This is a genomic window from Paenibacillus sp. V4I3 (assembly GCF_030817215.1).
Classification (GTDB): Bacteria; Bacillota; Bacilli; order Paenibacillales; family NBRC-103111; genus Paenibacillus_E.
In genome coordinates, this window is the sequence record NZ_JAUSZA010000001.1 from 4,799,470 (window position 1) to 4,857,140 (window position 57,671).

Consider the following 57,671-nt stretch of genomic DNA (forward strand, 5'->3'; position numbering starts at 1 on the left):
AGGCATAGATTGTCGCTGTGCCTGACTGCAGCGCCCGGACTGTGCCGTTTGCGTCGACGGTTACGACCTGCTCGTTGCTACTGCGGAAAGATAGCCCGCTTGTAACGGGGACCGGCTCCGCTGCGTTCTGGTAAGTCGCGAATACTTGCGCCTTCTTCGATTCCCCAACCTGAAGCAGAGGCAGATCCACTAAATCGAGCCCGTAAACAGTCGAATCCGTGTAAAACGCCGTCAACTGGTCAAAATAGAGCGCACCTTTGTTTTTGTTGTTGTCTTTTGTCTCCGCGACATAGATTTGATTAAGCTTGATCGGAGCTCTCAGCGAGCTCGGAACGGATACAGTGATGTACTTCCATCCGGTCCAGTTCAGCCCGTTGCTGGAGGTGAAGTCAAGCGCTGAGACAGTTCCCGCCGAATCTTTGACTTGAGCGCGCAGCCAATGGTTGTTGCCATCGCCGTACACCCAGAGGCCGAGTCTCTTCGGAAGTCCCTGCAGCGTTCTGCCCGTTGTACCGTCCGGATCCTTGAAGTTGACGTAAGCCGCCGACGTTCCGGTCGTACCGGTAAAATCGTAGGACAATTTAATAACATGATAGCCGTAATAAATCGTTTCAGGTCGTCCGATAAGTCCGATGCTTGCAGTCGCCCTCGCCGAGGACGAGAAGAGATTAGCCGTTTGCTCAAAGCCTTCCACACCGGCGGCAGCCTGAATGCCGGCTAACGCCTGCACATCTGTGCTCAAAGCAGCCTCCGTGTCCGCGCTAGCAACGGGTACACCGAATATGATTGTGCTCAAGAACAATAATAAGACCATGGTAAAAGGGATTAATGCTGTGCGACTTTGAACAGATTTCTTCAATGGGATTCACTTCCTTCTCGTTATGTATTCGCTTACATGAAAGCCGAATAAACGGTTGTCCTCCTTTCTTCTTTTCTCTTGGCAAATGTTATAAAAAATTTCGGCTGCTTTTAGCATACAAAATAATATTTCAACATTCAATAATATACATGAAATTTAATTTTATTTAACAAAGGTTTTTCTCGATGAGTTTAATCCGACTTTGTTGAAGTGTTGCATGGGGTGGCGGAAATAACGATCTTTGATCTTTTAAATGCAATTTTGACATTGAAAATAGTGTAGTTCAGTATTAGGTATGAAAATCTACAAATCCTTCGATTTCGTGAGTGAAGCAACGTCAAGATCAACGGGGTGCTGGAGGATCATCAGGTTCTGGCCCTTATCAATCCGTTCGGGGATATCTATTCAACTAACACAGAACGATAGCAATTAATAGTGTTTTTTGACAAGTCAAAATGTAATTGTAAATGAACAAAAGAATGGATAGGGATTCAGATGTATTCTGAAAACTCTATCCATTCTTATTTTGCCAATAAAATGTCTAACATTGTATTCAATCGCTTATTTTTAATGGCTATATTGGACTTCCTTTGAACTTGTATGTATCTTTTTTTGAAAGGTAAATTACTTATCCTTGGCCACTTTCATATCTTCCTCGAATGTTGTTGGATAATCCAAAATAAAATACCCTTTTCCAATTCGCTCAATATCTTCGTTTGTAGCTGGCCTAACTACGAAAGCTCTATCCTTGATCCAGATGACCTCTTCACTCTCAGTACCAAGTAGATAGTCCTCAACCGTTGTATTTACAGCGTTTATCATAAACTCACTCCTTCTCATTAGTGGTCTGGGTCCCCATTATAACCCTCGCTGATTAATGCCAGATGAATAATAAATAACGTTTTATTACGGTTTTTAAACAATTACCCTTGCATACCTTTGGAGCTGTCTTTTTTTTTGCGAGCGCACAATAGTTTTTGCTGTGAGAGCTGTTCGGTCTACTGGTGGTGAAGCCTTGTGAAGGCCCGACACGAGGACACCGGAAGTGTATGAAGTGACTTACGCAGGGAACCTTAGTGAGTGAGGAAACAGATTTGCATAAGTAGTATAATGACATTTCAACTTTTGCCTAGAAAGGAATGATCAGGATGATGCATAGCAGAATGAACTCGTGGAAGCTCGGTTTGGCGTTCTCCTTGATCTTCTCGCTTCCGCTACCTGTTTCGTCCTCCGGGAAGACGGACGAATCGATTCAAACGTTCTATCAGAGCTCCAAATCAGGTAAGCTCATCAACTTCGTCGGCGATAGTACGACAGAAGCGGCTCAGGGACTATATGAACAGCTGGCCGAGATCTATGGGGCTCCCGGAGGCGTTCTGGAAGGGGCACGAATCCGCAACCGCGGCTCCAGCGGCAATACGCTGCATCATTTTGTTAACCAAATCGCTACCCACGACAATACACTCGACAATGTGATTCAAGACCAGGCAGACTTGTATGTCGTGTCATATGGGATCAACGACATTCGGGAAAGCAGCCCTACGCAGATTAAAGCCGATCTGAAGCTCGTCGTGGACAGGCTCTTGAAGGAAACTCACGGTGGGGTGCTGCTACGCATACCGAATCCATTCCTGTCAGTGAATCGCTGGAGCTATATTCATCTAGATATTGAGAACGCGCAGCTTTACTCCGATCAGCTTTGGGACGTGTACCATAGCTTCCGGGACTATGATCCGCGTGTCGATATTCTCGATGTCCCCAGCCTCGTGTTTGGACGTCAGGTTCGGCCGGAGCATCCGTTCATGCAGGATACAATCCATCCAAATGAAGCAGGCTACCGAGCGATCGCCGATGCGGTCGCTCAGAAAATATCCGGCCAGCTGGTCAAGCCGAATTCAGAGGCTTTAAAATATTGAAGAGAAAAACATCGATATTTATTCTGATGTGTTATTACTTAGGAGAAAAGGTCTTTTTTCCGTCTCAGAGGAGAGGGATGGGGTAGCTAGAACAGAGAGAATATTTTTCATCATCCCTGCGGAAAAAATGGAACCTAACCGAATGCGAATTTGTCTATTTCTATTGAGGTGATCATATTGGACAGCGAGTATATGCAGTACATAACGGAAATGGCCCTTTTTACATTGGACAATTTAATGAAGGAGTAAGGGCAGTATGTAACTCAACCTTTTGGTTTTAATAAATTGGATTATTTTGTATGATAGAAGTAAAAAAGAGGCTATGATATGAATCCGATTATGATTGATTTTCCAGACGAGTTTTATACAGAACGACTAATGATTAGAATGCCAAAACCAGGGGATGGTAAGGTTGTAAGTGAGGCTGTCAATGCTTCAATTGAAGAGTTAAAGCCTTGGATGAAGTGGGCGCAGGCTCAGCATTCCGAATATGATTCAGAAGTTGGGATAAGAGAGGCATACATTAGGTTTTTACGCCGAGAGAACCTAAGACTACTTGTATTTCTGAAGGATTCTGGGCAGTTTATAGCTTCTTCCAGCTTACATAACATTGACTGGGATGTACGCAAATTTGAAATAGGCTATTGGATTGATACACGTTATAGCGGAAAAGGGTATATGAATGAAGCAGTTCAGGGTATCTGTGATTTTGCATTTTATCATTTGAATGCTCGGAGATTGGAAATACGCTGTGATACTAAAAATACGAAAAGCAAGGCGATACCTGAACGGTTGAAGTTTAACCTCGAAGGTATTATTAAGAACGAAGACCTCTCAGTTGATGGAATTGAATTAAGGGATACATACATATTTGCAAAGATAAAATGACATTTATAAACGATTACACAAAATTATTATGCGATATATGGATTCAACTACCGGAAAACTATTGTTGAACAAACTAAAGGCTGCCGCGTGCAGCCTTTAGTTCTAACAGGCAGATTAACTCCATAAAAATCAAAAAGGAATACAATAGTTCAATTTTTAATTATTCAGATAGAACTCTTTCAAAAATGTTACAGATTCGTCAATTATAATTCCAAAAAAACTTCATTCGTCTTAATCTTGTCACTTGTTTCTGGGCTACTTCAATCCATTCAATAAAAGAGTTTTCTTATTAGACTCAGTCAGCTTTTCAAAAAACGTTCTTGCTACTTCATTTCTCTCCAATTCTTGGATCCCTAATGTTATAACTTTGGAGGTGGTAATGCTGATTAATGTGAAGGAAGTATTACTTGATCAATTAGCCGCTTGTCATGATGATGAAAGTTGGTTTAAACCATCTAAAACGATTTTAAATGATGTATCTGTAAATGATGCAGTCTGGAAAGCAGATGACTATCCTCACTCCATCTGTGAGATTGCGAACCATCTCATTTTCTGGAATGAAAAGTGGCTAAATCGGTTTATTAACGATGATTTATTTGAAAAAAGTAATATAACGAACGATGAAACTTTTGAATTGGAACACTTGAAGCAGAATGAAGCAAGTTGGAATGAGACCATTCGGAGGTTAAGTAATGGGTTTGTACAATGGCGAGAAGTTATTACGAACTGTGACGATTCTAAACTGGAAAAAAGAATACCGTCCTACTTCAATGCTCAGTGGTGGGGTGTGATATCAAATTTGTGTATCCATAACGCATACCATATTGGGCAGATGATGCTATTGAAAAAGCAAGTACAGAAATATCGATTGTAACGAGAAGTAAATCATATAAAGGCGTGGATTAAAGAGTTTGTTCAGCTAACGGTGAACAGGCTCAGGAATATGCGCCTCGATTGCTCATCCCAGAGGGGGAAAGCTCGGTGGGGAGCAGAAGTCTGACGGAACAAGCTACGCTTTTATTTTGGAGCAAAAAGGGAAGGGACCTGTTGTCATCGAGGATGTTTTTATTCCACGATAGAGCCTGAGCAATAGCCCATCCATTGGATGGATGCGAAAACCCTCATTTATTCGTCTTACTATGGCGTTTACGCCTAGGAAATCACTGCGATCCCCGGCTACCGCTATCTTACGACCTTACAAAAAAGAGGTCGACCAGAAAGATCTGGTGACCTCATAATACGAACGGGCAGAATTGTGTAGTGGAAATAGTAAAGAAGATGCAGCTCATTCATTTTTAAAAAGGGTGGAGCGCCGAAATAAAGGGGTATTGGTTTCTTTAAAGAATTAGGAGATACGTTCGACGTCGTCATGGAAAGTGGGGAATTTGGTGCATATGTGTTAGATTGATTTGAAATATCTTATTTTGCTCGGGTGATCATTTTTCGGAAATCCCTGGTTTTTGCAACTATCTGGCTTCTTGATAGAAGATGGTCGTCACTGGCTTTCCATGTGTGGCCTTTTTTGTTTTTTCTGCGGATCATTACATAATTGTAAGGACTTGAGGAGTATACTTTAAAGTGATTAATCCTGCATCTCTTTGCAAAGATCACATCTTCATTTAGTGAAACTTTTGGAAATCGGACTTTATTAAAAACACGCCTTTTAAAAAAAATGGTTCCACCGGTCACCCATTTCACGTATTTATGTTGTTTTTTGGGTGAGTGGAGGATGAGCAGATTTTTCCTTTTGATAAAAGCCAGATAAGCTCTTTTTCCCACAACATGTGCTTTCGAACGACGCATCGCCTTTATCTGCTCTGTCAAATAATATTTGGAGTAGTAGTCATCATCATCGAATTTTGCAATATAGGGGTGCTTCGTCTGTTTTATTGCGTAATTCAGACACTCACCCAAAGAGACTTTTTCCCGCCTCTTGTAAACGGAAACATTTTTATGGTCTTTTGTTTTTTTGCGGTACTTGGATAATTTCATGCCGTTTTTATTTAATACGATAATTAATTCTTTTATCGGGTAACGCTGTCTTTTATAATTTGCCAAGACATTACCAATAAAACTTGGCCTATTCGTACACGTAATGATCGATATTCCCCGCTTTCTTTGGCTCACGATATCTCCTCCCAGAATTTAAAAATACGAGTGCATTTCACTTTTTGCGGCGGTTTTCAAAATTCCCATAATCAATAAAAACGATTCGTCCATTACTTTTTAAACGTAGGTTATTAGAATTAAGATCATGAGGAATGATTCCATTCCTCATGAATGTCCTTCTCAAAGAGAATAGTTTTCGTTTATATTTTTTTGATCTGGGAAACATCCGACTGTACTTTTTCATTACTAAAATGCGATATCCATAGCCATAAGTTGTGATTTTTCCCAGGTGTTTTTTGATCCTAGATGGAGCTGATTTATATACAATTATTTCTTTCTTGTTGCTTAATCTCCCATTTTTAGATTTAGCCACTTTTATTACACGGCGATTACCCAAATCATATACTATTCGCCACTTACCTACCCCGATAACTTTCATTTTTTTAATCTTCTTTTTCATGTAACAATGATCCCCTCTCGTCAAAAGGTGTCGTGTTATTCTATTCAACATTGATAATAAGTTACAAAATATACCATAATTAGGCTTCGGTGAGTGGTGGCCAAGGAAAAATTTTGTAAGCACTGCGGATGGGTGTGGTGACATCGACTGGTATTACTGAATATTTCAACAATCACTCCCGCTAGTTGAACAAAACGCACAATTAATATTGATATTTAAAATTTCCATAGTCAATCACAACGATCTCCCCGTCAGAATTAAGACGCAAGTTTTGATAATTGGGTCCATCACGACCTGAAATCTCATAAGGAATTATTCGATTTCTCCTAAATTTCCCTTTCATATTAAAAAATTTTTTCATGTTTTCCTTATTTCTCCGGAAATTTGTTTTATAATTTTTCATTATTATCCAATTATATCTATCATCGTGCTTTAGGATGTGGCCAAGATGTTTTTTTATATCGGTTGGGGATGTCATGCATATTGTTACTTCTTTCTTGTTACTTTTTATCCCATATTTAGACTTGGCTACCTTTAGAACGTAACCATTACCCAGATCATATACAACTCGTCTTGAACCCAAACCGATAATGTTTTTACCTTGTATCATTTTTTTGATATTTTTGTCTAATGATACAAGATCTGCTCTCAGTGATTGGTTGCATGTTATTCTATTCGTTTTACTTATTCGTTTTCGTTTATTGTTTTTTCGAGAACCCGGCGGCCCGAAAGGTCCAGGCTCACATTGTAATCCTTGCGTTTCAGGAGGCTCGGGGTAGCCTTCCAGTCCTAGGGTTATTTGAGGATCTGGTAAACTGACAGGTCCGGATTCCCCTAGAAGTCCCGTTGGTCCTTGCATTACGGGGCAGGTAATTCGTATGGCAAAGGCGCCGGGCGCGGTGGGGAAATTGGCGGAATTAGTGTCTTCAGTCACGTATGCGTTACCGACCAAAGAATAACCTGTATGATAACCTTCGGTCATCTCAAATCCAACGCTTTGGCTTCCATCCGCTTCGGCTCTAATTACAAACCGGTATTCGACTGGGTTTTGGATGTGATCCTTTTTCTGATAATCCACTGGTTTGAGGTCCATGAACGTCCCGAAGGGGGTAACGATCAATAAATTACCGGAATCATCGATCCGGATCTCGTCTGCCCCCTCACAGATGAACCGAATATCCTCCATCCGGGCACCCGGCTGCAGCATCACATCATATTTCATATTCCCTTCGTGTCCTTGAAATACCACATCAATGCCAGGCCACATCTGCCGGTAGACGACTTCCCGATAGATGGGGAGATTCGAATAATGTTCATTAGGATCGCTACCGCGTCCTGTTTCCGGTGATGTTCCTTCAGGGGTCACGTCAGAACGGGCATTCAAAAAACGCAGAGCCAGACTCGGTTTATGAAAAAACGATAGTTTAGGATCAAACTCAAAGAAGGTCATCCCTACTTGTTCCTGACTAAAGGTATAACAAAATTCTTTGCCTTCCGCATAGAACCGAACCGCATCATTGAACTGTCCACCATTGGGAACAAACACTATAGGAAGCCCATAAGTCTCCAATATTCTCTGTTTCGTCTCTTCCTCAGGCTGCATGGGATCTTGTTTCCCCTTTCTAACTCATGCCATGAGTTCATTTACACTGATACATAGATACGTATGTCCATAAATGCTTGATTGGGTATGCACCCTAGATATAAATAAATAGGCATGTAACCTTTGTACCAAATCCGGTTGTTTTATACCCTGGTAGAGGCAACATACTTGTTATTATACGTCCTATAAAAATAGGAGAAGGGGGTATATATATGAATTACAGTGAGGCTGTAATGCTAGGGTTAGTAGAAAAATCAACGCTATCGACAACGATGGAAGGTTTCTAGTCGTTTCGCCCGACAAATTCCTAAATCTAGATAAGAAAATGCCAGATGCTGTCTGGTACGAAATGCGGGATAATGCTGATATTGAGTATAAAGGGAAGGCGCTGAGATTACTGCTATTGATTCTGGAAAAGGCGATGCGAGTGGGAGAGTCACAGATATAGAGAAAGCCGGTGAAGGCGTAAACGAGATGTGGATCATTGAAGTGGATGGGGTAAAGTATCGGTTGCTTCGATTTACTCAAGTGTGGATGAAGGAAACACGTTCGAACGTCTCTGACATCAAGGTCGGGGACAAGAAAATGGCAATACGAAACTAGGCGCAGCTATGACGTTTTTTTCATAAGGCTGCGTCTCGTGTTTTAATATGAGCGAGTTATTATGAGGCGTCGGGAGCAGCGATTGTTACTGTAAAACCAAGGTTCTCAAACTTACGAATGAATTGTTTGACGATGACACCTTGCTTTCGTTTTTTGGTGTGTGCAACAACAACAGCCGCTTTACGACCATCTTTACGTGCTGCGATTCGCCTGTATAGGGCTCCGAGATAATTGTCAGATCTGCATACGGATTGTGAAGTTTAAAAAAGTGTCGATCGGAGATATTTGTTTTCTTTGCGAGTTTTCGAGGGTTTTCGTTTACCAGCACTTTCGTTGTGGCATGGCACAAGACCGATCCATGAGCAAAGGTAGGCTGCCCAATTTCGGCTAATATTTGTTCAGCGGTACGTCGGGCAATCCCAGGAATCGTATCATGTGTGCCAAATTATTTGAGAAGTAGGGATGACGTTAATGGGATTAACACTGGAATTCTTACTTGGTAATGAAAAGAAGATTGTTTAAGCGATGAAGGAATTTGATCGGTGTTATAATTGGGTTTATTTGTATTCTTACTTTTAATTTCATATGGAATAATGTCATTTTGCCAAAAAAATCCCTTAGTTTATCTAATTTCCGAAGATATTTTTTGAGATGAAGGATTGTTTTGATATGTTATCCATTTGACCCATCAATATCCATTCCTATAATCGATTACTTCGCAATTCGTTTCGATCCAGACCCGATGATATTTTTTTATTTACGGTCATATTTAAAACCTCCATAATCAATGATCACGATCTGGCCACCCCGCTTTAACCGAATGTTCGGTGCATGTGGTTTATAATAGTGACGTATCCCCTTTGAAGGAATAATTCCATTTGCCCGAAACGTTTTTACCAATTTCTTAAGTTTTAGCTTGTAATTTGAAGAAACTGGAAATTTACGATCATATTTTTTCATGGCAATCCAGTGATATTCTTTATGGTACTCTTTAATCTTAGCTAAATATTTTTTAATTGGTTTCAATAAGGAATTATAAATATTTACTTCAATATGGTTACAACTAATCCCGTTTTTTGATTTGGCAATCTTTATAACATAACCGTTTCCTAAATCGTACACAATTCGCGTTCCACCAGAGCCAATGTGTTTCTTCCCTTTTATTTTTCGCTTAATGGTATCGTCCAGTTTAATTATGGTGATCCCTCATTTCTAACATGAAGATTATTGGTCAAATTAGTATATGCCAAGAATCACGGATTGGAATGTAAATATAAACAACTATGCTGAGAAGTCAACTTGATAACGTAACTTGAATACGGAAAATGGGGTAAAAATGATCCTCTTCTAAAACAACAGAGATTAATAAATCTTTTGAAATCAACTTGTTGGCTAACGTCGACCAGAAACACTTGGGTGGCGGCGCTCATTCGACCACAGGCACGTTTACCGATACTGCACCTATACTGCGGCTGTTATACTCACGTGTAGGTCAACCTTACGCCGGTAATGCCAACGCCTTTTCCTTTAACGACCAGCAAGGCATGTGCCCGGAATGCAATGGCGTCGGCCGCAAGCTCGGAGTGGATTTGGAAAAATCTCTGGACAAGTCCAAATCACTTAGGGAAGGCGCCATTTTGCTTCCAGAGAATGGTGTTGACAGCTGGGATTGGAACATTTGTACCCAGTCAGGTTTGTTTGATAACGACAAAAAGCTGGCCGATTACACCGAGGCGGAAATGGCATAGCTTCTGTACGGCAAACCGCATAAGGTTGAAATGCAAGTCGGAGGTAAACCTGTAAAATTTAGCTTCGAGGGAATAAGTTCAGCGGCAAGTTACATCAAGCGAGATGTCAAAACACGCTACACTTCGAGACTGGAGAACGCTTGTTCTGCAAACTCGCCATTACCTTTACAGCCGTTCCACAGAAATAGAAAGGGGTACATTTTCCAGTCAGTAATTGCTGCGTGGCTTTTTAATTTTAAGGATATATGTTTGTCTGATAGCAGGGAGTCATTAGTACAAAAAATTCGACTGGAAAAACAACCATCAATATAAGGTCCTCAACGCATCGATGGCGAAAGATTTCAGTTCTTCAAACCGTCCACTCCGGATTTTCATGGCCCATGCAGGGTCTGACAACAAAGAGCATCCGACTGCCACCAGATCAAATTCGTTACGATCGAGCCTTTCGATCAAGCCCTCAATGCTGGTGTTCTGGGTCTCTTTCCCTTGCATCAATGAACTCATGAGTTCTTCGTCAAGGCCTACTGATCCGACGGTGATCGTAGGTTTTCCGGTTATTGCTCGGACCCAGCCGGCCATTGGAGGCAGTGAAATGATGAATAAGAAAGACCAAGCATCCGTAACATCCACCAGAAGAGCGATTGTTACGTTGCTGAAACAGCACGGACCTATGGATGCCATTACATTAGCGTCCAAGTTGTCATTGACGGGGATGGTAGTGCGTCAGCATTTATATGAACTACAGAATCAACAGGTCGTTGAATATGAAGAAGAAGCCCGCCCAATGGGCAGACCTGCTAAAATATGGAGGCTGACGACCGTAGCGAATCGTTGGTTTCCTAACGGATATTTGCAGTTATCGGTCGATTTGCTCCAATCGATCCGAGCGTCATTCGGAGAAGAAGGGATTGAGAGAGTACTAGAGGTCAAAAATCTTACACAGTAGAAACAATATCAAGAGCAATTATTGGATGCGACGAATCTGAAGGCCAGGCTACAAAAGCTGTTCATGATGCGCATGAACGAGGGGTATTTCGCAGAAGTACAGGAGCAGGAAGACGGAAGTTACTTATTTATACAGAAGCATTGTCCGATCATCGAGGCTGCCAGCGTATGCAACGGTATTTGTTGCAACGAGCTTGAACTCTTTCAATCGGTACTGGGTGATCATGTTTCTGTCGAACGTGTAGAGTATCTCTTGTCAGGCGGAAGTCGTTGTGCCTATAGGATAACGGAAATCTAGTACTAAATCCTGCCGTTTAAACCGCGGCTAAATCATGTTCTTGTCCTCCGACAACACCACCTAATATATAAGTCTGTCGAGAGTCATAAATCTTTACCGATAATAGACCGCGAAAATCGCGGTCTATTATCGGTATAATATCTTGCGGAAGCTGAAACTCTCCAGTAACATGAGCTTCCACGCCAAAGGGGTTTGGCTGATTCAACCCACTCCTCTGCTCCTTTCTCTTTCATCCGCTGTTCGGATAAGGGACATTAACAGTCTCACGAACAAAAAAAATGCAATTAAGGTTACAAAAGAGTGCATCCAGGTCCAACTGTAGTATTTAATTAATTCGGTATACCTTTCTAAAATGAATTCCACTGTTGTCATTAGAGCACTATATAAAACAGCCTGTGCCAATACCCCGACAAGTTTCGAACGTTTCGTTGTTAGGTTGAAGAGAACATTTAACGTTGGGAATGCAAGATAATCGAACAAAACCGCTGATGAGAAGTATTGACTGAGAAATCGGACGGGATGTTCGTAATAATGCTGTTCAATTAGAATTACGGGAATAAAACTGCTAAAAAATACGGTAATTAGATATACGTATAAACAATCTCCGATAAGTGATTTCTTTAAGATTATGAGTAAACTAATTAAAGAAAGAACAAAAACAGACCATTGAATAATTTGATTATACATTTGGCTACCTCATTTCAAAAATCGCACCTAAATGAAAAAATGATTCATGAACTATATATTTCCAAGAAGGAGAATGTTTAATACGTACACGAAGGGGTTATTAAGCTCTAAACATTCCTCCCTCTGTATGGACTAAGATTTGGACTTTGTCAAAAAAGAGCGCCTCGGTATGATGGGTTTGTGCACGGGTTAGAAACCCAATACCATCAAGGAGGTGCTCTTACTATGAAGTTTAAACAAAACGATGGACAAAATCAACGTATTGAACGAATTACCACCACTCATCTTGTACTAGGTATCGACACCTCGTCTTGCCGGACGCAAAAGTGAAGAAGTACAAAGAGAAAGTCCGCAAGATCACCCGAAGGCAGCAAGGGAACAACCTTGACGAAATCAACCCATCATCGTGACGGTAGCTTAGGATATCTGAAGAAAAGTAGGGGAGTACGCTAACAAAGAACGATAGCAGAGGAGCTTACATCGATGGAGCTCCTCTATTTTTTTTGAAATTATCTCTTGATAAACTCGGTAAATAAAGTATTAGACTGCTGGGTGTTTCAGCATTTACTCCGAAAAATGGAATAAGAATTGCACTTCGGATGGAATCTAACGGAAGGGTATCCATAAAAACTTTCCGAATGGAGCGTTACTACTTATGAGCAACAGATACTGGTTTCGTTTGGCAATGATTTTGGTCCTGTCCCTAGGATTGACGGTCTGCGGTACTAATGCCAATGCTAAAGGCGGGAATCCGCAAGCAAATCCCCAAAATTCCAACACTAATCAAAAGGAGATAAAAAAGCTACCTACAGACAAGAACGCCATTCGTCCGTTTCATGTGAATGTTCCGGAAGCGGAACTTACTGAATTGCGCAGGCGCATAAACACGACAAAATGGCCTGATAAGGAAACGGTCTCGGATCAATCGCAAGGCGTGCAGCTCGCGACGATTCAGGAACTCGCGCGCTATTGGGCGACAGATTACGACTGGCGCAAGATCGAGGCGAAGCTGAACGCCCTGCCGCAGTTCATCACCGAGATCGATGGTCTGGACATTCACTTCATTCACGTTCGTTCGAAGCATAAAGGTGCTATGCCGCTCATCGTCACGCACGGATGGCCCGGCTCGATCATCGAGTTGCTGAAAATTATCGAGCCGCTTACCAATCCCACGGCATATGGCGGGAAGGCATCGGACGCTTTCGATCTGGTGATTCCATCGATGCCTGGCTACGGATTTTCGGGCAAGCCAACCACGATCGGCTGGGATCCCGACCACATAGCACGTGCCTGGGCAGAGCTGATGAAGCGCCTTGGATACACAAAGTATGTGGCGCAGGGAGGCGACTGGGGTGCACTTGTCACGGATTTGATGGCTGTACAGGCGCCTCCGGGACTGGTTGGCATTCACTCCAACATGCCTGGCACGGTTCCGGCCTATATTGATAAGGCGCTCAAGTGCGACAGCCCGCCGCCCTCCGGTCTCTCAGATGACGAAAAGCGCGCGTACAAGCAAATGGACTTCTTTTACAAGCACAGCGGCTACGCCCAATTGATGGGGACGCGCCCGCAGACGCTGACCGGACTGGCGGATTCGCCCGTCGGTTTGGCAGCCTTTATGATTGACCATGACGCGCGTAGTCTGGAGCTGATCTCGAAGGCCTTTGCCGGACACCCCGGAGGCCTTACGCGAGACGATGTCCTCGACAACATCACGCTCTACTGGCTGACTAACACGGCGATTTCTTCGGCTCGTCTCTACTGGGAGAACAAGTACCCCTTTTTCACCGTCAAGGGCGTCTCCATCCCGGTTGCCGTGAGCGTCTTTCCCGACGAGCTCTATCAAGCACCGAAGAGTTGGGCAGAGCGGGCGTATCCCAAACTCATGTATTACAACAAGCTCGACAAGGGCGGACACTTCGCGGCGTGGGAGCAGCCAGAACTTTTCACTGCAGAACTCCGCGCCGCATTCAAGTCGCTACGCTAATCGGAGTTAGGTGGAATACGCTCATGCCGTTATAATTGGTGTAGAAACAGCTCAGAAACTGTACGTCATGTTTAATTAGATCATTGTTTGTATTCAACTGACGGATAACGCTAGGTGCACACCTAGATGTGATGCATAAAGCATTTAATATAAAGTGGTGGCTGCCAATGGACATAATTGAGAGCCTAAATGACAGTGCTGAATTGATTGCTGTAGTAGAAATAGGTGGCAAAGTCGTTGGTTTTGGTTGCGCTCAGAGCTTTCGATCATTCTGTTATAACGGACTTCAAGGAGAGATTACCGAATTGTATGTTGCGGAAGCTGCTCGAAGAAAGGGCATTGCTACTTCATTAATTTTTTATTTGGAAGAAAACCTAAAAAAACGCGGAGTGAAAAGTGTTAAAGTACTAACAGGAAGAAGAAACAATGCTGCGCTTAAAACCTATGAACAATGCAACTATCATCAGGATGATGAGCTCTTGTTGAAGAAAAAGTTGTAGGACTCCACTAACGGGCACGATAGCTCCATAATATTGTATTGCATAGGCTGCCGGGCTTCGCTCGGTGGCTTATTCCGAACGGGTAGTATAGCGTGGAAACACGGCAGGAAAATGAAAAAACTATGCGAATGAATATAATAAATGTCATGGGATGGAGATGGTTATATGGGCTCAAATATAACAGTTATACAATATGATCCCGAGTGGGCTCAATTGTATGAAGAGTTACGAGACTTTGTTCGTCCGGTATTAACCGACCTTGTAGTTACGATAGAATACGTCGGAAGTACATCAGTACCTGGTTTAGCGCCCATGAAGGTGATTTAGGTACATCCCCCCGAAAAAACACCTTGGCATCACTTGTATGTGTGCACGGAAGAAACGCCGAATATAAACGCCATATCCTATTTCGAGATTATTTAAGAGCTCATCCAGAAGACTCGAAAATTTACGGTGACTTGAAGTTAAAACTTGCACAACAATTTCGCAATGAGCGTTCGGCATACACAAATGCTAAGAGTGAATTTGTGAAAGAAATACTGAGACGTGCCGGTTGGAAATAACACGTCGGAATGGTTGAGAGTGGTCATTTGAGAGTAAGAGTATTCTACGGGGGTAATGTATGAAAACCTTTATTTACATGGTCAGGCACGGTGAATCACCTAAAATGGAAGGGAACGAGAGAACACGTGGGCTGACTGACAAGGGTAGGTCAGATGCCAGGATCGTAGCTGAACTATTGAAAGGTGAAGGAATAGATACGTTCATCTCAAGTCCATATAGAAGGGCAATATTAACACTAGAGGAATTAGCCCAGTCTTTAGACAAAAAAATATTGGTTTTTGAGGAACTTAAAGAAATCACTTTTTTAAGTGACGATAAGATAATGCCTGATAAGGAATTGTATCCATTAGTAAAGAAGATGTTTTCTGACCCAGACTTTTTGTCGCCTTGAGGGGAATCTATTACGATTTGTCAAAATCGTGCCATAACAATTTTTAAAAAAATTCTAGAAGAATGTAAAGGACAGAAGGTTGTATTAGGAACTCATGGAGCTGTTATGACAATGATGATGGAGTTGGAACAACCTTGAAGACGTTCAACGAAATGCAATAAAAGAATTATCAAAATTAAAGGGTTACGATGTAATTCCTCTTGCTAAACAATCAAATGATTTGTGTAGTAAAAAATGCTGGGATAATGCCGCGATTGTGTTGGAAAATATTGGTTATCCAGCCAATAAATCGGCATTACCTTATTTAATGGAATGGTTTCAAGACATAACGTGGCCAGGAGTAAGACCGATAATTACGACCATAAGGGATATAGATAAAAAAATATTGATACCGCACATCGAAAATGCATCAACTACAGCAATAAATGAACATGATGATTGTTGGGCAAATGGAATAATTTATTGATAAATGAACTGGATATAGATGAATCAGACTTTATTGACGGCAAGTTACTTGGGAACTTAGAAAAAATGGCTGATAGTTGAAGCAAGCCCTGAGCCGAGTATTCAACTGGAATTTAAAGCTAGCTAACCTTCTATGATTTTCTTACGCTACCCTGAAAGTAGCCGATCAATATGCGAATTTTCATTATTCCGTGGTGCCCGATGAGGGGCATGGTTGGCTAACGAGAAATGATAGTTAAACATCAGAAGGGCTGTCGCGTAGCAGCCCTTCACTCCGCTAACTGGCAGTTTTGTTGAAGATCAATCGAGGTGAACCGTACCATAAGTAATAACACAGTCCATGACTATTCCACTTCGATCGCTTTTACGGTTTCGCCCTCAATTAATACGGGCTGGTAGTAGGTGTTGGTGGGCAAGTCTTTTTTGCCTTGTAAATTCTTAATAACCCAGTCCGCTGCGTCGCGTCCCATTTGTTCTTGGGGGTGGGTTAGCGTCGTTAGTTTGATATTCGCGTTTTTGGCGATATATGAATTGTCCTGGCCAATGATGGATAGCTCGTCTGGAATGGAGATACCCAGTTTTCTGCAGACATGTACGACTTCCAAGCCTACCTCGTCGTTGTAACACACAAGCGCAGTCAAGTCATCCCGATTGTCGTTCAGATACACTTCCAAGTTAGCGGACAGGTCCGACTTCGTCGCCGTATCGAAAGAAAGCACATGCTCTTGCTGGAACCGTAATTTGGCTTCCCCAAGAGCCTTGATAAATCCCTTCATTCTAAACTTCCCTTGCAAATCATCCATTTTCGCGATGATGCCGATCTGGGTATGTCTTTTGGCAATCAGCTCCCGAGTTGCTAGATAGCTGGACTGCACGTCATCCAGACAGAAGAAAGGAACCTCCAACTCTTCATAATAGGCATTGATCATCGTGAACGGAACCTCCTGCTCCTTAAAAGACAGGTAGTAAGCGATATTGGGGTTGTATACATTGCTTCTGGTAGGTTCTATAATCAGTCCATCCACGCCGTAGGACAGCATCATTTCTAACGCCTTTTTTTCCTGGGAGATATCGTTATTTGTACTGGCTAACAGCAAGGAATAGTTATCTTCATTTAATCGGCTTTCAATGCCGCGGATAATGGAGGGAAAGATGTAATCCGAGATATAGGTCGTGATGACGCCAATCGTTTTATTCATGGCTTTCCCACCCGTTCTGGACCGGTATTGGGTGCTGACGTACGTGCCGGATCCTTTCTCGCTTCTTAGGAAACCCTCGTTCGATAACCCCAAAATAGCCTTTCTAACCGTCTGCCGGCTAACGTTGTAGTCCTCCTGCAAAGCGAATTCCGAAGGGATTTTCTCGCCTGCTTTGTACGTTCCCGAGAGGATATAACTTTTAATCTCATCTATGATGATCTGGTACTTTGGCTTCATGCCATCCACTTCTTTCATCGTTGTTCGAAAAGTTGTACGTACACATTCTAACATAAATTGCATGAAATGCAAATGAAGTGATACATATTTATGATTTCGGCGGTACAAATTCCATACTTATCCTTAGGGTGACACTTATGAGGAGACGAATATGGATGGTACTGCAATTTATGTTAGTATAACTATTAGACTATATTGACAAATGTACGTACAGAAAATATACTAAGGCTGTCAGTAAGAGAAAGCGCCTTCTTTCGATCGAAATCGTCCGTTTGTCTCATCGAGTGAACGGTTCGATCGGAATCAGGCTATTATACGATTCGCAATCGTTTGGGTTTAAGCCACGAACAGAGAGGGGAGATACGTGATTATGAATCATGTAGACTTGAAAGAAGCGATAACCAAGGGTGAAACTTCGCTAGGTATCGAATTCGGATCTACGCGGATCAAAGCGGTGTTGATCGATCGTCGTTTCGAGACCATCGCATCGGGAAGCTATGAGTGGGAAAATCTGTTGAAAGACGGATATTGGACGTACAACCAGGAGGATATTATTAAAGGCCTCCAAACCGCTTATCGTGAAATGAAGCAGGAAGTGGAACGGAATTACGGGGTCACCCTCCGAACCGTGGGTTCGATCGGGTTTTCCGCTATGATGCACGGTTATATGGCATTCGACAGCACGGGTGAGCTGCTGGTGCCGTTTCGGACTTGGCGCAACGCAACAACCGGCGCGGCAGCTAGGGAATTAACGGAATTGTTCCAATTTAATATCCCCGAGCGCTGGAGTATCGCTCATTTGTACCAAGCGATATTAAATCAAGAGGAACATGTGCCTCGCATTGATTTCGTAACGACGCTGGCTGGATATATTCACTGGCTGCTGACCGGCAATAAAGCGATCGGCATCGGAGATGCTTCCGGCATCTTCCCTATTGATGAAGCAAGCCGTAATTACCATCCATCGATGGTTAAGCAATTCGATGAACTTATCGCAGCCAAAGGCTATCCGTGGAAGCTTGAGGATCTTCTTCCTAAAGTATATCTCTCCGGCGAGCAAGTTGGTGAACTAACGGAGACGGGAGCCGGCATTCTGGACCTGGCCGGGGATCTGCAGCCTGGTATTCTGCTATGTCCTCCAGAGGGCGATGCCGGCACAGGCATGGTTGCGACGAATAGCGTCAGGAAGCGTACGGGTAACATTTCCGTGGGCACTTCCGTTTTTGCGATGATTATATTGGAGAAAGAATTATCCAAGGTTTATCCGGAGATCGATATGGTCACGACGCCGAACGGCAGTCCGGTCGGCATGGTGCATGCCAACAACTGCTCCAGCGATCTCAACGCCTGGATGGGATTGTTCCGTGAATTCTCCGAGGCCATGGGATACGGCGTAGATTCCGGCAAATTGTTCAGCGTGCTGTTGAATAAGGCATTGGAAGCCGACCCGGATGGCGGAGGTTTGCTTAGCTACGGTTATCTCTCGGGCGAGAATATTACGGGAATCGACAAAGGCCGGCCGTTGTTCGTTCGCTCGCCAGAAAGCAACTTTAATCTGGCTAATTTCATGCGAACGCACTTATTCACTGCTTTCGGAGCATTGAAGCTCGGAATGGACATTTTGACCGAAAACGAACAAGTGGCTATTGACAGCATTTTGGCTCATGGTGGCCTATTCAAGACTCCTGTCGTCGGACAAAAAATCTTAGCGGGCGCGCTGAACGTACCGATCTCGGTCATGTCCACGGCCGGCGAAGGCGGGGCATGGGGCATGGCGCTTCTGGCTTCATATATGATCAACAAGGATCAAGAAGAGAGCCTGGATAAATTCCTCGAGCAGAAGGTCTTTAAAGATGTCGAAGGACAGGAGATTGCTCCGGATGCAACAGATGTAAAAGGGTTCCAAGCATTCATCAAACGATACCAAGCAGGGTTGGCCATCGAACAGGCCGCAGTAGACCATCTGCTAGAGAACGGGAGGGACTAACGTTGTTAGAACAACTGAAAGAAGAGGTATATCAAGCGAATCTGGATTTGCCGAAGCACGGACTCGTAAAATTTACTTGGGGCAATGCGAGCGCCATCGATCGGGAAAGCGGCCTGTTCGTGATCAAACCGAGCGGAGTCAGCTATGAAAAGATGAAAGCGAGCGAAATGGTCGTTGTGGATCTCGACGGTAATGTGGTCGAGGGAGAGCTGAGACCTTCCTCCGATACTGCGACTCACGCCGTGTTGTACAAACACTATCCGCAAATCGGCGGCATCGTGCATACCCACTCGACCTGGGCAACCATCTGGGCGCAAGCGGGATTGGATGTACCCGTCATGGGAACGACGCATGCGGACACCTTCTATGGCGCCGTGCCTTGCGCCCGTTTCTTGAACCAAGCGGAGATTGACCGGGGGTACGAAGCGGAGACGGGCCGTGTCATCATCGAAACGTTCGAGGAGCGCGGGCTGGATGTCATGGCAATCCCGGCCGTCCTGCTCCAGGGACATGCGCCTTTCACTTGGGGGAAAGACGCGAAATCGGCGGTCGTGAACAGCGTCGTGCTGGAGGAAGTTTGCAAAATGAATTTGTATGCGCGGCAATTGAATCATTTTGCAAAAGAACTGCCTCAAGGCATTCTGGATAAACACTATCTTCGGAAACACGGGAAAGATGCCTACTACGGGCAGAAGTAATAGCCTTACCCATTATTAAATACAGAAAAGAGGATGATTAAGATGTCAAAAACAACAGATAAACAGTTTTGGTTCGTCGTAGGTTCGCAACATCTGTACGGGGAAGAAGCGCTGGCTGAAGTGAAAGCTCACGCGCAGACGATGACTGATGCCTTGAATAATAGCGGTGTGCTCCCTTATCCGCTTGTCTTGCAGGACCTGGCAGTAAGCGCGGATAAAATTACAAGCATCATGAAAGAGGTCAACTATCGCGATGAAGTGGCGGGTGTCATCACATGGATGCATACGTTCTCGCCTGCAAAAATGTGGATTCGCGGTACAAAACTGCTGCAGAAGCCTCTGCTTCACTTGGCAACCCAGTTCAATGAAAGCATTCCTTGGGCAACGATTGACATGGACTTCATGAACCTGAACCAAGCCGCTCACGGCGATCGCGAATACGGCTTCATTAATGCCCGTCTGAAGAAACAAAATAAAATCGTCGTAGGCTACTGGGAACGTCCGGAAGTGCAGCAGCAGATTGCGGATTGGATGGACGTTGCGGTTGGCTATAACGAAAGCTTCAACATCAAAGTCGCCCGTTTCGGCGACAACATGCGCAACGTTGGCGTAACGGAAGGGGACAAGGTCGAGGCTCAAATTCAATTCGGATGGACCGTGGACTACTACGGCATCGGCGACCTCGTGCAATACGTGAATGCCGTTACAGAGCAAGAAATTGATGATCTGATGGGCCAGTATGCGGAGCTCTACGAATTCGATTACGGCACGAACAGTAAAGAAGCCTGGGAAGCGAGCGTCAGAATCCAAGCGAGCTATGAAATTGCCATCAAACGTTTCTTGGATGAGAAAGGTTATAATGCCTTCACGACGAACTTCGAAGATTTGCATGGAATGAAACAGCTTCCTGGTCTTGCCGTCCAACGTCTGATGGCGCAGGGCTACGGCTTTGCCGGCGAGGGCGACTGGAAGACGGCCGCGCTCGATCGCTTGCTGAAAGTGATGAGCCGCAATCAAAACACGGGCTTTATGGAGGATTACACCTACGAGATGGCGGCCGGTCAGGAAGCCATCCTGCAATCCCATATGCTCGAGGTAGATCCGACCTTGGCAAGCAACAAACCGACAATCATTGTATCCCCACTCGGAATCGGCGATCGTGAAGATCCGGCGCGTCTCGTATTCGACGGCAAAGCTGGCGAAGGCGTCGTCGTATCCATGGCGGATTTCGGCACTCATTATAAATTGCTGATCAACGAGGTTTCCGCATTCGAGCCGACGGTTCCGGCTCCTAAGCTTCCCGTGGCTCGTGTACTCTGGAGCGTGAAGCCGAACTTCCAGGATGGGGTGAAAGCCTGGATAGAGAATGGTGGCGGCCACCATACCGTCGTTTCCTTGAACCTGACGACAGACCAAATCGTGACCTACGCCAAGCTGGTTAACTTGGAATACGTTGTTATTAAGTAGTCTATAATTAAGGCGAAAAGAAGGCGGACACCCGAGACAATCGAGGAGTTCAGAACTGATGGCGGATCCCGAAAAGGAGAAGCTGGACAGGGGGACGTCGCCGCTTCCTTGAGCAAAATGTAAAAGCCGTTTCTTTCGTAAATAGGTAATTCTATTTACTAAGAAACGGTTTTTTTTGTTTTTCAGAATAACCTTAACCTCATAAGTAAGATCAGATAAGTCATTAGCGCAAATGGTTTGCGAGTTCATAAAAGAGAGGCCGTTCGATTTTGTTCTATTTCGCTTTATTAATGTCACGGAGAACCGTACGCAGCCCAGCGATATTCAAAATCATCGACACAAATTCGTTAGTTAAAATTTTCTCTTGAATCATTTCATTTTTGATATAATATTTGGTAGATAAGAGGATTAGTTTTTAATAAACTGTGGAATCCTGTTGGTAGGAAATAAAGAGAGAAAAGAGGAATGGAAATGTCCTATATCGTTGATTTTAAAGATGTGTCTACGGTTGGTTTAGAGTCTTCACCTGTAGTAGAAGCGCTTGCTGGTTTACGTGCTAATGAAGCCCGTTACTTTATGAACAAATACAAGCATGAATTTACGGTTGTACCAGCTAGCGAAAGTCAGGAGAGCCTTGATTATGTGAACCGAATTTTGAAAGAAGAACGTGATATTGAGTTTGCGGCCAAACCTTTAGAAACGTCGAGTTTTCAAGTGGAAAATATCAAATTTGCCTATGTTTTTTATGAGGACGGGCTTGCGCTCAATGTCATGTATACGGTGGATGACCCTAAGAAGCGCGCCGTTGGTTTTAAGCTTTCTGAGGGGATGGAGGTACCAAAGGAGTTAGAAGAGAAGTTTAAGTTTGCTAGGCAGAAGTCTAAGCTAGCCGGAACAATTCGGGGCTCGTTTTTTGTAATTAAAGGAGAATATTAAAGTAAGGAAAAGCGCAAGTGGAGGAATCCAGCCATTGTGGTCTGTGTCATTTCGCCGGGATCCAGCTATTTTGAGTGTGAAAAGTATAAGCCTCTATTCTGATTGGCGGAATAGAGGCTTTATCTTTTTGCCTGCTCCGCAAGCCAAGCTTCGAGATTTCCATATTTAAATGATCTTCTCTGAGAGAGCATTGTTATTCTTGGTAATGATCGACCGCTTAAGCATTATCCAATTGTTTTTCTGATTACTATGAAAATTCGCGGTTGCAGTGATACGGGGAACCTTATCATAAGTAACAGCGAAATTTGGGTTTAATACTAGGTAGTTTCAATTTTAATTTTTTATCATCTATCCTTTTCTAGTGCTATGTATTATTTTTTCTACTTTTTCAAATGATTTCAATTCGAAATTATCAAAGTTTTGTTTTATATTAACTTGTCTGTTTGGATCTTCGTAGTAATCGACTACACTTGATGGGACACCGTAATCACTTGCAATTCTTAGTTGTTTTCACTTTTGCTAACGATTCGAGTGCTGCGTCAACGGTTTTGAAGGAAATCGGAGAAAGTGGCGGAATAGGCGAAGCCTTACAGATGGATTTAACCCAAAGATCTTCCATTCAGGAGGCCATAACTGAAGTAGGAAAGAAATATGGCGCCATATCAGTTCTAGTCAATAATGCCGTTACCGGCGGCCGGCATCCCGTTCGTATTGCAGAGAGTGACTCAGAGGAATGGCTTCAAATGATTGACCACAATCTTAAAGCGACATACCTTGTAACAAAAATGGTGCTCCCGTTCATGAAAGGCAGTCCATGGGGACGAATTGTTCATGTCTCGTCGGAGATAGCGGAAGACGGCAGCAGGTGCATCCTCCTATAAGACGACAAAAGCCGGATTACACGGTTTCAATGGGGCGCTTGCCGTCGAGCTTGCGAGTGAAGGGATATTTTCCAATGTAGTAAAGAAATATGGCGCCATATCAGTTCTAGTCAATAATGCCGTTACCGGCGGCCGGCATCCCGTTCTTATTGCAGAGAGTGACTCAGAGGAATGGCTTCAAATGATTGACCACAATCTTAAAGCGACATACCTTGTAACAAAAATGGTGCTCCCGTTCATGAAAGGCAGTCCATGGGGACGAATTGTTCATGTCTCGTCGGAGATAGCGGAAGACGGCAGCAGGTGCATCCTCCTATATGACGACAAAAGCCGGATTACACGGTTTCAATGGGGCGCTTGCCGTCGAGCTTGCGAGTGAAGGGATATTTTCCAATGTAGTCTTACCCGGACTAACGTTGACGGAACGCAACTTGAGGGATCTTCCGGCTGAAATGCTGCAAAATTTCACTTCATCCATACCTGCCAAGCGGTTAGGAACGCCAGATTGTGTAGCAAGCCTCATCACGTTTCTTGGTTCAACCGCAAACACTTTCGTCAATGGCGAAATAATTCGTGTAACTGGCGGCAAATAACCTGGAAGGGGATTCTATCCATGAGTAACCATGATCAAGCAATCCATATCGTTGGCGTCTGCGGAGGTACTAGGGAAGGTTCTTATAATCGTACGCTGCTACACACAGCAGCAAGTCTGTTTCCAGAGCAAATCGTTTACCAGGAAGCCAATATCACATCTTTACCCTTTTATAATCAGGATCATGAGGCGAATCTGTTGCTATTATTGGTGCTAGTCGGGGAATGTTCGGGCCGGTTCGAAGTCACATGCATCTTAGGGATGTATTGTTCGGATGTAATGCTGCAACGATAAGCAGACCGGAGGTTTACGTAAACCATGTCTCATCGAAAATAGATGCTGACGGCAATGTCACTGATGAAGCGGTGGTAACACTTCTGAAGTCGGCGGTTGAAGAATTGGTTAATGCTATAGCCACCAGAGCTGGACTAAGATAATGATGATAACAAATACGATAGCGCCAAGTTGAACAGGTTGCCGAACAAATTGGCAGCCTGTTCAACTCCCTCAGAAACTATAGCTCAAACAGAACGAAACGAGGCTGCCGGCACATGATATGCTCCCCTTTAAGTAGACAGGTTAAATAAACAAACCGCTACTTGAAGGGGAGTTTTCTTTGTCCAAAAAGAATCAATATAACGCTATAGAGAAATTAGCGGTTATTAAAGAATGGGAAGAAGGCACTGGTAATCGGGCGGAAGTTGCCCAGAGGTACAACATCAGTATCAATACCTTAGTGAAATGGCGACATCGGTATGAATTGTACGGGATGGAAGGATTAGAAATCCGAAGTGGTAAAAGTAGCTATTCCGTGGAACTTAAGCTTCGAGCTGTTCACGATTATTTCTCAGGTCAATATTCTCAATACGAAATCATCGATAAGTACAAAATTGCTAGTCGTACCCAACTCAAACGTTGGATTGACAAGTATAATGGTCATAGCAGCTTTAAACCAGATAACAAGGGAGCAAGAGCTATGACAAAAGGTCGATCTACAACATGGCAGGAACGAATCGATATTGTACTCTACTGTCTTACACATCAGCATGACTACCGGAAAGCCGCGGAGCAGTATCAGGTCTCCTACCATCAAGTGTTCCAGTGGGTAAAAAAGTACGAAGATGGTGGACAGGATTCATTAAAAGACGGTCGGGGACGGAAAAAGGCAACGACGGAAACGTTAAACGAAGCGGATCACCAGAAGCTCGCAATGAAGAAGCTGGAGTATGAAAATGAACGACTTAGAGCGGAGAATGCATTCTTAAAAAAGTTACAGGAATTGCAAAGGAGGCGACGTTAAGCGGGCACCGACAGGAACATGTTTACCTGGCTATCCAGTCCATCCAGCAGGAAGATACGTTTAGTCTACAGCTGCTGTGTGAGATTGCCGAGGTCCCACGGTCAAGCTATTACAAATGGCTCAACCACAAACCTAGTTTGCGTGAACAAGAAAATGAGGGGCTTATAGAGGCTTTGCTTTTCCTGCATGAGAAAGTTGGTGGCATTTACGGATACCGGCGACTAACCCTTCATTTGCGTCGACAAACCAAGCAGCGGATTAACCACAAACGTGTGTATCGCCTTATGAAGCTGGCAAGAATCCAATCGGTTATTCGCAGAAAGAGAAAGAAACATACACATTCCACGCCTCAACATATTGCCCAGAATCTGTTAAAACGTGAGTTCCACGCAGAGTCCCCAAACGAAAAGTGGTTGACAGATGTAACGGAGTTGAAATACGGCAATGGCCAGAAGGCCTATCTCAGCGCCATTCTAGATCTCCATGATAACACTGTAGTCTCCTATGTTTTGGGACACTCCAACAACAATAGTCTTGTATTCCAAACCGTCAAATTGGCCTTACGAGCGACACCAGGAAGCAAACCGATGCTTCATAGTGATCGGGGCTTTCAGTACACCTCTTTAAAATTTAAGAGGTTATTTGGCGAGAAACTCACCCAGAGCATGTCCCGGGTTGGCAGGTGCATTGATAATGGTCCCATGGAAGCATTCTGGGGAATTCTTAAATGTGAGAGGTATTATTTGCGTTCATACACTACCTTTGAGGATCTGAAGAAAGACATTGATACCTACATCTATTTTTACAATAATGAACGATTACAGGCGAAATTAAACGGCCTTAGTCCAATGGAATTTAGGACCAAGACCGCTTAGAATTTTTAATTTTTTGTACTGTCTACTTGACGGGGTGCAGTTCACACAAACGGCAGCCTTACTTCGTTAGCAGTTTAGTGAAAAAGGAATCAAGTGGTAATAATAAACTAAATTATTGTGCAGACGGGACGTTGAAATAAATGGGATTTGTCGGTACTCCTCTATGGGACATTATTTATTTCCCTTTTATGGCGTTATAATAGCGCTTCTTACCTGGGGACTCTACAGAGAAGAAAAGAAAAATACAAATAACACTGACGCGGGCAATGATTGAAATGAAAGGTTAGAGGTTTTTCAACGGATAACAAGTGCTCATCAAAGGTTGCCAACATCGGTCATACTCGGTCCATCTAGACGGAGGACTTTGCTTCCTTGAATTCCTGAATAAAAAGTAAATATAAGGCGAATAATTGCCTAGTAATGAAATCCACCTTAAGGAGGCTTGCAATGACTGAAAACAACCAGTTTGATGAAGTCGAAGACTTCATCAGCTTTGAAGCTATGTCGGCTATGACTGATGCTGAGATGCCAGATGAAAGCGAAAATCCTGATGATCATGATCCGAAGAAAGTTAATCAATTCGATAATCAATTCTTATATCCGCCGATTAATCCGCATCCTCGAAATGACTTAGAATAGTGTCATCTGCCAATGTAGACAATTAGTATCCGATGAAGTTTGGTTCTCGTCAAAGGGAACGATAGCTCGCTTGAGGCTGCCGACAATGCAGCCTTTTTTTCACTTTCGGGCAGGTTACTTCAAGTTGATTTGGGAAAAATGAATCCAAATATCTCATTAAGTTATTGGGCAGGTTTACGCAATAACACTTCTGAGGATATTTACAAATTATTAGTAATCATTTTTTGTCATTAGGTAACTATTCCCAGTTTAGAGCGTCTATACATAAAAGGAAGGCGTAGTAATAGGTGTAAAAAAAATTGAGACAAACGAAACAACGAAACAAACAACCGAACCAATAATCGATCCAACACAGAATGTGCTACTTTAAATCGTGAAACTAAAAGAAAAGAAGGGAAAGGAGATCCAGAGATGAGAATACTTTCCGTTCTGCTACTCCTTTGTGGAGACATCATGGCCTCTGGTTGCCAGCAAGATAGAACTCCGTCCATGGCTGTTTCGACCTTCGAAGCTATCCCGGAAAAAATCCAGAAAGAGCAGAATGCCTCCACCTACGAGGTTACGGACGCAACTACATCCTCAACTCAAGTTTCAAAGAAGGCCCCCGAAGTATCTGTCCCGGCATATGGCCTGTGGGGTTAGACCGGTGTTTGAAGTGAACAAAGGTGATGCTTTTCGCATATTAGCGGCACAAGACGATTACGTCCAAGTCGAATCCCAAGATCTAAGAGGCTGGATTCCCGCGTTCTATTTCAGCAAGAAAGCCGCCAATATTCATACGGAAGCCCCTTATGAGATGATCGTCGCGAAGGAAGTGCCAGTGTCTTCTGCTCCTGGACAGCAAGCAAAAGAACCGCATTTGGACTTATGGGCTGGCAAGGTGGTCCTTATTAAAAAATCCTATGAGGATTGGGTGGCTGTGCGTATCGTACAGTATGGTGCGGAATATGGCGCAGATATGTGGGTGCCAAAGTCCTCCTTACATGTTTACGATCCGGTAAATGCCAAGGAGGGTAGACTTGCGCTGCACTCGACCATCTATGATGAACACGGTCATATTAAAGATGAAGAGTGGGTCAATTCGGTCTTTATTCAGGCAGAGACGCAAATAGATAAGATCGGTTCTGTATATCAAATTATTGGTCCAGGAGGACAAATAGGGTATATTCGGGTAATAGATTTTATCCCGAATCCGTTCATTGATAACTAAAATCCTGTTGAATCTATCAGATCTGCCTAAATCTCTAATTGATCGGCTGCCTGTTAAGTTAACGGGAGTTTAGCTATAAAATTATATTTTTTCACCTTTTATTTGTGCGATGTTATTAAATTAATCAGTGGATTCAGTATTATAATTTCGCATGCGTTAGAAAAGCTATCTATCCGCAAAAAGGAGACTATCTGAGTGAAAAACGTTATTCCGCTGGGGATATTATTGCTCGTTCTAGTGCTTACGGGATGTGGTGACAGGATGGCGAACCTTGAAAATGGTACCTCTTCGACAGTATTGTCGGATACCACAATGGCATCTGTATCTAAGTTTCCTCACAGCTCAATGCCAGTTTCGTCTCCACCAGCTACAGAGGCAAACTTAGTATTAGAAGATAAATCAATTAGAGCAATAGGGACGCATTCGGATGGGCGACTTCTCGTCAAACCTGCGAACAAAGCGAGCGTAGCCCCTCTAGGGGCACCTAGTTGTTATGGGGTTGAAACTGATCTCCGTTGGTCAGGGGACTATGACATGGTATGGGAATTTGGGGAAAACTTAACACAAATTATGACATTTCCAATTGACTTCGAAATTGTACAACAAAAAGATTCGCCAGTCATCATGCAGTCATTTACCTTTGAAGATACGGATATATTTACCTATGTTCCTCGTTATACAGATTGTCATGGTCTCGAAACATACCTTTTCGGAGTATGTAATGGGAAGGCTTTTCCGATATCGCTTGAGATAAAACCCGGAGTGAATTGGATGGCTATAAGCCAAATGCCGCACCGTCTATTAAAGGTTGCCAACGGAGAATTCATCGTTACCGGCGGATACGCGGCGGGACAGGATTTCATTAACGTCTATCACTTCCGATATGATCCAAAGAAAAAGTCAATGATTCTGAAAAGTACAGATCAAATGATGCCGAACGATATGTAATACAACATGAGCTGCGGCATTGTGAAGTAAAAGGAAATGGACAGAGTTCACTCATGAGCAACTCAAAAGCGGACTTTTTGATTGCTCTGCTGGTACTGATTGAGCTAACGAGAAAGTATGACAAGTACTGCTATAAGCGACTAACAGCGTGAAAAGCAGGAGATTACAATGAGTAATCTTAACTTTACAACCGAGGATGGGAATGACGGAACCATGTATCCCGAAACCATTCCGCCAATACTCCTGCGCGCGTCATGACTAACAGGTCATGTGGTGTGAAGTACAGGTAGATTCGGCAGAACGAAGGCTAGAGCCATTCGAATAGAAAAGGTATGCTAACGGATATGCCGCGTGGCTGAAAAACTGGATATGGTGAGAATGTTCAAACAGACTGAACTGACGAACTTCCGAATGTACAGGTCTAAAGTTAGAACATATGGAAACATATGTACCATCAAACGATGGGGTGGGCGGCGTAAAGTAAAAATTTTTTCTATGAAATACGCTATGCCGAACAATGGCGGCATTGGTCTCACAGGCTTAGAGGAAGCACCTAAGTCCAGTAAGAATAGCTAGGATGTAAGGAACTTGGAAAGCAAGGGACGTTGCAACAAGGGCTGTTACCCGAAACGGTTGTTATAAGGCGCATGCCGAAATACATTAATCCTTGTGAGGGTAGGGGCACGACTGATGAATCTCCTGTAATGGGAGTGGAGGAACAGCCCCAAGTCTAACTGAAAAGAAAGATTATATTCCAAGCGTGAATTGCACCGATCAGGTAGGAACGTGGGGACATCACTTCTTAGAGAAGGTGATGCCACAGTGCAAGCTACTGGGATGACTTAACGGTCCATATCCTAGAGTAACGAGGAACTTATGATCTAGTAAAGTCAGTTAGAGGGAACGCGGAGTGCTGGGAAACTAGCACGCTCCGTGTGGAACAGGGGAAAAGCTGGAGATAACATCAAATGCTTACCTATTGTTACCGATAGTTAACATCAGAAGGGCTGCTGTGTGGCAGTTTTCACTCTGTTAACTGGCAGTTTACAAAAGATGGATTAGTTGATTACTGTGGCATCAAGGAGGGGAATGATGAAGATAGTTGTTGCAACTGATTCAGACTATGAATACATACGAGAACGTGACCATCATATTTTAGAGAACTTAATATTGCCAAAAATAAAGAAAAATGAAATATACATACTACGGAACCAAGATGAAAGTAATATTGGATGGATGAGATACGGGTATTTCTGGGATAACACCCCCTTCATGAATATGATTTGGGTCGACGAACAATATCGAGGCAAGGGTGTAGGCAAGCAAGTTGTCCTCTTATGGGAAGATCAAATGAAACAAAATGGCTTTAAATTGGTTATGACGTCTACTCAGGCTAATGAGGAGGCACAGCACTTCTACAGAAATTTAGGATATCGGGATGCGGGATGTTTATTACTCGAAAATGAGCCGATGGAAATCATTCTGACTAAAAAATTAATTTAAACCACGGGTTACTAACGTTAAAGAATAGTTGTATGTTGGGATGTGGGAGTGTATATGGAAGAATTCTTATATTACTATTACGATAAATCAACGGGTCCCTTTCGTAATTTATCTGATCTAGAAGCGGATAAAGCTGAACGAGTTCTCAACAATATCCGTCTTCAAAAGAAAGGATTCGCTAGAAAACGCTCTATGGATGTAATCTTGAAATAATGGCAAGGGAATTGTTTATATTAAAAGGTGGGAAGCCAACGCGAAATCATCCCCATAACATGACTATTGGGGAGTGTCCTTGGTTTTTGGATTGGTATCCAAAGGGTGGGAAACTTCAAATTTCAATGAAAGATTTCGAATCGCATAGCGTTAGTTTTACTTATGGTGATTTATTCCCGACTATGAGATTCAAAGATGATAAGCCGTATCGAGGTCAGGTCTACACCATGGATGAGATTTGTAATAAATGAATACGGATTACCACAAGAGTGGAATTCAGAGGGAAATTAAGGACCAGAGCCATATATAGAAGTACAAATTTGGGATGACAAACCTTTGAAGGGTTATTGAACAAACGAGAAACGATAGTGAAGGAGCTTGCCCTCGCGGCAGCTCCTTTTTCTGTTCATTCAAGTAACGGGCAGTAGAGCGTGGTGGATACTTCCAGTGGATATGCTGTTAAGAGTTAGTCTTAATCTCATAATACGAACGGGCAGGATACCCTGATTGAAAGAAGAATTTTATGCGGAAAACCCACAGTATAAAGATATAAGCAAAAGAATATGATGAGTAACGTATAAGGAGGAAGATAGTGTACTTGAAGAATGACTATAAGATATTGCGCAAGTCATTTGAACAATCCGCGAGCCTTTATCAACTGGCGCGTCCGGATTTCCCGGAAGAATTGTTCGATGATTTAATTCATGCGACAAATTTGCATCCAGGTGATCGTTTGTTGGAAGTGGGTCGTGCTCTACAGGAAAGGCTACTCTTCCGTTAACCAAGCGCGGATTTAAAAATCACGTGCGTAGAACTTGGCGCTGAGCTCGCTGCAGTTGCCCGTCAAAACCTTGTCGGAATGGACGTCGACATAATCACGGGAAGTTTCGAAGACTGGCAACCAGAGACGGAGAAAGGGATTGATTTGGTATTCGCTGCAACCGCTTGGAAATGGGTTGATCCCGAAGTTCGATACATCAAGGCATGGCAAGTCCTTCGTTCAGGCGGACATCTGGCATTTTGGAACGCAGATCACGTTTTTCCAGACGGTGGGGACCCATTCTTCCGTGAAATTCAAGCCGTTTACTATGAGATCGGCGAGGGTAATTCGGTAGACAACAACGAATGGCCGCGACCAGGGGAACTACGCGAGCAAAGAGATGAGATTGAGAAAAGCGGGCTGTTTGAGGTTGTTCACGTTTGACACTTCGATTGGGAGCGCATTTATCATGTTGATGAGTACATTAAACTCCTCGAAACTTTCTCCGGACACATACTTATGGAGGAATGGAAACGCGACAAGCTCTTCAACGAAATCCGAGTTCGCCTTTATAGCCGTCCAGAAAAGATAACTATTTTGACTGCAGACCAGAAGCAGATCGAAAAGAAATCCATAGTATAAATGAAATGATAAATGACGATAGAAAGACTTGAAACATTACGCTAACGCAGAACGTTAGTTAAATAAAAATAGCTGGTTCACCACCATTGAGGTGATGGTTTTTATTTTGGTTAAAAATCAACAACACATGATCCATTAACTGCCATTACATTTTTTTGAATTTTAACACATAATTAAAAATATCTAATTTTAGTTTCATAAAAAAAAGGTGGCAACATTCGTGCAAAATCAGAAAAACCTAGCGGGAATCAGAGGCTGGCTTCTATTCTATGTGAGTTACTCAATTGTTGGAGTTTCGATCAATCCATATTACATATTCAAGATGATAGAAGAGGTACTAGAATGGGATGTTGAAAGAGTGTATGCTATTGGTTCTTATATTTTACTAGAAGTTCTTTTTATCATTTCTCTTTTTAATTTATTAAAGAAGAACAAGAATGGACCATTGATTACAATCATAACTGAATTAATAGCGATATTATTTAAAATAATTGATTTCTTTTTCTCAAATAGAACACTATATGATGTTCTTGATTCAACACTTATAATTATTGTGGGAATGATATGCATTTTATATTTTAGATATTCGAAAAGAGTAAATACAACTTTTTGAATGTATCTCAAGAAGGCACTGGCATCAGATACCGTCGTTCAACTAACGCAGCACTATAGCTCAATTAATAACTAAAACGCGGCTGCCGGCACAGATCGGCAGCCGCGTTGTGTGGGATCAACACATCCAGTTACTGCCGATAAACACCATTCTGTGACCACTATGTTCAATTCAGAAGGGAAAATTATTCAGTGGTAATGAGCAAGGCAATGAAATTAACATGGAAAAAGAACATTACGTTTTAAGCCAGCAGCGAAAAAGCAGCCGATCATGGCTGCTTTTTCTTTTTCATGTAAACTTACCATGGAATCGAAAATCTGTGGCGCGTACTTTTCCAATTCAACGTACCCGTCAATACGAGTGCGGCGAAATAGAGAAACAAGGAACAGACGATTGAAGTGATTACGCACCATAACTGCGGCATACCATGGCTGGCAACATAGTTATAGGTCCAGTGTCCGCATATCACCATCAGCATCATGCAGATCCCAACCTTGACATAAGGACGAATACTCCAATAAAATCCGATCGAGCTTGAGATGGAAAAGAAGTTCAGCAGTGTTTGCATCACAATGCCGATACCGATGCCGTACGCAACGCCAATAATACCAAATTGGCTGCCGAATACGAAGATCGAGACACCCTTGAATACGGTGGCTATTACGTAATTCCACAGCGTAGCTTTCGCGCGGCCGAGCCCGAGCAGAATCGCATGAAGCGGAGCATCGAAATAATGCAGGAAAAACATCGGCGCCAGTATTTTCAGAAGCAATCCTGCTTCAGGTGCATTATAGACAAGTGTCGTTAGTGGAGTTGCCCACTCGTACAAGATAACGGTTGCCGGCGCGCCGATCAGGAGTCCCAAGATCATAGCCTGATTCATCCTCTCATGTATGAGCAGACTGTTCTTGTTCGCCGATGCCTCGCCAATCGCAGGAATGAGAGCGGTGGACAAGGACTGCGTGATAAAGCTTGGCATGAAAAGCAGCGGAAACGCATAGCCGGCCAGCTGGCCGAATTGCTTCGTGGCTAACGCCGTGCCGATGCCGGCCAGCGCCAGGCTGGTTGTAATAAGAAGCGGCTGGAAGGTGCTGTATAACGAATGAATGACACCGTGCCCGGTCGTCGGCAGTCCGATCTGCAGCAGCTCGCCGAGTGTGCTTCTTCCTTGTTTCAGGTGGCTTGCCCAAGTCTCGCCCGGCATCTTCGATTCACCGTATAGCTTGTAGCTTGTCACCAGGAATAGGAGGCTGATCGCTTCGCTGACAACAGAGGCAGCCATTGCTCCGGCAGCCGCATAAGCGACGCCGTAAGGCAGCAATAGGTGGACCAGCGCAAGTACACAGGCGATTTGCACCGTATGCTCCAGCAAATCCGAAGCGGCAATGGTCTTCATCTGCTGCATGCCGCGGAAATATCCCTTTAATACGGCGGAGACAGCGACGATCGGCGCGATCGGCGTAATCGCCAGCATCGCGTAATAAGCGCGTTGGTCGCTTAGCAGAATGGATGCGATCCACTCAGATCCAAGTAACGATATGGTCGTGAGCGCTACGCTCAAGACGCCCGTGACAGCGAGCGAGACATGCAGGATGCGCCTCACTTTCATCCGTTCGCCGCGAGCGTGGGCCTCTGCGACCAACTTTGAAATTGCCACCGGCAATCCAAGCTCCGTAATCGTAATGACGAGCGGGACGAGCGGATGCGCCATCATCAAGATGCCGATTCCCTCTGCGCCCAGTACGCGAGCGATATACATGCCGCTGATAAAACCGAGAATACGGTTGATGAAAGCAGCGACAGACAAGACCAGCGTACCTCTCATGAACGATTGCCCGTGTTGTGACATGACTTGTGTCCTCCTGTTTATCGAATACTTAAATGTATTCAAAAATTGGAAAAGCATGCGAACAAGCCGTTGTTGATGTCATTTTTGGACATGTGATGGCGCATAGCGGCGCGGCGACTTTTTCTATTTAACTTTTCTTCTAGACGATAGTATTCTATTGTTTGTTCTTGGCTTGATTGTGTTGGTGGTTGAATATTTTAACAAGGATTAGTGCCAAGTCATAGTGTAACTTGTTACGCTAACGCAGAACGATAGTTTAATATCAGAGAGCTGCTATAGGCTGAAATTCGTTTATATGAATGAAAAATAGCTGTCGGGTCTAAAAAGGAAAAAATTAGTTTCATCGCGAATATTAGAAATATGGCGAAAGTGAATATGGCTTTGGCAAGAGGTGAATTATGTTAGGTGCTGTTCTAGGGGATGTAATTGGTTCAGTGTTTGAGTGGCATAATACCAAGTCTACTAAGTTTAAACTCTATGATAGGTTCACGAGATTTACAGATGATACTGTTTTAACAGTAGCTATAGCAGACGCTATTCTAAACAAGAAAAAACAAAGTAATAAGCATTAGTACGCAAGCAAGAGATTATATGCTAATAAATTAAGGCAATATGCAAGATTGTATCCTAACGTTGGGTATGGACAAAAGTTTGAGGAATGGGCTTTGAGTAACAACCCCAACCATACAGAAGTTATGGAAACGGATCGGCTATGAGAGTGTGCCCGATAGGATTTTCCTTTAGCTCTTTAGAAGAAGTGATGATTGAGTCCAGAAGATCAGCATTAGTAACCCACAATCATAGACAAGGTATCATTGGTGCTCAAGCCGTAGCTTGTGTAGTCTTTCTAGCGAGTAACAATAAATCAAAAGATGAAATTAAATCATTTATTCAGCAGAGATTCAAATACAATCTCAAGCAAAGACTAGATGACATAAGGCCAAACTATACTTTTGATCTAAACTGTCAACACTGAAAGGACGACAACTATAATTGGAACTAAAAACCGTTTTAAGAATTACATTAAGTGTAGTTGCCTTGATAATATATGTAATGCAATTAATTCAACTGTATCGTTTTACAAAGAAATTAAAGGGAGAACTTAAGAAGGGGCGAGTTTTATCACGAAATTTTAGAGAAAAATGGGGAAGACGGGAAAACATCAATATTATTTTTATAATCTTTGCAACTGTTTGTATGATTGTGGCTGTCTTTTTAAGGGATGAATAGCTTGTCGGCTGACCAATTTTTCATTGGTTCAACGGAGAACGATAGAGGAGGAGCTTGCTTTTCGGAAGATCCTTTTTCTATTTATTGGAGAGTCGCCAAATTTCAAAAATGGCAGCGGCGATCTGAAGAGCAGCGGCAAATACTTTCGCGACCGGGCACGCAGCTTTAACAACAAGGGATTGGTGAACGAATACCGTAAGCCGAAGCAATCCTACCGCGAGGTACGCGATGTTTACCAGTCTTGGGGAGATGAAGTTCAAGCTTAAATTTTTTATCCGTAATTCATCATTTTTCTTGTCCAGTAATCCGTAGAAATTCGTATTAGATCATGGGCTACATTGCATAGGTAGCTGCCTTTTTTATAACTGGCTGCTACTTCCCATTCCGGATTTTGTTTGATCGAAAAATAGGAGACGTTCGTGCTGGGCTTGGCGTACGTAATCGGAAAAATGGAGCAGCAGATGCCCTCCGCAACCATTTTGAATAAGGTTTGGCAGCTTCTGGTTTCCAACAAAATGTCAGGACTGATGTTTTCTTCGTTGATCAGATGATCATAGATTTCGCGAAGGGTCGAGCCTTTTTGCATAGTGGCAAAGGAGTCGTTTTCAAAACGCTTTAAGCTTATTTCAGGAAGTTGTTCGCCAAGCTTTCCTCCCAAGTGTGCAAGAGGATGAGCATTTGGAACACCTAGAATAATCTTTTCAGAACAGATATGGATATAATGATCATTCGTTTTTTGGGAGTTTTGCAAAGTTAAAAATCCAATATCAAGATTACCTTGAAAGATTTCGTATTGTTGTTTTTTGACGGACATTTCAATAGGCTCAATTTTTACATTCGGATATTTTTTATAGAGAATTGGGTATATAGCCGCAAACATCTTAATACCGCGCTCCGGAGTTAATCCAACAATCAATTTTCCTTCTTTTATCTCAAGAATATCGTTAATCCGGTTGTACGTTTCTTTTTTTATGCGTACGATTTCTTTCGCGTTCTCGACATAAATTTTCCCGGCATGCGTCAAGTGCCAATTGCTTCTTGAACGTACGAAAAGCTGTGTGCCCAGTTCTTTCTCAAGTTTTAAAAGCTGCTGGTTTAAGGCAGATTGGGTGATAAAAAGCTTTTCCGCAGCTTTTGTTATATTGTTTTCTTCCGCTATCTTAATCATATAATCCAACTGTTTTAAATCCATTCGAAGAAAATTCGCCTCCTTACTCTTAAATTTATTTAGAGAAATCTAAATATTTACACTTTTACTTTATTATAATTTCAGATTACGATGTTTTTGGGAAAATAACAAGTATCGAGGACGCTTTCCGATGTGAATGTAAGCGCTGTAAATGATTAATGAAGTGATATTGAGGTTGTTAGGCAAACAAATGAAGGAGGAAAAATGAGATGGATGTCAATAGCACTAAAGTTTCGAATCATCTTTCTTCAGCTATAGCGTTTGCAGGAAAAACCCGGGTACGCTATATGATTTTGTTGGTATTGTTTGTCATAACGACGATAAATTATGCCGACCGCGCCGTCATATCGATAGCGGGAACACCGATGTCGAAAGAGCTTGGCTTGGATGCGGTTTCCATGGGTTATGTGTTCTCAGCTTTTTCGTGGGCCTATGTGATCGGCCAATTACCGGGCGGGTGGTTTCTCGACCGTTTCGGTTCGAAGTTGATCTACACGCTCAGCATTTTTTTCTGGTCCTTTTTTACGATTACGCAAGGTTTTATCGGTTTCTTCAGTACGGGTATCGCAATAACCATGTTGTTCGTGCTCCGTTTTATGGTCGGTTTGTCGGAAGCGCCTTCATTCCCAGCGAACAGCAGAATCGTATCGGCATGGTTCCCGACGAAGGAACGCGGAATGGCATCGGCGATTTTCAATTCGGCTCAATATTTCGCTACGGTCATCTTTGCTCCAATCATGGGCTGGCTTACCAGCTCTTACGGTTGGAAGTCCGCATTTGTTATTATGGGTTTGATTGGGATTGTGCTGTGCGGGGTATGGGTAAAGACAATATATGGCCCCAAAGATCATCCGCGGGTGAATCAAGCGGAATTAGATTATCTAGAGCAAGGCGGAGCTTTGGTGAATCTGGATCAGGCGAGAGAAGGAAGCGCGAAAAACGCTGAAGTGAAATGGGGCTACTTGAAGCAGCTGCTGACAAACCGCATGACGGTAGGAATCTACACGGCTCAGTATTGTTTAAATACGCTTACTTATTTCTTTCTCACCTGGTTTCCGGTCTATCTGGTTAAAGAGCGGGGGATGTCCATTCTGAAAGCCGGATTTGTCGCTTCGCTGCCAGCCCTTTGCGGATTTATGGGCGGGATCTTAGGGGGACTCATTTCCGATTACTTGCTGAGGAGAGGAAAATCCTTATCGGTAGCCAGAAAAACGCCGATCGTGATCGGGATGCTCTTATCGACTTCGATGATCATCTGTAATTATGTAAAGGTCGACTGGCTTATCGTATCGATTATGGCATTAGCTTTCTTCGGAAAAGGCATAGGCGCATTGGGTTGGGCGGTCGTTTCGGATACATCCCCGAAAGAGATCGGCGGGTTAAGTGGAGGTCTGTTCAATACGTTCGGCAATCTTGCCGGAATTACGACTCCCATTATTATCGGGTATATTTTGAAAGCAACCGGCTCGTTTAATGGAGCGCTAATATTTGTCGGGGCCAACGCCTTTATGGTCATCCTGTGTTATTTGCTCATCGTCGGCGAGATTAAACGCGTTGAATTAAAGGCGAATTCATAAAATAAAAATTAACTTATCCGGATGGGGAGGTCATACTCATGACTTTGAAACAAACGCGGAATGAAACTCCTCTTTATATTAAAGTACATCCCAACGACAATGTTGCGATTATTGTCAATGAAGGCGGGTTGCCTAAAGGAACGGTATTTTCTTGCGGGCTCGAGCTAACGAATCATGTTCCTCAAGGACATAAGGTGGCGCTAATCGACCTCAATCAAGGCGCAGCGATCATACGTTACGGAGAAGTGATTGGGCATGCCGTTCAAACGATTGTAAAAGGCAGTTGGATCGACGAATCGTTGGTTCAGCTTCCGACACCGCCGAGGTTGGAGGAACTATCGATAGCTAGCAACGTGCCGGCATTGTTGCCTCCCCTCGAAGGCTATACGTTTGAGGGTTACCGGAATGCAAATGGCAGCGTCGGAACGAAAAATATTCTTGGGATTACGACCAGCGTGCAATGCGTCGCCGGCGTAATGGAATATACGGTAAAGAAAATCAAAGCGGAGCTGCTTCCGAAATATCCGAATGTCGAGGATGTCGTAGCATTAACGCATACTTATGGATGCGGGGTTGCGATCAATGCGCCGGATGCGATAATTCCGATTCGCACGATTCAAAATCTTGCCCAGAACCCTAACTTTGGCGGGGAACTCATGGTCGTTGGTTTGGGCTGCGAGAAGCTGAATCCTGAACGTTTGGTGCCGGAAGGGGACTCCGGTAAGATCATATCCTTGCAGGAGCATCACGGATTTATTCCTATGGTCAAATCGATCATGGAGATGGCGGAAGCCCGGCTCGATCGATTAAATCGCCGGAAGCGCATCACTAGCCCCGCTTCCGATTTGGTCGTCGGTTTGCAATGCGGTGGAAGCGATGCGTTCTCAGGGGTTACGGCCAATCCGGCAGTCGGCTATGCCGCCGATTTGTTAGTACGCGCCGGAGCGACGGTCATGTTCTCCGAAGTCACTGAAGTGAGGGATGCGGTTCATCTGTTAACACCGCGGGCATCTAGCGAAGAAGTCGGCCGGGCCTTGATTCGTGAGATGAAATGGTATGACGATTATTTGCAGAATGGTCAATCCGACCGAAGCGCCAATCCGTCACCGGGCAATAAAAAAGGCGGTCTCGCCAATGTGGTTGAAAAGTCGCTCGGATCAATCGTGAAATCAGGCACCAGCCCGATTGTTGGGGTCCTATCCCCCGGTGAAAGGACTGCCGAAAAAGGACTGATTTTCGCGGCAACGCCGGCTAGTGATTTTGTATGTGGCACTTTGCAACTAGCCTCCGGTATCAACTTGCAGGTGTTCACGACGGGGAGAGGGACGCCTTACGGTCTGGCTGTCGCTCCGGTGATTAAGGTGTCGACAAGAAATTCTTTGGCGGAACAATGGCATGATCTGATCGATCTGAATGCGGGGAGAATCGCAACGGGAGAGGCCACCATCGAGGAAATCGGCTGGGAAATCTTCCACTTGATCCTGGATGTCGCCAGCGGACGCAAGAAAACATGGGCGGATCATTGGGGACTATACAACGATTTGGCATTATTCAACCCTGCACCTGTAACCTGATCCGGGTTCTTATCCAGCCCGACAACGCTTCTTAATTCAAGGTTTGGCTGGCAGCTCAGAAAAAGGATAAAGTATAATAGTGCCCGGAAGGGCACTTTTTATATTTTAATAAAAACAAATGCGCACGCAAGACAATAAAAAGTATACAATTAAATTAAGAAATGAGTTAAATTAAAGTTTTCTGCAACCGTTTTCATCATGCATTACCGACTACAGGAATCATAATACCCTCCTCAAATAAATATGGCCCGGATCCCACTAACTATTGCACTGCCATAGCTTCGCGTACCAGATTTAGCTGGTCAACCTCATAATACGAATATATTTTACATACTCAAGGCAAGGTACTGTTCAAAAGGAGGGTACGCTTTGAAATTAATCCCGCAAAGTTTAAAGGTATTTAAACAAAAGAGTATCTTTGTGAAAATGTTGTTTTTGTTTAATATTTTCATTCTGATCGCTATTCTTGCATTTGGTTATGTTTCGTATACCCAATCTTCTTCTCTGCTCGTTGAGGAAGTAGTGAAATCGAACTATAAATATATCGAGCAGGCTAGAGACAACATTGATGAAACATTGACCTCCCTGGATAATTTGTCCTTTCAGATTTCACTTCAATCGCAGATCCGAAGGTCGCTGTATTTATCGGAAACCACATGGGATCTTGACCAATTGCTGTTTCTTGATATTATTAAATATTTAAAAAGCGTCAAGCAGGCGAATACATTGATCTCGGATATATGGATCCAGTTCTACCGCTACCCGATCGTATTGAATCAGGAATCCAAATACAATCTTGATTATTATTATGAGGATATTTACAAAACCGGGCAGTCAACAGATTGGACAACTCCAAATCAAAACCACCATGGGCTTAATTCTATGGGCAGATTTCAAGCAAACTCGTATGGAATAAGCTCATCCGTAATTACATTTGCGCGGACGGTTCCTCTAAGTGAAATCAAGCCTATGGGCGCTTTGTACCTGAATATCAAAACGGATGATTTTTCCAACAGGGTTCAAGGCGTCAGTGATCCTTATCCGGCATTCATCTATGCGTTGGACATCAAGGGAGAGGTTGTATTTAACAGCAAAATTCGCAGCGATCAGGATGAGTTGATTAATTCTGTCAAAGGGGCCATTACAGAGAAAGTAAGAGGAATCAATGCTGGTAATGGTTATCTGGAGCAGACGATTGCGGGTAAATCGTATCAAATTTTGTTTACTTCATCGAAGGTGAATGACTGGAAGTATATAAGCGTGGTACCGACGGCTTTTATCACGGAAAAGGCAAATGCGATACGTCAATTTACATTTGTAACGGCTATTATTTGTCTGATAGGCGGCTTGATTATGTCCTATTTTTTGACCAACCGAATTTACCGTCCCATCAACAAGATTATCGGATATATCAACGTATTGGGCCGCACCCCTCTCTCCAGCCAGGACAATAATTCCAAGGAAGATGAACTTGGCTTTATCGATCGAATTATTAATTATGTGTATTATGAGAATCAAAGCTTAAGGGGCTCTTTTGAAAAAAACCTTCCGGCACTTCAGCAAAAATTTCTCTACGACCTCATTGATGGCAGAGTATCGTCGGCCAACGTACAGCAGCTTGCAGAGGAAATTAAATTGGAGTTTAACTATGGTTCGTATCAAGTGATTGTGTTTGAAACCGTCGATTTTTCTCTAGAGGATAAAATCAATCTGCGTTACCGGGATATTCTGGAAATCGTAGATGGGATGGTTAGTGAGTTGGACGACGTACATCTGGGTGTACGATCGATCCGCAAGCGCAATGACAAAATCATTTCCCTGTTAAATCTCGATCATCCCAATTCGAAGCCGGAGGTGATTCACGATTTTATCCAAAAGGTCATCTCCTTTTTCGAGCAGGAGTATTCCCGGACTTTCACGGTGGGGATCGGCAATATTTACAGCACGATAGATGAGGTGCCCCTCTCTTATGTAGAAGCTTTGTCCGCTTTGCAGTACAAGATCGTCAAGGGAGAAGGCAGCGTGATCTTTATTGATGAGGTTGACAAATTGCCCGAGAGCTCCTTCAGTTATTCGATAGAAGTGGAGAAGCATATCATCAACTGTGTGAAGACCGGAAACCATGTGGCTTTGCACCAACATTTGCAGAAAGTATGGGGAGATAATTTAAAGCAAGGGGATATAACGCCGGAAATTATTACTTACCTGTTTCAGGCTCTGGTAGGCACCGCAATCCGGACGATTTACGAAGTCCTATCTACGACCGGGGAAATATTCAGCGAATCCTTTGATTTATATAAAGAGGTTAATCAGCAATCACGCTTGGAGGATAAGAAGGAGTTTATTGAATGGATGTTCCAGAGCATCAGTGACTGGATTCAAAACAAGAAGCAGGGGCAGGATAATACTTTATTCAATCAAATTAAAGACTATGTGGAAAAAAATTATCATCTGGACTTATCGTTAACGATTCTCGGGGAGAATATCGGATTATCGCCTTCTTACCTGAGCAGTATTTTTAAAGAAGTCACGGGTATGAATTTTGTTGATTATATAAATACAAGGCGGGTTGAACAAGCTAAAATGCGGCTGCAGCAAACCCAGGATACCGTTTTTGAAATTTCCGAGAAGGCGGGATTCACGAATTCCAATACCTTTATCCGGGTGTTCAAGCGGCATGAAGGGATTACACCGGGACAATTCAGGCAATTGCATACGAAGGAAGACCTCTAGAAGACTGGTGATAAAAGAGTGGAGCGACCGGGGTTTATTGGAGATAACGAAGCAGTACTAACCGTCAGGAGCTGATTCCTGGCGGTTTTTGGCAATGATCATGAAAAAAGTAGATGTATCTAAAGAATTATCGATATACGAAATTCATGTAAGGGGATACATTGAGTAGGCGAGCGAAGTACACGAAACGTTGAGAGGAGAGTCTTACCTATTGGCTAAGCAAACTATAGCTGCTGCGAGCCCGCCATCCATAAGTGCAGGATACAAGAAAACATCAAGCAGACGAAGCATTTTCAAAAAAGTCCTGCCGTACTATCTGATGTTCCTGCCACCGCTGATTTATTACCTGATCTTCAGATATGTACCTGTCGTCATGGCCGTCGTGATCTCTATGATGGACTACAATATTTACAAGGGGATTCTTGGGAGTGAATGGGCTGGACTTAAGCATTTTATCGATTTTTTTAACTCTGTTTATTTTGGTAGGTTGCTGCGCAATACACTGATGATCAACCTTCTGAGCTTGGTGTTTGTATTTCCTGCACCGATTATTTTTGCCCTTTTATTAAATGAGGTTCGGAACTCGCTGATCAAACGCATAGTACAAACGATCAGTTATTTGCCTCATTTTGTTTCGACGGTTATTGTAGCGAGTATGGCGGTAACCTTTCTTTCGCCCAGCGTAGGATTAATCAACAATATTTTAGTGCAATTCGGTGTGGAACGGACGAATTTTTTACTGGATCCGAATTATTTCTGGGGAATCTTTACCTTTATGGATCTGTGGAAAACACTCGGATGGTCGGCAATCCTGTACTTTGCCACTTTAACGGGCATCAATACGGAATTGTATGAAGCTGCAAGAGTAGACGGTGCGAACCGCTGGCATCAGACCTGGCATATTACGCTTCCGGGTATCGCCCCTACGATTATTATTTTGCTGTTACTGAAAATCGGTCATATGCTGGAGATCGGTTTCGAATTAATCGTGCTTTTGTACAACCCGAATACGTACCTGACTGCAGATGTCATCGGTACCTATGTATACCGGAGGGGAATATTGGATGCTAACTACAGCTTCGCATCTGCAGTCGGACTGTTTCAGTCGGTCATGGGGCTGATTCTGATCGTAATCGCCAATAAACTGGCCAAAAAGTACTCGGAAACGAGTTTGTGGTGATTTGTAACCAACAAAGAAGCATGCTTTCCACACAGAAAGCGTTAAGGAGGAAATGGTATGGCTTTCCGGCGTATGACGCTTGGAGGATTGGTGTTCAGTTGCATCAATGCATTGGTTCTGGGGTTAATTGTCGTTATGACCTTGTATCCGTTTCTTTATGTCGTGTCCGCCTCATTGAGTGAGCAATTGTACATTCAGCAGGGGAGAATCGGTATTATACCGATGGGATTCCAATTAGAGGCTTACAAAAGAGTGCTTGAGTTTCCGATGCTCGGAAGATCCTATTTGAATACGATCCTATATACGGCGCTTGGAACGGCAATAAGCCTGGTGTTAACGGTATGTGCCGCCTATCCGATGTCCAAACGGGACTTGCAAGGCCGTAAATTAATGACCACGATCGTGCTGATTCCGATGCTCTTCGGAGGCGGATTAATTCCCACCTTTCTCGTCGTGAATGCCCTCGGGATGCGGGATTCGATATGGGCGATCGTCATTCCGGCGGCGGTGACTTCTTTTTATGTATTTATCCAGCGAACATTTTTCGAGCAAATTCCTGTCGAGTTGGAGGACGCCGCCAAAATAGACGGGTGCTCGATGGTACAAACACTGGTCAAAATTATTTTGCCGTTGGCGATTCCGTCTTTGGTGACGATTGGCTTATTCTATGCGGTTAACGAATGGAACAGCTTTTTCCCAGCTATGATTTATTTGAATGATGAGAAACTGTTTCCAGTGCAAATCCTGCTTCGGGCGATCGTGATTCAGAATCAGACGGATCAGGTTTTGGTTGATGTTTTTGACGACAAGAACCTGTTAAGCGAATCAATTAAGTATTCGACTTTGGTTGTAGCGACACTACCCATTCTTATTGTGTATCCTTTCATTCAAAAATACTTTGTCCAAGGGTCGATGATGGGATCTATTAAAGGTTAAAACACAAATTTAAAGGAGGCGTCAACATGAAAAAAGAAAGTTGGATGAAAGGAATAACCGGCTTAATATTGGTATCGGTTACATTGGCTGGATGCCAAACAGGCGGGCAAGAGAAGGCAGCGGCGACTCCGGAGGCCAAGGCAGGCGAGGCGAATAAGCCTGTTAATGCGAATGGAAAGATCCTGGATAAGCAGATCGAGGTTAGTGTCTATATGAGGCCGAGACCTGAATCAGTGGAGTCCAATGAACTACTATGGATGAAGCCGATTTCCGAAAAAACCAACGTCAATTTCAAATGGCTGAAGGCACCTGCAGACGTCAACGATTACATCGAAAAGTTCAATTTGACCCTGGCGGGCGGGACGCTGCCAGATCTGATGGAGGCACCACTGGATTTATTAAATAAAGGCGGGGAGAATGGCGTATTTGAACCGTTGAACAAGCTGATCGAGCAGAATATGCCTAATTTTAAAAAGATTATCGAGCAAAATCCAGCGATCTTGAAGGATATCAAATCCGATGACGGGAACATTTACTTTTTCCCTCAAATCTCAGCCGTCAAAACGATCAACCTGCAAATCTTCCGTCAGGACTGGCTGGATAATCTCGGGTTGAAGGCACCGAAGACAACCGAAGAAATGTACCAGGTACTGAAGGCATTTAAAGAAAAAGATCCGAATGGAAATGGCAAGAATGATGAAATTCCTTTCACAACAAGAAGTAAAATGAAGGGTTTGCTGCCATTCATCGAGCCTTTTGGCGTATCATTTGAAGAGGATTTTTATGTGGAAAACGGTCAGGTGAAATACACGTACACCAATGCCAAATTAAAGGATGCGCTTGAATATACAGCCAGGCTGTACAAGGAAGGCCTGATAGATAAGGAATATATAACGAATGATCAAAAGGTCTGGGAGTCCAGATTCACGAATGAAGTATCGGGTGCTACCTTTGATTCATTCCCGCGACTCGAGGCTCTTGAGAAGCTGGTTGGCAAGGCCAATCCGAAGGTCAACTTAACTGGTTTGACACCGCTCCAAGGCCCAACAGGGATTGCTCCATTTACCAAAAGTCAGCAAAACCTGATCAAGAACGGTTTTGGTATCAGCTCCAAATCGAAATTCAAAACCGAAATTGCTAAGGTACAGGATTGGTTTTACAGCCCCGAAGGACAGCTGGCGATGAATTTCGGTAAGCTGGGCGAAACGTATACGATGGAAAATAATGAACCGAAATACACGGATCTCGTGATGAAGGATAAAAATAATGCGCCTCTGATCAAAATGTATGAGCTTGGACACCGGGAGTTTGCTTATCAATGGGACATTCGTTACGAGAACGCAATGGTTTCACCTAAGCTGGCTCAGATTCGTGATTCGATTACGCCTTTTATTAAACCTAAGTATCCAGTTGCCTTGTCCTTCAAGCAGCAGGAGCGTGATGTTCTTAACTCCAAATTTACAGAGATTACGACGTATAAAGACGAGATGATGAACAAGTTCATTATTGGCTCGGAGCCGATCAGCAAGTTTGACGATTATGTCAAACAGATTGATAAAATGGGCATAGATGCAGTCTTGAAAGTCCAACAAGCCTCTTATGACCGATACCTGAAACGATAAAAGCAGAAAGCGGTGACGATCAGATGATGGTTGAGCATAACGTTCATTCCGTTCCTAATCCAGTGCTTCCAGGGGATCATCCAGATCCCTCGGTAGTTCGGGTGGGTGAAGATTATTATGTTGTTACCTCTACCTTTCAATATTTTCCCGGCGTCATGGTGCACCATTCCCGTGATCTGATACATTGGCGCCCCATTGGGCACGTCATTACTCGACGCAGCCAAATTGACTTGACCGGGGTACCGGATTCTCATGGCGTATTCGCTCCCGATATATCGTATGCTGACGGGATGTTTTGGGTGGTCGTTCCTTTTTTTCACGGACAGCCGCGTTGCACAAACCTGCTGTTCACAGCAGAACGCCCGGAAGGGCCTTATTCCGAAGGCGTGGTACTGAATCATCACTTTATAGACCCATCCATATTTCACGACGATGACGGTCGTCGTTACCTCGCCTTTGGCGGAGGTTGGCTGCAGGAGCTTCATCCCGATGGGTCCAGGCTTATTGGAGATGCCAAGCAGGTGTGGCCGGGGACTGGAGGCAACAACCCTGAAGGTCCGCATATCGTCAAGCGCCATGGCTATTACTATCTGATGCTGGCCGAGGGAGGGACGCGCTTTGGACACATGGAAACATTGGCCCGCAGCTGTTCGATTTGGGGACCCTATGAACCATGCCCACACAATCCAGTGCTAACACAGACGGACCCTAGCAAGCCACTGCAGAAGGCAGGCCACGGTAAGCTGGTGGAGGATATGAAAGGGAACTGGTGGATGCTGCACCTTGGAGGGCGTCCGTTGACTCCAAATGGCAGTACGCCTTTAGGGCGTGAGACTTTCCTTGAATCAGTTCGTTGGACAGACGATGGCTGGTTTGAGGTAGGAGACGGGGGAAGCCCGCAGGAGCGGGTGCATGTGCTGCTCGAAAGTGGGCAGGAACCCATCTTGGTTGAGGCCGAAACAGACCGTTTCGACGAACCAGAGTTGTCTCCTGTTTGGGAGTGGGTGCGTCACCCCTTTGAAGGAAGCTATACGTTAACGGGAAACGGGCTTGAGCTGGAATGCGCACCTTACCCGTTATATGTCCCCGGGTCGACCCTTATCCTAACTCGCCGATGGGAGCATTTCTGTTTTGAGGCGCACACACAGCTTTCTTTTGTACCCCAGTCGTTGGGCGACGAAGCAGGGCTGGTCCTGTACCGCGACATGGATGCCATGCTGCTTGTTAGTGTCCGTTATGGAATCGGCCAAACCGCAGGACAAAAGTTTGATGCCGCCCGATTGCACGAGAAGCAGGAGGATGATGGACTCTATGTACAGATTGACCGCTCGGAGAAATGCCATCGACATATGCTGTATCGGGAGAAGCTTGATATGGAACCGGGAGCGGACTTATGGCTGAGAACCCAGCTTGATGCAGAGAGTCAGCAGTTCACTTTCGCCATATCGGTTGAAGGGGTGGAGTATAGGGAGCTGGAATTGTTCGTCTCAGCGGAATTTCTGTATCCGGAGCATTTTGCCAGATTCAATTGTTTCACGGCTCCCCGTGTAGGCATCTTTGCTCGTGGTGTATTGTATCAGCAGCACGGTAAGGCGTTGTTTAAACAATTTACGTATCGCGGAAATTCGTAGTGTAATCGGTTTGTAATTCGTCCAACAGGAAAGAACTACTACCTTTCTTGTAGAGAGGCGGCGAATAGAAATGGCGTTGCGCCACTACTGATGTGCTACAACGAAATCAAGATGTTTTCGTATATTTTTCTACGATAGCATAATTAACTAACGACGATAACGCCAAAGCCGGACATGATCGAAGTCTTAGCGTTTATTTTCGTTAAAATGTTGGCACGATCCCTGAATTAATTTATCCAGTTGTGGTTCAACAAGAGGAGGGAACAGTTTAATTTTATTTTCAAAATAAGTGAGAAAATATTCAAATTAATCGAGAAATTAGTTCTTTTGATAGCTCGATATACAGGATGAGCGCTTCCCCCCATAGATCCATACCATGCGCCATGCTATAATCCGAGTAATTATTACCTTTTTTCCCAATGATGCACATAACTCCGATTAATCGATTTATCTTTCCGGGTATTTTCCGGAATCGTTATTGGGGAAATTGGAAGCGCTTTTATAAGAGGGGGAAGCGACATTGATAATAGGTGTTAGATAATGGGATTGCGGGGTGTAGTTACTATTTGAAGGAGGGATTTTATTATGATGAAAAAAGTCTTAAGTAGTTTGGTGATGGGAAGTCTATTGGTGACTTCATCTTATATTGTTGCAGGTAGTAAAGTAGAGGCAGCCGTGATTGCTTCAATTCCTAATACGATTAAGGTTGAAAAGAGCTATGATACTAGCTTTTTATCCGTTCCTGGCTATGCTTCTTTAGGAGTAAATGATAGAAGTAGTTATGTGGGAACATCCTATTATCGTACAGTTAGTAATGGTAGAGAGTTTTTACAGGCAATTCTGGATGCGAGTAAAGGTACTGTTAAAGTAATTGAAGTTACGGATAATATTAACTTAGGATGGACTGAATTAGCTCTAGATTCAACTGAAAAATCAAAGTATAGTTTCATTACAAATTATCCGAAACCATCGAACGGATTCACGAATCCACTGTTAATCGCTTCCGGAGTAACTAAATTAAGCATTTCAAACGTAGATGGGTTAACCATCTTCTCAACATCAGGCAAGACCATTAAGCATGCGGAAATAAAACTGCAGGGTTCATCTAACGATATTGTCATAAGAAATCTCAAATTTGATGAAATGTGGCAATGGGACGACTCGGGAAAGCATAAAGAGGTAGGTTGGTCATTTATCAAGGTGAATGGCGCTAACAATGTATGGATAGACCACTGTAAGTTTTCTATAGCGGCAGATGGAATGATTGACATGGAAAACGGTGCATCCAATGTAACATTTTCTTGGAATGAATTCGGATTAGAAGCAACTGAAGATCCAGATAAGGGCAGTTCTATTTATAAGTCAATCGAATATATGGAGCAAAAATATGCAGCAGGTGCATTGGACCCATCAACCAGCGTTTACTATAAAATGCGTAACGAAGGCGCTACCAAAAATCAGATTATGGCTTATGCAGCATATCACTCTAAAGTTCATTTGGTAGGCTCCGGCGATAAGGATTATACGAACTATGTTAGTCCTACCGGAGTTGAGGTCAAAGATGGAAATCAAAGACTTAGATTGACGATGGCGTACAATCGTTATACGAATGTTGGACAACGTTTGCCAATGATTCGTCAAGGAGCTGGCCATGTATTTAATAATTATTTTGATAATTCGACGCATCAGAATGTAATGGATAGTGTATACGCTATCTCAAAATATGGCGGAGATACATTATCACGTGGAGTGAATGCAAGAAATGGTGCTTCGATAGCAGCAGATACAAATGTTTATAATGCTTTTAATGAACCACTGATAGGTGCAGAACGTCAAGGTGACGATACTGGAAATATGAGTGCACCTTTTAATGAGTTATTTAAAGATGCGATCAACCATAGTTTAATTGTTAATTCAAAAGTAATAAATAGCAGCGGATCTTATATAGGAAGCAGCTGGGACAATAATGGTGATAATTTGTTTACCAAGGGAATCACTTGGTATGACAAATCAACAATCGGGAAATGGGCTTGGTCTTCACATATCGTCGGGGTAGAAAATATGAGTAAAACGAACCCGCCCAGCACACCGTTTACTTTCACCTATGATTACAATGAGCAATTGCCTTATGCATATAAAACCGTTCCGCTAAACAGTGTTGTACCAACAGTAGTAAAATACGCAGGAATATCAAAAAAAGTTGAATTCAGTGCTGCTTACTGGTTAAAAACAAACTATATGGATGCATATTCGAATGCATATTCGACTATTGAAGCAGAAAGTTACAACAAGAACCACTGAACCCAAAAAATTTTATACAAGAAGTTGCGAATCCAGCGGGAGGAGGAGGGCGCCGGCGGTGACTACCCCGAGCTGGAGCCAGGAGAGGGTCAAAATGGTTAGTTTTGGCTTAGTGTGTTTAATCGTTCTAATTCTAATAGTTATTGTAATCTTTTATGCAGGGATATTATTGGACTTTATCAATCCAAGTGCTCTTCAAGTTCAACTTTTAGGTGTTCATATAACACTGTTCGGAGTAATTGTTTTGTTAGCTTTTGAAGGTTCTTCTGGATATGGATTTACTATTGGGTTAATTGGGCTTTTTACAGGCATGTTCGGTTCATTTAGAGAACCCCAAAGGGCTTAAAAAGAGAAAGTTGATTGAGCTAACGGGTACCGAGGGAGTTCAATAAAACAGCTTCTGCTAAGGACTTTATTTCTCGTCCTTTGCAGCCGCTATTTTGATTTTTCATTCGTTAAACCGAGTGGATTTAACACATTCAAAACTCTTACTCCTCACTAGCTCCTTTCAATCGTACCAAATCAGCATCGTACCAATGCCAAACCTCATCCGTCGCTTGATCAATAATCGTATTATTAGCCCGTTGAATGAAAACTCTACGGGCTTTATCCATGTAATACGTCCCTAAGGTTAGATATATTGATATGTGGATCGGTAAATTTATGAATCCTTCTTCCACCGGGTCAAATAAATTCTACTAAATAACGCTGCCAAAGTTGGAGTATTGTAGATAAACCAAATCGACCAGTCGCGTTTAGGTGGCTGGTCGATTTTGGTTCCAGATTACTCACAGGCTTACGCTATAATCAGCTTCCGGGATCCAGGTTTGAGTATAAAAATCTCTTCCACGTATATGAACACGATCCTCATATACATCGATAACCAAGCCCTCCGAACGGGTTCCTTGAATCGGCCGATCGTTGTTATCGTAGGGGGAACTAACTGAAGAACTGTTTACCATCGTGAACACATCCCTGACAAGCGTGGTGGGTAGACGCAGTTCCCAATGGGTATGCCCTGAAAGGAAAATTACTTCAGTGTATACGGATAATAGCTGTTTCAATTCCATTTGCTGCACAACGCCCCGCTCTACGCTGCCTGATACTGTGCCTTGCAGCGGCTGATGAAGAAATACGAACATTGGCCTGTGCGGGGAATAGTTTTCTTGAAGCTTCTTCTGCAGCCAGCTTAACTGAGCAGAGGATAACCATGCATCTTCGTAGTTAGCCGGATCGGATTGTCTATATTGTTCGGAACCTAGAAAAATGAAATGATATCCTTGAATCCAACTGTTGTAATAAACGCTAGAGATTTCTGTATGGGACAGAAACCGTTCTATGGACGCTCGATCCGATTCACCATTGGGAAAAGTACTTGGCGACCAGTCCGCATTAGATTTGTAATAAGCTTTGTAAAATTCGTGATTGCCTAACGTATAGTAGACTGTCTTCGGAAGCGGATACTTCTGCAGAATAGAGTTTAACATAGCATAATCATCGGAACGCCCGTCCCCAAGATCACCGTTAATCACTAAGGCGTCTAGATTAGGGTTCAACCGATATAAATCTTCTAACGCTGCGCTGAATTTACCCTGAGCTTGCGTATCCCAGTACTGAACATGAATATCGCTGACGACAGAAAAGCTTAAATGAGGAGATTGGCCTGAAGCTTTTCTCAGCTCATCAGCTAGACGGTTAATCTCATCTTTTTCCTGTTGGGATTTGACGAGATTCCAGCGCGGCAGAAGAAAAGATTCTATAATTTTGACAGTATCTTTCACACTAAGCAACCGCATCCTCCCCCTTAGCACTAAGTTTAATCTTGGGACTGACCCGAAGCTTTCCTTAACTCATTGGCAATCCGGTGAATTTCATCCTTGTCCTCTTGTGAGGTGACGAAATACCACATCGGGCTTAAAAAGGTCTCGATGATTTTATTGGCATCTTCCGGGCTTAACACTTGATCCCCTCCTAAACCAGGCTGTCCATCTATCTCTACAATATGTAGAATCCGCCTTCAATGAAATGAGTAAGGCACACATTTTTGAAATAGTGGGAAAGTTTTCATGGGTCGTTCCACTAACGAGGAACTTTAGTTCAATCAATAAAGCGTGAAGGCAGCTGGCAGATGATCGGCTGCCTTTTCTCAACTAAAGTGCAGAATAACGAAATGTTAACTCCTCCTAATAGTAGGAACTGATAATTTTAGCGGCTACTTATTGAAGTAGTGGGAAGCGATCCAATAAGAATAATGTAACCAGCATTCGGTGGCAGCAACGATAAGCTAGCTCAGTAGAAAAATCAGAGCCCAAAGACGAAGACATTGATTAAACTTATTAGTTATGTAATTCAACTAACGGAAATGTAAGTTCAATAACAAAATAATGTGGCAGCCGGCAGCTTAGGTCTGGTAGCCTTCTCAGTTAACATAGGAGGGAAACATGTTTTCCTGGATAAAAGAAATCCACAAAGTGTTTTGAAGGTGGTGCATAATCCTCCATACTGATTAGAAATAATAACTTTTAAATACATGGATTTGAAGTTATCAAAAATGGAGACATCTTACCGATAAGAGAATTTATATTCTAAAAGGAGAACGCCCAATTGTTTAAGAAAATACAAATTGTATTAACGCTTTTGATTTCGCTATCAATAGTGACCGGATTTAGCAAACAAGACCCTATTGTTGTGAAAGAAGTGGAAATCAACGTAATGAAGACAGCTGGTATCCTTCGGTACGATATTGTATTAAAGAAAACAAAGGAATTAAATTTAGACAATAGTAAAGCTGGCGATTCGCCTGGTCACCATATGTTTTATCATGGAAATGGGTTAAACTATGCTGTAAGACCAAATCCAGCGTTGGCTTCTTTAATGGAACTTGAACAAAACACAAAGTACGTAAAGATGCAATTACGTGGCAGCAATAATTCTGGGAATTTTAGGGCAAAAGAAGAAACGATTCTTAGTCTTGAATACGCTATTAAAAAAGATTCGGATTTTGAAGGGGTAAGAAAATCGGCACTTGATTCTACATTGCTTGTGCTTATGGGAAACGAAGTTATTTCTGAAATTCCTTTAAACAAATAGGAGTAGCCTAAGGCAACTTCTTTTTTATTTACCTTATATCAAATCCTTTTGCTTTAAACTGAACTAACGCAGAAGTACGACAAGTTCTGCCATAAGCACCAAACAGTGTGAAAAGCAGAAGATTACAAGGTGTAATCTTAACTTTACAACCGAGGATGGGAATGACGGAACCATGTATCCCGAAACCATCTCGCCAATACTCCTGCGCGCGTCATGACTAACAGGTCATGTGGTGTGAAGTACAGGTAGATTCGGCAGAACGAAGGCTAGAGCCATTCTGAGAAAAAAAAGGTATGCCAACGGATATGTCGCGCGGTTGAAAAACTGAATATGGTGAGAATGCTCGCAAAGAAGCGAACTGACGAACTTCCGAATGTACAGGTCTAAAGTTAGAGCATGCGGAAACATATGTACCATCAGACGATGGTGTGAGTGGCGTAAAGTAAAACTTTCTGCTATGAAATACGCGATGCCGAACTATGGCGGCATGGATATCACAGGCTTAGAGGAAGCACCTAAGTTCAGCACGGATAGCTAGGTTATAAGGGACTTGGAAAACAAGGGACGTTGCAGTAAGGGCTGTTACCCGAAACGGTTGCAATAAGGCACTTGCCGAAATGAATTTATCCTTGTGAGGGCAGGGGTACGACCGATGAAGCCTCGTAATCGAGGTGGAGGAACAGCCCCAAGTCTAATTGAAAAGAACGATCATTTTCCATACGTGAATTGCACCGATCAGGTAGGAACGTGGGAACATCACTTCGTCAAGGAGGGGTGCCACAGTGCAAGCTTTACGAAATTGGGAGTATTACGGCATGACGGAATCATTTACGGAGTTGTATGCAAGAGCGGCAAACAAAGAAACCTTTTCACACCTCTACGAGATCGTCACATCTAGAGAAAATATCTTGCTGGCTTACCGCACAATGAAATCCAATAAAGGATCAAAGACACCAGGAACAGATGGGTTAACCATTAAAGACATCGAACAACGACCCGAACACGAATTAGTGAGTGAAATCCAAAGCAGACTAGAAAACTACCGTCCCAAGAAAGTCAGACGGAAACTTATCGAAAAAGACAACGGCAAATGGAGACCGCTTGGCATCCCTTGCATCCTCGATCGCATCATTCAACAGTGCTTCAAGCAAGTCTTTGAGCCCATAGCTGAAGCCCAATTTTACAACCATAGCTATGGTTTCAGACCCCTTCGATCGACACACCATGCCATGGCAAGAGTTCAATTTCTCATCAATCAGGCGTCGATGCATTTTGTAGTCGACATTGACATATTGGGGTTTTTCGACAACGTCAACCATACTTTGCTCGGGAAGCAACTTTGGAATATGGGTATTCAGGATAGACAGGTTTTAGCGTGCATCTCTAAAATGCTAAAAGCTGAAATCGAGGGGGAAGGAATACCTTCAAAAGGCGTGCCTCAGGGAGGCTTGCTCTCAACACTGCTCTCGAACATTGTGCTGAATGACCTCGATCACTGGGTGGCTGGTCAATGGGAACTCTTTCCGCTGACAAAACCTTTCAAATCAAGAACTGGCGAAAGGGCTGCGAAAATACGGTCTAGTCTGAAAGAAGGCTATCTGGTGCGTTACGCCGACGACTTCAAAATCATTTGCCGCGATTGGAAGTCAGCCCATAGATGGTATCATGCGGTAGTCCTGTATCTCAAAGACCGTCTGAAACTCGACGTCTCACCAGAAAAATCGCAAATCATCAATCTGCGAAAACGAGAGTCTGAATTCCTTGGGTTTACAATCCGCGCGAACAAGAAGGGTCAAAAGAGAGTTGCGCATACGGGTATTAAAGCCAACAAAAGGCAGAAAATCAAAAGCGAAGCCAAGAAACACATTCTCAAAATGAGGGCATCGCCAACGGCTCTAACCGCTGCACGGTTCAACAGCTTTGTTTTAGGAATTCATAACTACTTCAATCGGGCAACACATGTTAGTGTTGCGTTCTCACGTCTTGCCTACGATCTGCGAGCTTTCATGTACAATCGTCTTAAACAAATCGGGAAATACGAGCATCCTGCAAACCCACCGCCAACTTACAGCAAATTTTACAGCTTTGGTTACAGGACTTTCAAAGTAGCGGATGTTTATTTATATCCTCTAGCCAATGTGAAAACAAAGAATACGATGGGCTTTAGTACAGGACTTTCGCTCTTTACCACAGCAGGCAGAGAACAAATACACAAAAAGCTTCGCCCAGATTTACGTCAGGAAATTTACTTTCTAACGACATCTAGCATCCCGAATCAGAGTGCCCAATATATGGATAATCGGATTAGTCGGTATAGCATGAAAATGGGGAAATGCGAAATTACAGGCATGCACCTTTTCGCATCCGATGTTCACTGCCACCACTACATCCCGTTGCACCTAGGTGGAAACGACAAGTTTAACAATTTGCGTATCCTCCACACAGAGGTGCAACAACTTATACTTCTAACTCAGATACAGACGATTGACGTACTCAAGAATAGACTGGGTCTAACGGAATTGATGATGAACAAGATCAACAACTACCGTGAAAAATATGCTTTAGAACCAGTTTAACATATCCCAAATCAATGAGTAACGAGGAACTTATGATCAAGTACATTTAATTAGAGGGAACGCGGAGTGCTTGGAAACTGGCACGCTCCGTGTGGAGCAGGGGAAAAGCTGGAGATTACATCAAATGCTTACCTATTGCAACCGTTAGTTGAATAAAGACACGACGGCAGCCGGCCAGAACGATCGGCTGCTTTTTCGTTGAGGGAAGGGTATATTATCGAAAAACTAATGAAAATGACATTTAAGAGGAGTGGCGGAGATTAGTATAGGTGTCCATTGAAAGCATTTTTGAGAATTAAGATAAAATGCTAAAAAGTATTACTCCTAGTACGATCATGAGGAGTCCAAAAATAATAAGTCCTTTTCCAGTACTGCTTTTTTCAGGATCATTATCTAGCGCTAATTTCTTCACCCATTGATACACTTGCTGATAGGAGACCTGAAAGTGGTTCGCTGTCTTTTGATAATTATGCTGATGTGCCAGACAGTATTGAACCATATCGATCCGTTCCTGCCACGTCGTAGTGCGACTCTTTGTCATAGCTGTTGCTTCCCCTTTATAGGCTTTTAAGCTGCTATGACCATTATACTTCTTAATCCAGTTGGAGAGCTGTGTTGTACTCGCAATCTTATATTTATCGATAATCTGGTATTTTGATAGCTTACCATCCAGGTAATCCATCACCGCTTGAAGCTTAAGCTCTGCACTATAACTTCGATTATGAGTACGAATTTCCAGCCCTTCATAACCATTGATGTTGTAACGCCGCCGCCATTTCATTAAAGTCGTTTTGTTGATACCGTATTTCTTCACTGCAGCGTTAAAACCAATTTCTCCACTTTTTATTTGCTCAAGTATAGCGAGTTTCTTCGAAGCGCAGTATTTTCCGTTAACCATGAAAAAGCTCCCCTAACAATAGAAGGTTTTATTATTTCACCTGTCTACTGTTAGGGGAGCATATCAGTGGCAGCCTGCTCTTTTTATTAAGTTATAGGGAGGAGTGTGTATCAGTTACCGCTATTGGATCGTCCATTATTTAAGATTAAAGTTGCTGTTGAAGCCTATTACATTTGTTGCAGTTCCAAAGCAACGCAAGTGATGCGTGATGTAAGTCACAAACATTCAAATACTTACGAATAATATTTAGTGGAAAAAATTAACTAAAGTCCATTAATGGGAGGGAATTTTTGGGTAAGGAAAAAGCATCGTTATTGCTTATATATTACTGATCTTTTAGGGTGTATCGGTGCTCATCGTTTTTATTTTAAGAAGTTTGCAACGGGATGTTTTCAATTAGTACTGTAATATGTGTCATACTCAATTACACTCAACCATTAAGGAGAATTAATATGAAAACCCGAATATTACTCGTTTTGATTATCCTACTAGGTTTTTTTCCGATTACGAAGTCTCAGGCGGCTGAAACACGCCCGATATCGGTCCTGATGAACGGCAACGA

59 protein-coding genes and 3 pseudogenes (2 of these 62 only partly in view) are annotated in these 57,671 nt (G+C 43.2%); 46 read left to right on the forward strand and 16 right to left on the reverse strand.

The window, feature by feature from the left end; all coding sequences use genetic code 11:
• A protein-coding gene (locus QFZ77_RS22045; protein WP_307442695.1) for a family 10 glycosylhydrolase crosses the window boundary here: on the reverse strand, nucleotides 1–859 show its 5' portion. 2,732 nt of this gene lie to the left of the window's left edge; only the first 859 of its 3,591 coding nucleotides appear in the window; its start codon is at nucleotides 857–859; the stop codon falls past the left edge of the window.
• A 624-nt stretch (nucleotides 860–1,483) separates the two neighbouring features.
• Complete coding sequence (locus QFZ77_RS22050) at nucleotides 1,484–1,681, reverse strand: hypothetical protein (protein WP_307442697.1); 198 nt, start codon at nucleotides 1,679–1,681, stop codon at nucleotides 1,484–1,486.
• 326 nt (nucleotides 1,682–2,007) lie between these two features.
• On the opposite strand from QFZ77_RS22050, the gene QFZ77_RS22055 reads away from it, so the two are divergent.
• From QFZ77_RS22055 to QFZ77_RS22065, 3 genes are all read left to right on the forward strand, one after another.
• The gene (locus QFZ77_RS22055; RefSeq protein ID WP_307442699.1) at nucleotides 2,008–2,775 is read left to right on the forward strand and encodes an SGNH/GDSL hydrolase family protein; all 768 of its coding nucleotides are present in this window, start codon (nucleotides 2,008–2,010) and stop codon (nucleotides 2,773–2,775) included.
• Nucleotides 2,776–3,102: 327 nt separating this feature from the next.
• Nucleotides 3,103–3,663 (forward strand): GNAT family N-acetyltransferase, encoded by a 561-nt coding sequence (locus QFZ77_RS22060; RefSeq protein ID WP_307442700.1) that lies wholly within the window; start codon nucleotides 3,103–3,105, stop codon nucleotides 3,661–3,663.
• 379 nt (nucleotides 3,664–4,042) lie between these two features.
• The gene (locus QFZ77_RS22065; protein ID WP_307442701.1) at nucleotides 4,043–4,537 is read left to right on the forward strand and encodes a DinB family protein; all 495 of its coding nucleotides are present in this window, start codon (nucleotides 4,043–4,045) and stop codon (nucleotides 4,535–4,537) included.
• Between the two features lie 545 nt (nucleotides 4,538–5,082).
• Here the strand turns inward: QFZ77_RS22065 and QFZ77_RS22070 are convergent.
• The 3 genes from QFZ77_RS22070 to QFZ77_RS22080 form a co-directional block, all read right to left on the reverse strand.
• Nucleotides 5,083–5,790 (reverse strand): glycosyltransferase family 2 protein, encoded by a 708-nt coding sequence (locus tag QFZ77_RS22070; RefSeq protein WP_307442702.1) that lies wholly within the window; start codon nucleotides 5,788–5,790, stop codon nucleotides 5,083–5,085.
• 37 nt (nucleotides 5,791–5,827) lie between these two features.
• Nucleotides 5,828–6,232 (reverse strand): hypothetical protein, encoded by a 405-nt coding sequence (locus QFZ77_RS22075; protein ID WP_307442703.1) that lies wholly within the window; start codon nucleotides 6,230–6,232, stop codon nucleotides 5,828–5,830.
• 202 nt (nucleotides 6,233–6,434) lie between these two features.
• Entirely contained in the window at nucleotides 6,435–7,802 is a 1,368-nt protein-coding gene (locus tag QFZ77_RS22080; protein ID WP_307442704.1) for a DUF7948 domain-containing protein, read from the reverse strand.
• 507 nt (nucleotides 7,803–8,309) lie between these two features.
• Here QFZ77_RS22080 and QFZ77_RS22085 point away from each other — a divergent pair.
• Entirely contained in the window at nucleotides 8,310–8,438 is a 129-nt protein-coding gene (locus QFZ77_RS22085) for a hypothetical protein (protein WP_307442706.1), read from the forward strand.
• 260 nt (nucleotides 8,439–8,698) lie between these two features.
• Here the strand turns inward: QFZ77_RS22085 and QFZ77_RS22090 are convergent, their stop codons facing one another.
• On the reverse strand, nucleotides 8,699–8,785 hold the full coding sequence (locus QFZ77_RS22090; RefSeq protein ID WP_307606923.1) for a hypothetical protein: 87 nt from the start codon (nucleotides 8,783–8,785) through the stop codon (nucleotides 8,699–8,701).
• Nucleotides 8,786–9,191: 406 nt separating this feature from the next.
• The gene (locus QFZ77_RS22095; protein ID WP_307442707.1) at nucleotides 9,192–9,560 is read right to left on the reverse strand and encodes a hypothetical protein; all 369 of its coding nucleotides are present in this window, start codon (nucleotides 9,558–9,560) and stop codon (nucleotides 9,192–9,194) included.
• A 266-nt stretch (nucleotides 9,561–9,826) separates the two neighbouring features.
• Between QFZ77_RS22095 and QFZ77_RS22100 the strand changes: the two genes are divergently transcribed.
• From QFZ77_RS22100 to QFZ77_RS22110, 3 genes are all read left to right on the forward strand, one after another.
• Nucleotides 9,827–10,186, forward strand: coding sequence for a hypothetical protein (locus tag QFZ77_RS22100; protein ID WP_307442709.1), 360 nt, complete (start codon nucleotides 9,827–9,829; stop codon nucleotides 10,184–10,186).
• A gap of 592 nt (nucleotides 10,187–10,778) precedes the next feature.
• Entirely contained in the window at nucleotides 10,779–11,132 is a 354-nt protein-coding gene (locus tag QFZ77_RS22105) for a helix-turn-helix transcriptional regulator (RefSeq protein WP_307442711.1), read from the forward strand.
• A gap of 21 nt (nucleotides 11,133–11,153) precedes the next feature.
• A complete protein-coding gene (locus tag QFZ77_RS22110; RefSeq protein WP_307442713.1) occupies nucleotides 11,154–11,429 on the forward strand; it encodes a helix-turn-helix domain-containing protein in 276 nt (91 codons plus the stop codon).
• 16 nt (nucleotides 11,430–11,445) lie between these two features.
• Here the strand turns inward: QFZ77_RS22110 and QFZ77_RS22115 are convergent, their stop codons facing one another.
• Together QFZ77_RS22115 and QFZ77_RS37880 are read right to left on the reverse strand one after the other, a co-directional pair.
• Nucleotides 11,446–11,634 carry a hypothetical protein gene (locus QFZ77_RS22115; protein ID WP_307442715.1) on the reverse strand — a complete coding sequence of 63 codons (189 nt, stop codon included), beginning with the start codon at nucleotides 11,632–11,634 and terminating at the stop codon, nucleotides 11,446–11,448.
• Nucleotides 11,631–12,116 (reverse strand): CBO0543 family protein, encoded by a 486-nt coding sequence (locus QFZ77_RS37880; RefSeq protein WP_373462634.1) that lies wholly within the window; start codon nucleotides 12,114–12,116, stop codon nucleotides 11,631–11,633. Before QFZ77_RS37880 ends, QFZ77_RS22115 begins: the two co-directional genes overlap by 4 nt.
• A gap of 655 nt (nucleotides 12,117–12,771) precedes the next feature.
• Between QFZ77_RS37880 and QFZ77_RS22120 the strand changes: the two genes are divergently transcribed.
• The 6 genes and pseudogenes from QFZ77_RS22120 (at nucleotide 12,772) to QFZ77_RS37895 (ending at nucleotide 16,024) form a co-directional block, all read left to right on the forward strand.
• A complete protein-coding gene (locus QFZ77_RS22120; RefSeq protein WP_307442718.1) occupies nucleotides 12,772–14,103 on the forward strand; it encodes an epoxide hydrolase family protein in 1,332 nt (443 codons plus the stop codon).
• A gap of 167 nt (nucleotides 14,104–14,270) precedes the next feature.
• Nucleotides 14,271–14,603 (forward strand): GNAT family N-acetyltransferase, encoded by a 333-nt coding sequence (locus tag QFZ77_RS22125; RefSeq protein WP_307442719.1) that lies wholly within the window; start codon nucleotides 14,271–14,273, stop codon nucleotides 14,601–14,603.
• Between the two features lie 165 nt (nucleotides 14,604–14,768).
• Complete coding sequence (locus QFZ77_RS37885; RefSeq protein WP_373462635.1) at nucleotides 14,769–14,930, forward strand: GrpB family protein; 162 nt, start codon at nucleotides 14,769–14,771, stop codon at nucleotides 14,928–14,930.
• 41 nt (nucleotides 14,931–14,971) lie between these two features.
• Nucleotides 14,972–15,166, forward strand: coding sequence for a GrpB family protein (locus tag QFZ77_RS37890; protein ID WP_373462758.1), 195 nt, complete (start codon nucleotides 14,972–14,974; stop codon nucleotides 15,164–15,166).
• 59 nt (nucleotides 15,167–15,225) lie between these two features.
• A pseudogene (locus tag QFZ77_RS22130) lies at nucleotides 15,226–15,678 on the forward strand (histidine phosphatase family protein); the annotation flags it as partial.
• A gap of 136 nt (nucleotides 15,679–15,814) precedes the next feature.
• Nucleotides 15,815–16,024, forward strand: a complete 210-nt coding sequence (locus QFZ77_RS37895) for a DUF5071 domain-containing protein (RefSeq protein WP_373462636.1) — start codon at nucleotides 15,815–15,817, stop codon at nucleotides 16,022–16,024.
• A gap of 343 nt (nucleotides 16,025–16,367) precedes the next feature.
• Here the strand turns inward: QFZ77_RS37895 and QFZ77_RS22135 are convergent, their stop codons facing one another.
• Nucleotides 16,368–17,459: a GntR family transcriptional regulator gene (locus QFZ77_RS22135; RefSeq protein WP_307442721.1), complete on the reverse strand. Its 1,092-nt coding sequence runs from the start codon at nucleotides 17,457–17,459 to the stop codon at nucleotides 16,368–16,370.
• 370 nt (nucleotides 17,460–17,829) lie between these two features.
• On the opposite strand from QFZ77_RS22135, the gene QFZ77_RS22140 reads away from it, so the two are divergent.
• The 17 genes and pseudogenes from QFZ77_RS22140 to QFZ77_RS22220 all read left to right on the forward strand — a co-directional run bounded on the left by QFZ77_RS22140 (nucleotide 17,830) and on the right by QFZ77_RS22220 (nucleotide 32,723).
• On the forward strand, nucleotides 17,830–19,446 hold the full coding sequence (locus tag QFZ77_RS22140) for a xylulokinase (RefSeq protein ID WP_307442723.1): 1,617 nt from the start codon (nucleotides 17,830–17,832) through the stop codon (nucleotides 19,444–19,446).
• A 2-nt stretch (nucleotides 19,447–19,448) separates the two neighbouring features.
• On the forward strand, nucleotides 19,449–20,144 hold the full coding sequence (locus QFZ77_RS22145) for an L-ribulose-5-phosphate 4-epimerase (RefSeq protein ID WP_307442725.1): 696 nt from the start codon (nucleotides 19,449–19,451) through the stop codon (nucleotides 20,142–20,144).
• Between the two features lie 42 nt (nucleotides 20,145–20,186).
• Nucleotides 20,187–21,611: an L-arabinose isomerase gene (araA, locus tag QFZ77_RS22150; RefSeq protein ID WP_307442727.1), complete on the forward strand. Its 1,425-nt coding sequence runs from the start codon at nucleotides 20,187–20,189 to the stop codon at nucleotides 21,609–21,611.
• A gap of 471 nt (nucleotides 21,612–22,082) precedes the next feature.
• Nucleotides 22,083–22,547 carry a phage tail protein gene (locus QFZ77_RS22155; RefSeq protein ID WP_307442729.1) on the forward strand — a complete coding sequence of 155 codons (465 nt, stop codon included), beginning with the start codon at nucleotides 22,083–22,085 and terminating at the stop codon, nucleotides 22,545–22,547.
• Nucleotides 22,548–23,038: 491 nt separating this feature from the next.
• The gene (locus QFZ77_RS22160) at nucleotides 23,039–23,428 is read left to right on the forward strand and encodes an SDR family NAD(P)-dependent oxidoreductase (RefSeq protein ID WP_307442731.1); all 390 of its coding nucleotides are present in this window, start codon (nucleotides 23,039–23,041) and stop codon (nucleotides 23,426–23,428) included.
• A gap of 97 nt (nucleotides 23,429–23,525) precedes the next feature.
• Nucleotides 23,526–24,021 (forward strand): annotated as a pseudogene (locus QFZ77_RS22165) (SDR family NAD(P)-dependent oxidoreductase).
• A 20-nt stretch (nucleotides 24,022–24,041) separates the two neighbouring features.
• A complete protein-coding gene (locus tag QFZ77_RS22170; RefSeq protein WP_307442733.1) occupies nucleotides 24,042–24,314 on the forward strand; it encodes an NADPH-dependent FMN reductase in 273 nt (90 codons plus the stop codon).
• Nucleotides 24,315–24,636: 322 nt separating this feature from the next.
• Complete coding sequence (locus QFZ77_RS22175) at nucleotides 24,637–25,320, forward strand: helix-turn-helix domain-containing protein (protein ID WP_307435529.1); 684 nt, start codon at nucleotides 24,637–24,639, stop codon at nucleotides 25,318–25,320.
• A complete protein-coding gene (locus QFZ77_RS22180; RefSeq protein ID WP_307449187.1) occupies nucleotides 25,299–26,195 on the forward strand; it encodes an IS3 family transposase in 897 nt (298 codons plus the stop codon). The genes QFZ77_RS22175 and QFZ77_RS22180 overlap by 22 nt, the downstream gene beginning before the upstream one ends.
• 447 nt (nucleotides 26,196–26,642) lie before the next feature.
• Nucleotides 26,643–26,834, forward strand: coding sequence for a hypothetical protein (locus tag QFZ77_RS22185; protein WP_307442734.1), 192 nt, complete (start codon nucleotides 26,643–26,645; stop codon nucleotides 26,832–26,834).
• A 646-nt stretch (nucleotides 26,835–27,480) separates the two neighbouring features.
• A complete protein-coding gene (locus QFZ77_RS22190; protein WP_307442736.1) occupies nucleotides 27,481–28,044 on the forward strand; it encodes an SH3 domain-containing protein in 564 nt (187 codons plus the stop codon).
• Nucleotides 28,045–28,239: 195 nt separating this feature from the next.
• Nucleotides 28,240–28,992: a hypothetical protein gene (locus QFZ77_RS22195; RefSeq protein ID WP_307442737.1), complete on the forward strand. Its 753-nt coding sequence runs from the start codon at nucleotides 28,240–28,242 to the stop codon at nucleotides 28,990–28,992.
• A gap of 1,092 nt (nucleotides 28,993–30,084) precedes the next feature.
• Nucleotides 30,085–30,495, forward strand: a complete 411-nt coding sequence (locus QFZ77_RS22200) for a GNAT family N-acetyltransferase (protein WP_307449732.1) — start codon at nucleotides 30,085–30,087, stop codon at nucleotides 30,493–30,495.
• 54 nt (nucleotides 30,496–30,549) lie between these two features.
• Complete coding sequence (locus tag QFZ77_RS22205) at nucleotides 30,550–30,708, forward strand: hypothetical protein (protein WP_307442738.1); 159 nt, start codon at nucleotides 30,550–30,552, stop codon at nucleotides 30,706–30,708.
• A gap of 592 nt (nucleotides 30,709–31,300) precedes the next feature.
• Nucleotides 31,301–31,489 (forward strand): hypothetical protein, encoded by a 189-nt coding sequence (locus tag QFZ77_RS22210; RefSeq protein WP_307442739.1) that lies wholly within the window; start codon nucleotides 31,301–31,303, stop codon nucleotides 31,487–31,489.
• Between the two features lie 18 nt (nucleotides 31,490–31,507).
• A complete protein-coding gene (locus QFZ77_RS22215) occupies nucleotides 31,508–31,912 on the forward strand; it encodes a class I SAM-dependent methyltransferase (protein WP_307449733.1) in 405 nt (134 codons plus the stop codon).
• A gap of 418 nt (nucleotides 31,913–32,330) precedes the next feature.
• Nucleotides 32,331–32,723, forward strand: coding sequence for a DUF2569 family protein (locus QFZ77_RS22220; protein WP_307442740.1), 393 nt, complete (start codon nucleotides 32,331–32,333; stop codon nucleotides 32,721–32,723).
• Between the two features lie 298 nt (nucleotides 32,724–33,021).
• Here QFZ77_RS22220 and spoVB read toward each other — a convergent pair whose 3' ends face one another.
• Nucleotides 33,022–34,572 carry a stage V sporulation protein B gene (gene spoVB / locus QFZ77_RS22225; protein WP_307442742.1) on the reverse strand — a complete coding sequence of 517 codons (1,551 nt, stop codon included), beginning with the start codon at nucleotides 34,570–34,572 and terminating at the stop codon, nucleotides 33,022–33,024.
• A 700-nt stretch (nucleotides 34,573–35,272) separates the two neighbouring features.
• Between spoVB and QFZ77_RS37900 the strand changes: the two are divergent.
• The 3 genes and pseudogenes from QFZ77_RS37900 to QFZ77_RS22235 all read left to right on the forward strand — a co-directional run.
• Nucleotides 35,273–35,548, forward strand: a pseudogene (locus QFZ77_RS37900) (ADP-ribosylglycohydrolase family protein); the annotation flags it as partial.
• A gap of 17 nt (nucleotides 35,549–35,565) precedes the next feature.
• Entirely contained in the window at nucleotides 35,566–35,802 is a 237-nt protein-coding gene (locus tag QFZ77_RS22230; RefSeq protein WP_307442743.1) for a hypothetical protein, read from the forward strand.
• A gap of 23 nt (nucleotides 35,803–35,825) precedes the next feature.
• A complete protein-coding gene (locus QFZ77_RS22235; protein WP_307442744.1) occupies nucleotides 35,826–36,068 on the forward strand; it encodes a hypothetical protein in 243 nt (80 codons plus the stop codon).
• 5 nt (nucleotides 36,069–36,073) lie between these two features.
• On the opposite strand, the gene QFZ77_RS22240 is transcribed toward QFZ77_RS22235, so the two are convergent.
• A complete protein-coding gene (locus QFZ77_RS22240) occupies nucleotides 36,074–36,994 on the reverse strand; it encodes a LysR family transcriptional regulator (protein WP_307442745.1) in 921 nt (306 codons plus the stop codon).
• 206 nt (nucleotides 36,995–37,200) lie between these two features.
• Here QFZ77_RS22240 and QFZ77_RS22245 point away from each other — a divergent pair, with 206 nt between their 5' ends.
• The 9 genes from QFZ77_RS22245 (at nucleotide 37,201) to QFZ77_RS22285 (ending at nucleotide 50,891) form a co-directional block, all read left to right on the forward strand.
• Nucleotides 37,201–38,568 (forward strand): MFS transporter, encoded by a 1,368-nt coding sequence (locus QFZ77_RS22245; RefSeq protein ID WP_307442746.1) that lies wholly within the window; start codon nucleotides 37,201–37,203, stop codon nucleotides 38,566–38,568.
• 38 nt (nucleotides 38,569–38,606) lie between these two features.
• Entirely contained in the window at nucleotides 38,607–40,142 is a 1,536-nt protein-coding gene (gene garD / locus QFZ77_RS22250; RefSeq protein ID WP_307442748.1) for a galactarate dehydratase, read from the forward strand.
• Between the two features lie 369 nt (nucleotides 40,143–40,511).
• A complete protein-coding gene (locus QFZ77_RS22255) occupies nucleotides 40,512–42,875 on the forward strand; it encodes a helix-turn-helix domain-containing protein (protein WP_307442749.1) in 2,364 nt (787 codons plus the stop codon).
• A 211-nt stretch (nucleotides 42,876–43,086) separates the two neighbouring features.
• Entirely contained in the window at nucleotides 43,087–44,055 is a 969-nt protein-coding gene (locus QFZ77_RS22260) for an ABC transporter permease (RefSeq protein WP_307442750.1), read from the forward strand.
• Between the two features lie 57 nt (nucleotides 44,056–44,112).
• Nucleotides 44,113–44,991 (forward strand): carbohydrate ABC transporter permease, encoded by an 879-nt coding sequence (locus QFZ77_RS22265; RefSeq protein WP_307442752.1) that lies wholly within the window; start codon nucleotides 44,113–44,115, stop codon nucleotides 44,989–44,991.
• Nucleotides 44,992–45,017: 26 nt separating this feature from the next.
• A complete protein-coding gene (locus QFZ77_RS22270; protein ID WP_307442753.1) occupies nucleotides 45,018–46,613 on the forward strand; it encodes an extracellular solute-binding protein in 1,596 nt (531 codons plus the stop codon).
• Nucleotides 46,614–46,636: 23 nt separating this feature from the next.
• The gene (locus QFZ77_RS22275) at nucleotides 46,637–48,244 is read left to right on the forward strand and encodes a glycoside hydrolase family 43 protein (RefSeq protein ID WP_307442756.1); all 1,608 of its coding nucleotides are present in this window, start codon (nucleotides 46,637–46,639) and stop codon (nucleotides 48,242–48,244) included.
• Between the two features lie 585 nt (nucleotides 48,245–48,829).
• Nucleotides 48,830–50,545, forward strand: a complete 1,716-nt coding sequence (locus QFZ77_RS22280; RefSeq protein WP_307442758.1) for a pectate lyase family protein — start codon at nucleotides 48,830–48,832, stop codon at nucleotides 50,543–50,545.
• 94 nt (nucleotides 50,546–50,639) lie between these two features.
• Nucleotides 50,640–50,891 (forward strand): hypothetical protein, encoded by a 252-nt coding sequence (locus QFZ77_RS22285; RefSeq protein ID WP_307442759.1) that lies wholly within the window; start codon nucleotides 50,640–50,642, stop codon nucleotides 50,889–50,891.
• 142 nt (nucleotides 50,892–51,033) lie between these two features.
• Here the strand turns inward: QFZ77_RS22285 and QFZ77_RS22290 are convergent, their stop codons facing one another.
• The 3 genes from QFZ77_RS22290 to QFZ77_RS22300 form a co-directional block, all read right to left on the reverse strand.
• Nucleotides 51,034–51,159 (reverse strand): hypothetical protein, encoded by a 126-nt coding sequence (locus QFZ77_RS22290; RefSeq protein WP_307442760.1) that lies wholly within the window; start codon nucleotides 51,157–51,159, stop codon nucleotides 51,034–51,036.
• Nucleotides 51,160–51,333: 174 nt separating this feature from the next.
• Nucleotides 51,334–52,326: a metallophosphoesterase family protein gene (locus tag QFZ77_RS22295; protein WP_307449737.1), complete on the reverse strand. Its 993-nt coding sequence runs from the start codon at nucleotides 52,324–52,326 to the stop codon at nucleotides 51,334–51,336.
• Between the two features lie 35 nt (nucleotides 52,327–52,361).
• Nucleotides 52,362–52,505 (reverse strand): N-acetylmuramoyl-L-alanine amidase, encoded by a 144-nt coding sequence (locus tag QFZ77_RS22300; protein ID WP_307442761.1) that lies wholly within the window; start codon nucleotides 52,503–52,505, stop codon nucleotides 52,362–52,364.
• A gap of 644 nt (nucleotides 52,506–53,149) precedes the next feature.
• On the opposite strand from QFZ77_RS22300, the gene QFZ77_RS22305 reads away from it, so the two are divergent.
• On the forward strand, nucleotides 53,150–53,635 hold the full coding sequence (locus tag QFZ77_RS22305) for a hypothetical protein (RefSeq protein WP_307442763.1): 486 nt from the start codon (nucleotides 53,150–53,152) through the stop codon (nucleotides 53,633–53,635).
• Nucleotides 53,636–54,417: 782 nt separating this feature from the next.
• Complete coding sequence (ltrA, locus tag QFZ77_RS22310; RefSeq protein WP_307442765.1) at nucleotides 54,418–56,211, forward strand: group II intron reverse transcriptase/maturase; 1,794 nt, start codon at nucleotides 54,418–54,420, stop codon at nucleotides 56,209–56,211.
• Between the two features lie 295 nt (nucleotides 56,212–56,506).
• Here ltrA and QFZ77_RS22315 read toward each other — a convergent pair whose 3' ends face one another.
• The gene (locus QFZ77_RS22315) at nucleotides 56,507–57,109 is read right to left on the reverse strand and encodes a helix-turn-helix domain-containing protein (RefSeq protein ID WP_307442768.1); all 603 of its coding nucleotides are present in this window, start codon (nucleotides 57,107–57,109) and stop codon (nucleotides 56,507–56,509) included.
• Between the two features lie 276 nt (nucleotides 57,110–57,385).
• Between QFZ77_RS22315 and QFZ77_RS37905 the strand changes: the two genes are divergently transcribed.
• Nucleotides 57,386–57,517: an NINE protein gene (locus QFZ77_RS37905; RefSeq protein ID WP_373462637.1), complete on the forward strand. Its 132-nt coding sequence runs from the start codon at nucleotides 57,386–57,388 to the stop codon at nucleotides 57,515–57,517.
• Between the two features lie 44 nt (nucleotides 57,518–57,561).
• A protein-coding gene (locus tag QFZ77_RS22320) for a stalk domain-containing protein (protein ID WP_307442769.1) crosses the window boundary here: on the forward strand, nucleotides 57,562–57,671 show its 5' portion. 1,735 nt of this gene lie beyond the right edge of the window; only the first 110 of its 1,845 coding nucleotides appear in the window; the start codon lies at nucleotides 57,562–57,564; the stop codon falls past the right edge of the window.

Coding starts and splice junctions, on each gene's coding strand:
- QFZ77_RS22315 (WP_307442768.1), bottom strand. CDS start 57,109: ATGGTTAACGGAAAATACTGCGCTTCGAAGAAACTCGCTATACTTGAG.
- QFZ77_RS22240 (WP_307442745.1), bottom strand. CDS start 36,994: ATGGATTTAAAACAGTTGGATTATATGATTAAGATAGCGGAAGAAAAC.
- QFZ77_RS22205 (WP_307442738.1), top strand. CDS start 30,550: ATGGAAGAATTCTTATATTACTATTACGATAAATCAACGGGTCCCTTT.
- QFZ77_RS22140 (WP_307442723.1), top strand. CDS start 17,830: ATGAATCATGTAGACTTGAAAGAAGCGATAACCAAGGGTGAAACTTCG.
- QFZ77_RS22270 (WP_307442753.1), top strand. CDS start 45,018: ATGAAAAAAGAAAGTTGGATGAAAGGAATAACCGGCTTAATATTGGTA.
- QFZ77_RS22280 (WP_307442758.1), top strand. CDS start 48,830: ATGATGAAAAAAGTCTTAAGTAGTTTGGTGATGGGAAGTCTATTGGTG.
- QFZ77_RS22275 (WP_307442756.1), top strand. CDS start 46,637: ATGATGGTTGAGCATAACGTTCATTCCGTTCCTAATCCAGTGCTTCCA.
- QFZ77_RS22050 (WP_307442697.1), bottom strand. CDS start 1,681: ATGATAAACGCTGTAAATACAACGGTTGAGGACTATCTACTTGGTACT.
- QFZ77_RS22085 (WP_307442706.1), top strand. CDS start 8,310: ATGTGGATCATTGAAGTGGATGGGGTAAAGTATCGGTTGCTTCGATTT.
- QFZ77_RS22125 (WP_307442719.1), top strand. CDS start 14,271: ATGGACATAATTGAGAGCCTAAATGACAGTGCTGAATTGATTGCTGTA.
- QFZ77_RS22120 (WP_307442718.1), top strand. CDS start 12,772: ATGAGCAACAGATACTGGTTTCGTTTGGCAATGATTTTGGTCCTGTCC.
- QFZ77_RS22135 (WP_307442721.1), bottom strand. CDS start 17,459: ATGAAGCCAAAGTACCAGATCATCATAGATGAGATTAAAAGTTATATC.
- QFZ77_RS37880 (WP_373462634.1), bottom strand. CDS start 12,116: ATGTATAATCAAATTATTCAATGGTCTGTTTTTGTTCTTTCTTTAATT.
- garD (WP_307442748.1), top strand. CDS start 38,607: ATGACTTTGAAACAAACGCGGAATGAAACTCCTCTTTATATTAAAGTA.
- QFZ77_RS22065 (WP_307442701.1), top strand. CDS start 4,043: ATGCTGATTAATGTGAAGGAAGTATTACTTGATCAATTAGCCGCTTGT.
- QFZ77_RS37885 (WP_373462635.1), top strand. CDS start 14,769: ATGGGCTCAAATATAACAGTTATACAATATGATCCCGAGTGGGCTCAA.
- QFZ77_RS22245 (WP_307442746.1), top strand. CDS start 37,201: ATGGATGTCAATAGCACTAAAGTTTCGAATCATCTTTCTTCAGCTATA.
- QFZ77_RS22200 (WP_307449732.1), top strand. CDS start 30,085: ATGAAGATAGTTGTTGCAACTGATTCAGACTATGAATACATACGAGAA.
- QFZ77_RS22155 (WP_307442729.1), top strand. CDS start 22,083: ATGTCCTATATCGTTGATTTTAAAGATGTGTCTACGGTTGGTTTAGAG.
- QFZ77_RS22285 (WP_307442759.1), top strand. CDS start 50,640: ATGGTTAGTTTTGGCTTAGTGTGTTTAATCGTTCTAATTCTAATAGTT.
- QFZ77_RS22265 (WP_307442752.1), top strand. CDS start 44,113: ATGGCTTTCCGGCGTATGACGCTTGGAGGATTGGTGTTCAGTTGCATC.
- QFZ77_RS22055 (WP_307442699.1), top strand. CDS start 2,008: ATGATGCATAGCAGAATGAACTCGTGGAAGCTCGGTTTGGCGTTCTCC.
- QFZ77_RS22075 (WP_307442703.1), bottom strand. CDS start 6,232: ATGAAAAAGAAGATTAAAAAAATGAAAGTTATCGGGGTAGGTAAGTGG.
- QFZ77_RS37905 (WP_373462637.1), top strand. CDS start 57,386: ATGGGAGGGAATTTTTGGGTAAGGAAAAAGCATCGTTATTGCTTATAT.
- QFZ77_RS22170 (WP_307442733.1), top strand. CDS start 24,042: ATGAGTAACCATGATCAAGCAATCCATATCGTTGGCGTCTGCGGAGGT.
- araA (WP_307442727.1), top strand. CDS start 20,187: ATGTCAAAAACAACAGATAAACAGTTTTGGTTCGTCGTAGGTTCGCAA.
- QFZ77_RS22185 (WP_307442734.1), top strand. CDS start 26,643: ATGACTGAAAACAACCAGTTTGATGAAGTCGAAGACTTCATCAGCTTT.
- QFZ77_RS22290 (WP_307442760.1), bottom strand. CDS start 51,159: ATGGATAAAGCCCGTAGAGTTTTCATTCAACGGGCTAATAATACGATT.
- QFZ77_RS22060 (WP_307442700.1), top strand. CDS start 3,103: ATGAATCCGATTATGATTGATTTTCCAGACGAGTTTTATACAGAACGA.
- QFZ77_RS22105 (WP_307442711.1), top strand. CDS start 10,779: ATGATGAATAAGAAAGACCAAGCATCCGTAACATCCACCAGAAGAGCG.
- spoVB (WP_307442742.1), bottom strand. CDS start 34,572: ATGTCACAACACGGGCAATCGTTCATGAGAGGTACGCTGGTCTTGTCT.